We start from the raw sequence: 57671 nt of genomic DNA, 5'->3' as shown, positions 1-57671 counted from the left end.
GAGACCGACAAGTTCGGACAGACATTGTACCGGCGCACCGCCGAGGCGGATCGCAAAGTGGTGGAGGCGGTGGCCAGCGTCGCCGCCGGGCGCGGCGTACCGCGCGCGCAGATCGCGCTGGCCTGGGTGCTGGCGAAGCCTGAGGTGTCGGCGCCGATCGTCGGCGCGTCAAAGGCGGCACATCTGGAAGATGCGATCGCTGCGCTCGATATCGTGCTGAGCGATGCGGAAATCGCCGAGCTCGAGGCGGCCTATGTGCCGCATGCTGTGGTCGGTTTTGCCTGAGGGACCGTTGCGGGCAAGGGCGGTGAACGCACCCCCGCCCGCGACGAGTTCAGACGGCGGCGGTGCGCGGCCGCGTCGCGCTGTGCCCGCCGGCGCGGGAAAGGATGTCGGCGGCGGTTGCCGGATCGATCCGAGCCGCGTTGGTGTCGACCGAGACGAACACGCCGCCCTGGTGGATGCGGTCGCCATAATAAGCGGCATCCTCACGGCTGACGCCATGGTCGGTCATCACCTTTTCCAGGCCGCCCGCCGCACCGCCCAGCGCCGCGCCGGTGATCGCTGCACCGGGCACGGCCGATGCCGCGATCGCCCCGGCGCCGACCAGCGGACCAACGCCCGGGATAGCGAGCGCCGCAATACCCAGCAGCGTGCCGATGCCGGCGCCAGCGGCCACCTTGCCGACGAACTCCTGCGTGCCACCATCGTGGCCGGTCTCGTGGCCCTCCTCGTCATGGCGGGCGAGCAGCGAGATCGCGTCGTCGCTGACACCGCTGTGGCGCAGGTCGGACACGGCGCGCTCCGCCTCGTGGCGGCTGTCGAAGATCGCGGATACAATGGTCGTGCTCATCATCCCTCCATGTGCGTCAGCTGATGCAATGATGGGAAAGCCCGCCGGATCGCTGATCGTTCCGCGCGAATGAGGGTAAACAGGCACTTAACCAGATCTCACGGTCCATCCATGAAGCGAAGGATCGCCGACTGGCTGCCGCTGGCGATCATCGTTCCGTCCTGGGCGAACATGTGGATCGCGCCATGGCCGAAGCCGCGCGCCGCCGCGCTGATCCGCACGTCGCAAAGCACCCAGTCGGTCGGGACCAGCGTGGCCACGCGCATCGTGTTGTCGAGGCTGTTGCCACCGCCGCGCCGGCCGAACGCAACGGCGAGGCCGGAGGGAACGAAATCGGCAAAGATGGCGAGCAGGCTGGCGTCGATCGATGATCCGTCGCGCGGGCGCATCCACAGCACCATGCGCCCGTCAGGGGAGGGCGTGCCATCGCGCGGCACCGCGCCGTACCGGCCGGGCGCGACTCGCACGTCGAGCCGGCTCATCAATGCCGCGTCCTGCGCCGGCCACATATGCTGCGGCGAACATTCCTCGGGCGGGGGCATGTCGGGAGCCGGGATCCATTGATGCGCAGGCATGTTCTCGCGATCGCCCAGCGCCGCATTGACGCTGATGATCGGCTTCCCCGCATCGGTGCCGGTCACGCGCACCTGGCTGATGTTGCGCCCGGCGGACAGCATCTCGACCCGGAGATCCAGCGTATCTCCGATCCGCGCGTAGGAAATGAATTGCGCGCTGGACCAGATCACCCGCCGCCCGGTCGCGCGCTCCGCCGCGATCGTCGCCGCGCCCAGCCCGACGCCGCCGAACATGAAGACGTTGCCGGGCGGCCCGACGCAGATCTGGTCGGTGATCGCGAGCCGGTAGCTGAGCGGATTGGGGGTATTTTCCACCTGAAGAAAGGAGGCTGGCGTGGCGCTGCCCGGGTGCGCGCTAGCGGCGACCTCCTGATGACCTTCGGAATGCAACGTCACGATCCTCCCCCGCACAGATGATGGTGCGACACCCGTAACTTCTGTTATGGGAGGCGCAAACAGAATCAGGAGAGAGACGCGATGAACTTCGACAGTGACTATCGCATGCTGATCGGCGGCGAGCTGGTGACCGGCTCCGCAACGCTCGACGTGGTCAATCCCGCCAATGAGGAAGTGATCGCCAGCGTGCCCGACGCCACGCGCGAGGATCTCGACAAGGCGATCGACGCGGCGCGCAAGGCATACCCCGGCTGGGCCGCGACGCCGATCGCCGAGCGCAAGGCGAAGCTCGCGGCGCTGGGCCAGGCGATCATGGCCAATGCCGATCCGCTGATGCGCCTCCTCACCAAGGAGCAGGGCAAGCCGCACGCGGAATCGCAGGGCGAGGTGATGGGCGCGGGATATTGGCTGATGGCTGCCTCGCAGCTCGACCTGCCGGTTACCGTCAACGAGGATTCGGACGATCGCTACAGCGAGACGCGCCACGTGCCGCTGGGCGTGGTGGGCGCGATCGCGCCGTGGAATTTCCCGATGATCCTGGCGATGTTCAAGGTCGGCCCGGCGCTGCTGGCGGGCAATACGATGGTGCTGAAGCCATCGCCCTTCACCCCGCTGTCGACGCTGAAATTCGGCGAGCTGGCGGCGGAGCTGCTGCCGCCGGGCGTGCTGAACATCGTGACCGGCGGCGACGATCTGGGCCCGTGGATGACCAGCCATCCCGGCTTCGACAAGATCAGCTTCACCGGATCGACCGCGACCGGCAAGCGCGTGATGCAGTCAGCCGCGCCGACGCTGAAGCGCGTGACGCTGGAGCTGGGCGGCAACGACGCGGCGATCGTGATGCCCGACGTGGACGTGGAGAAGGTCGCGGAGGAATTGTTCTGGGCGGCATTCCGCAACAACGGCCAGATCTGCATCGCGACCAAGCGGATGTACGTCCACAAGGACATCTACGATCAGCTGCGCGACGCACTGGTCGCCTATGCCAAGACGGTGAAGGTGGGCGACGGATCCGAACAGGGGACGCAGATCGGGCCGATCAACAACAAGCAGCAATATGCCCGCGTGCTGGAGCTGATCCAGGACGCCAAGGACAAGGGCTACAAGTTCCTGGTGGGCGGCGAGAAGGCCGATGTGCCGGGCTATTTCGTGCCGGTGACGATCCTCGACAATCCGCCCGAGGACGCGCGGATCGTGCAGGAGGAGCAGTTCGGCCCGGTGCTGCCGCTCCTCAAGTTCGACGACGTGGACGATGTGGTCGCGCGCGCCAATGCGACCGATTACGGGCTCGGCGGCTCCGTCTGGGGCAATGACGAGGACAAGGCGTTCGAGATCGCGCAGCGCATCGCCAGCGGCACGGTGTGGGTCAACGAGACGCAGCACCTGTCGCCGATGGCGGCGTTCGGCGGCATGAAGCAATCGGGCGTCGGCGTCGAAGGCGGCGTTGAGGGCCTGCTGGAATATACCAACGCCCAGACGATCGTGCGCAAGAAGCGCAAGGAAGCCGTCGCGGCCTGACGCTGTCGCTATCGCGCGGGCAGCGGCCGATCACTGGCGGCTGCCCGCGCCTGCTCTCGAATGCACAAGGACCTCATGATCGATCTTCTCGGCACCTGGACGTTGCTGTCCTGCGTCAGCCAGCGCGGCAGCGAGGAGCGCCGGACGTTCGGCGATCCGCCGGCTGGCCAATTGCAATACACCGCCGACGGCCGCATGTCGGCATTCCTGATGGACCCCGCCTGGGCAGCGGCGGGCGACCCGAAGGCCGACAGCTTCACCCAGTTCTTCTCCTATGCCGGCACCTGGCGGCGCGATGGCGACCGGGTCACGCACGACATATTGTTCGCCTCTCAGCCGACGCGGGTTGGTACCAGCTTCGTGCGGCTGATCGTGCCGCTGGGCGAGGACCGGATCGAGCTGGTGACCGAGCCGGAAGTCTCGAAATCCGGCCAGACCTATGTCACCCGGCTGACCTGGAAGCGGGTGGGGGCGGCAGGCTGATCAGGCGGCGGCGAGCGCGTTCAGCGTGTCGGTGACTCGCTGGCGCAATTCGGCGTCGCGGGTGATTTCCAGGATCGTGCCAAGGCTCGCGCGCGCCTTGGCGATGTCGCCGTCGACCAGCTCCAGCCGCGCGCGCTGCCACCAGGCATGGGCATATTCGGGCGCGACCAGCGTCATCCGTTCATAGAGGGTCAGTGCGCGGCGGCCCTGGCCGGCCTGTTCGGCGCGGCTCGCCTGGTTCTGCAGCAGGCGGATCAGGATCGCGCGATTGGGCATAGCGCTGACATGTGTCACCGGGCCATTGTCGCTGGCGAAGGCGGTGGCCAATGCCGCCAGCCGCTCCGCATCGACGCGCGCCCCGCCGATGAACGGATCGATGATGACCGGCGCCACATCGGCCCCGACCAGCACCAGTACGTGGCCCGGAAAATCGAGGATCTCCGCACGCCAGCCCAGCCGGCGCGCTGCCGCGACATAGAGGATAGACAGGCTGATCGGCAGGCCGCGGCGGCGATCGATCACCCGGATCAGATCGGCATTGGCCGGATCGTCATAGGTCTGGTCGTCGCCGATGAAGCCAAACTCGTCGCCCAGCACCGTCTGCAACGCCGCGGCCTGTTCGGCGGCGTCCTCGCGATCCTCGCCGATCCGCTCCAGCCCCGCGGTGATCGCGTCGAGGACGCGATCATAGGGGTCGAGATCAACCTCCGGCTGGTCCAGCCGGGCGAGCGCGAGCGCGGCTTCGTCCAGCACGATGTCCTCATCATCGATCAGGCCCAGGCGGTTCACGTCGTCGTCCATGATGGCAACATGGGGATGCAAGGCCCCCGCTGCAAAGCCGAAGGGGGCGGGGCGGCTGAACGCTCGGCTCTCCGCACGGCTTGTCCCATCTTCATGCATCGTATCGCAGGATTGGGCGATCGGCGGATTCCCGTGCGGAGCAATTTAGGTTAGGTCGCGTTAAATCTTTCGAACGCCGACCGTATTTATCCCCGGCATGCAGGATCTTGCTCTGACGATGTTGGATTTTTCGCCGCAGGGTCTTCGCCACGGCAATGGACGTGCCAGGGTTGTGGAGAGGTCGTGCGCCGATCTGGTTGCCGCAAAGGACTGGTCGCAAACCCCGCTTGGCCCACTCGACGGCTGGCCGCACAGCCTGCGCAGCGCCACCGCCCTCCTGCTGCGCTCCCCCGTGCCGATCGTGATGCTGTGGGGCGAAGAGGGCGTCATGCTCTACAATGACGCTTATTCGGTGTTCGCCGGTGGCAGGCACCCCGACCTGCTCGGCTCCAACGTGCGCGAGGGCTGGCCGGAGGTCGCCGATTTCAACGACAATGTCATGCGGGTGTGCTTGGCCGGGCGCACCCTCCATTATCGCGACCAGGAACTGACGCTCAATCGCAACGGCCGGCCCGAAAAGGTCTGGATGGACCTCGATTACTCGCCGGTGCCCGATGAAAGCGGCCGGCCCGCCGGGGTGATCTGCATCCTCGCCGAGACGACCGAGCGGGTGGCGGCGGAGCGGCGCAGCCAGTTCCTCCTGTCCATGTCGGACGAATTGCGCACGCTTCGCACGCCGGCGGAGATCACCCGCGCAGCCTCGGTGCGACTGGGTGAATGGCTGGGGGCGAGCCGCGTATTCTATGCCGAGATCGACCACGGCATGATGACCGTGACCGATGATTATCATCATGGCGTAGCGACGATCGTCGGGCGTCATTCGCTCGTGTCGTTTGGCGACGACCTCCTCAACGCCTATCAGATCGGCACCCCCGTGGTGGTGCGTGACGTGCCCGACGACGATCGGCTCAGCGATGGCGCTCGTGCCGGGCTGACCGATCGGCAGGTGGGTGCCTTCATCGACGTGGTGCTGTTCGAGGGCGAGCAATGGGTCGGCCTGCTGGCGGTACAGAGCGCGACGCCGCGCGCCTGGACCCCGGCGGAGGAAAGCCTGGTGCAGGAGGTGGGCGAGCGCGTCAAAAGCGCCATTGAGCGGGCCCGCGCCGAACTCGCCCTGCGCGAGCTGAACGAGACGCTCGAGGCGCAGGTTGCGCTGCGCTCCGCCGAGAGTAACCGGCTGTGGAACCTGTCGCAGGACATGCTGGCTCGGGCTGACTATCAGGGGATGATGTCCGCGGTCAGCCCTGCCTGGACTCAGGTGCTGGGCTGGAGCGAGGATGAGCTGCTGTCGCGCGGCTATGCGACCTTCATGCATGACGAGGATACCGGCCCGACCCTCGCGGCGATCGCCCACATGGCCAGGACGCGCAGTGCGGCGCGGTTCCAGAACAGGATCGCGACGCGCGACGGCGGTTGGAGGCACATCGAGTGGACCGTCGCGCCTGAACCCGACGGGGTCAATTTCATCGCCGTCGGCCGCGACCTCAGCGAGACCAAGGCACGCGAGGCGGAGCTGGAGATTGCGCAGGAGGCATTGCGCCAGAGCCAGAAGATGGAGGCGATGGGCAGCCTGACCGGCGGTGTCGCGCATGATTTCAACAACCTGCTCACCCCAATCATCGGCTCGCTCGACATGCTCGTCCGCCACGGCGTCGGTAGCGATCGCGAGCGGCGGCTGATCAACGGCGCGCTGCAATCGGCCGAGCGCGCCAAGACCCTGGTGCAGCGCCTGCTCGCCTTCGCCCGGCGCCAGCCCTTGAAGGTGACCGCGGTCGATGTCGGCCGGGTGGTCGAGGGAATGATGGGGCTGATGCGCTCCACCTTGGGGCCGACGGTGGAGCTGCGCACCGATCTCGCCGCCGAGCTTCCCCCCGCGATGGCGGACGCAAACCAGCTCGAGATGGCGCTCCTCAACCTGGCGGTGAATGCCCGCGACGCCATGCCGGGCGGCGGCCAGCTGACGATCGCGGCGCATCCCGACAAGGTTCGCGCTGATCGCCCCGGCGGACTGCCGACGGGGCGCTATGTTCGGCTGAGCGTGATCGACACCGGCACCGGCATGGATGCGGAGACGGTGAAGCGCGCGATCGAGCCCTTCTTCTCGACGAAGGGGGTGGGCAAGGGGACCGGGTTGGGCCTCTCGATGGTGCACGGCCTTGCCGCGCAGCTGGGCGGCGAACTGACGATCGACAGCACGCCGGGCCAGGGCACTACGATCACCCTGTGGTTGCCCATGAGCGCCAGCGAGGCGGATCTCAGCGCCCCAACGCTTCACCTACCGACCCAAGGCACCGCGCTCGGCACCGTGCTGGTCGTGGACGATGAGGATCTGGTGCGGATGAGCACCGCCGACATGCTGGTCGACCTTGGCTACAAGGTGGTGGAGGCGCGCTCCGCCGAAGGGGCGCTGACCTTGGTCAACGGCGGGCTCGAACCCGATGTGGTCGTCACCGATCACTTGATGCCGGGGATGAGCGGCGCGCAGCTGGCCCATGCCTTGACGACGCTTCGTCCCGGGCTGCCGGTGCTGATCGTGTCGGGCTATGCCGAGGAGGAGGGGATCGACGCCAGCCTGCCGCGCCTGACCAAGCCGTTCCGCGCGGCGGAGCTTGCCGCCAGCCTGATGGCGCTGTCGCCGACCGGGCTGAGCCACGCGGTGCATTGAGCGCCGCGCAACCGGCCGCGCCTCTGCCGTTCAATCGCGGCGCGCTACCCGGGTGCGCGTCGCCAGCGCCATCAGCCGCAGCAGCGCGGGCGCGCGTGACACCGCCGCCACCATCGGCGTCGCCAGCGCAGGGCGCTCTGCCACGCCCCTGATGATCGCGGCGAGGCCGATCGGCCGGCGCAACGCCGTGCGGAAGCTCGCCTGCCAGTTCGGCGCCGCCGCCGCACCCCCGCGCACATAGGCCCGTGCGGCGTCGCTGCCGCTGGTGATCGCGATGGCCAGCCCTTCGCCGGCAAGTGACGGGATCACGCCGGCCTGATCGCCCAGTCGGAACAGCCCCGCCGGCCCCGCTGGCGTCCGCCAGCCATAAGGAACGTTGGCTACCGCATCGATGATGGGGCTGTCGAGGTGCCCCAGCCGGTCGCCGAGCGCAGGAAGCTCGTCGCCGATCGCGCGAAGCAGCGCGGCCGGATCGCCCGCCATGCGCAGCCGCGACCGCCGGACTGCGAGGCACAGGTTCACGCTGCCGTCCTCCTGCCGCACCGCGCCGGCATAGCCGCGATCGAAGAGGTGCAGCTCGACCGCGTCGCCGACCAGCCGGTCGAGCGCGGGTGAGGCGGCAAGGCGCAGGCGCAGCCCCAGCGCGGGATCGTCGCCGCTTGCAGCCGCCGGGCGCGGCAGGCCGCGAACGTCATGCTTGCCGCTGGCCAGGAACAGCGCGTCATGCCCGATCGTCGCGCCATCGTCGGTGCGGACGCCGCCTGCGATGCTGCGTACCGCCACGCCGCGCTCCACCGCTGCGCCCAGCGCGCGCGCGCGGTCCAGCATCACCGTGTCGAGCCGATAACGCGAGACGCCAAGGGCGGGACGCGGCAGGCGCGCCTCCGCCACGCGGGTCGCGGTCAGCACCCGCACGCGGGTCACTCGCGCCGGGCCCAGCGCCGCCTCATCCACACCCAGTCGTTGCAGCTCGGCCAGCGTTCGCCAGCTGAGAAACCCGCCGCACAAGGCGTCGCCCGTCTCGCGGCTGCGCTCCACCAGGAGGTGCGGCGCACCGGCCCGCGCCAGCACGATCGCGGCGGCGGCGCCTGCGGGCCCACCGCCGACGATCAGCGCTGGCGTTCGACGCACAGCCGGAACGGGAAATGGCGCGCGACCCGCGCCTGGGTGACGCCCGCCTCGGCCAGGATCGGCGCCCATTCCCCCGGACGATAGCTGCGCGCGATCGACAGGCGGCCGTCGTGCCGGACGATCGGATGCCAGCCGAACGCACGCGCCAGCAATGGATAGCCGAGGTGCGACAGCCGGTGGCGATGCAGGTCGTTGACGATCCAGCCGACGCGCGCCTCGCTTTCCATGAAGCCAAGGAAGGCGACGAGCTGATCGTGTGTCATGTGATGCGCGACGAGGCTGGAAATGACGAAATCCCACTTTTGCCCCGCCAGATCGGCATAGTCGCCCGTGATCCAGGTGATCGGCAGCTCGGCCGGCGTATGGGCCCGCGCCGCCGCCTCGCTGCGCGGGTTGAGATCGACGCCGGTGAGATCAAGGGCAATGCCGCGTCGTGCGCCCCAGCGGGCGATGTGCCGCAGCATGTCGCCATCGCCGAACCCCACGTCGAGAACGCGATAGCGTCGTCCCGGCCGGGCCGTGCGCGCGAGGAAGCGCAGCGTCGGCCGCGCGGCGAGCGTCACGACGTTCACCCTCGCCAGGTCGCGCACCACGGCGGCGTAGATGGCGGGATCGAGATCCTCGGCATCCATCAGCTCCTCCGCCTCGGCGCGCTGCGCCAGCGATCCGCCAAGCCAGGCACGACCCGGCGCGGGCGGGCTCCCCAGGAGCGTGCGAGCGTCGGTCATGCCGCGCTTCGGAAGTGGAAGCCCTCGGCGGCAAGGCCAGGCCCGAACGCCATGGCGACGCCGTGATCGACCGGCTCACCCTGAAGCAGCCGCGCGAGCACGAACATCAGTGTCGCCGATGACATGTTGCCTGCCTCCGCAAGCACGTTGCGCGATGGCGCCAGCGCGTCCTCGGCCAGCCCCAGCGAATGTTCCACCGCGTCGAGGATCGAGCGGCCGCCGGCGTGAACCGCCCAGCGATCGACCGGCCGCGCGCCAGTGATCGTCGCGCGCAGCGCCGGCTCCGCCAATGCCGTGGCAATGCGGCCGGGCACCTCGCCCGACAGATGCATGGCAAAGCCCTGGTCGGTGATGTTCCAGCGGATCAGCTCCGCCGCGCCGGGCAGCGTGGTGGCGAAGGGTGCCTCGATCGTGAACCCGCCGGGCTCGGCCGAGACGAGCGCCGCGGCAGCGCCGTCGCCGAACTGGAGCATCGCCAGCAGCGGCTCCAGCGCGTTCGACGCCTGGAGGTGGAGAGTCGACAATTCCACCGTCACGACCAGCACGCGGGCGTCCGGATCGGATCGCACGATGTGCCGCGCGGATCGCAGCGCGACCACCGCGGCATAACAGCCCATGAAGCCGACCAGGAGCCGCTCGACCGATGGCGACAGCCCCAGCCGCGCGGCGATGATCTGGTCGATCCCCGGCGCGACGAAGCCGGTGCAGCTGGCGACCACCAGATGAGTGATTCCGTCCAGCGGCTGCTGCTGCGCGAGCTGCTCGATCGCCCGCAATGCCAGCGCAGGCGCCGCCTGGGCATATAGCGTCATGCGCGCGGCCGTGCCGGGGTGCGGCTCGGCCGCGTAGAAGCCGCCTTCGGCCACCGGGGAGCCAGGGGCTAGCGGCAGCACCGACCAGCGATGCGCAATGCCGGAGCGCGCCGACATGCGATCGAACAGTCGCGCCTCCCGCTCGGGCAGCCGCTGGCGCGCCCAGTCGACAAAGGCGGCGTGAATATCCTGATCGGGCACGGCGGTCCCGATCGCCTGGATGGTCGCATGCACGAAAACCCGGTCCTCTTCGCGCCGTCAACGCGCGGCATGGACAATCGGCACCAACACTGATCGCCCGTCAATCGATCATTGGCCAACGGGTTGTTCGCTCCGTCAGCGCCATTACCTTGTGCGCAACCGGTCGCGCGGCGCGGGCGCTCTCTGCTCGCGCCGCCCGCCCGCCACGATCACCTTTCAAGGAGACCTTTGTGCCTGTCGAAACGCTGCTTCAACCAATGACCCTGACGCGCGGACCGGCGTGGAAGAACCGCTTCATGCTCGCACCGCTGACCAACCAGCAGAGCCACGCCGACGGCCGGCTGTCCGAGGAGGAAGCGCGCTGGCTGACGATGCGCGCGACCGGCGGCTTCGCGCTGACCATGACCGCCGCCGCGCATGTGGCAAAGGGCGGGCAGGGCTTCGAAGGGCAGCTCGGCGTCTTCAGCGACGATCATTTGGAGGGGCTGACCCGGTTGGCGGACGCGATCCGGGCCGAAGGATCGGTATCGTCGGTCCAGCTTCACCATGCCGGCAATCGCTCGCCCAAGGAACTGGTCGGCACGCCGGTCTGCCCCTCGGACGATCCCGAGACCGGGGCGCGCGGGCTGTCCACCGCCGAGACCGAGCAGGTGCGCGATGACTTCATCGCCGCCGCGAAGCGTGCCGAGCGCGCCGGCTTCGACGGGGTCGAGGTGCATGGCGCGCACGGTTATATCCTCGCGCAATATCTCTCGCCGGAGATCAACCGCCGCGACGATCGCTACGGCGGCAGCCTGGAAAACCGGGCGCGGCTGATCTTCGAGATCATCGACGGCATCCGCGCGGCCTGCCGGCCGGATTTCCAGCTGGGCCTGCGCCTCTCGCCGGAGCGGTTTGGCCTGAAGATGGCCGAGGTGCGCGACGTCGCTGCCGAGGTGCTGAAGCGCGGCGACGTGGATTATCTCGACATGTCGCTGTGGGACGTGAGCAAGGAGCCGGTCGAGGCCGAGCATCAGGGCCGGTCGCTGCTGAGCTATTTCACCGATCTGCCGCGCGGTGACGTGCGGCTCGGTGCGGCGGGCAAGGTGATGACCGCGCGCGATGCCGCCGGGGTGATCGATGCCGGTTGCGATTTCGCGGTGATCGGCCGTGGCGCGATCCTGCGGCACGATTTCCCCAATCGCGTGGCGCAGGACGCCGATTATCGCTCGCCGCCGATCCCGGTCAGCACCCAGCATCTGCTGGACGAGGGGCTGAGCCCGCAGTTCGTCAGCTACATGCGCAACTGGCCCGGCTTCGTGGAGACCGAAGCCGCGGAATGACGTGACGGGGAGGCGACGCCGACTCGCCTCCCCGTTCCTTTCTCAGCGGTGAAAAGGCGTATGGGCGCCTTAAGTGCCCCGACTCCGCCAATCGGAAGCCCTCCGTCTCGTTTGCCGTACCGCGCGCCGCGATGTTCGCAGTGCGACCATCTGAACGTAGAAGAGGCTCGATGCCGTGGCATCCGTGGTCGCGGCTATCGCAAATGGCGGGGCAGCAGCACTGGATCTGTCCCGATCTACTGGTCTACGAAGAGTGCTGACCGGCTGTTCGGCGGGGCTGGCAAAAGTCCACGGCCATCATCTAAGGCCATGTAAACAATAGAGTTGGCGCATCTTACTATGCTGCACTGGGCAGCGTTTCCTTCGGCCCGCCGCGGCAAGCCGCTCCGCACAACAAGTTGCAGCTGAAACCACCCCGACGTGACAGCCGCACGCCGGATCATCCATGCCAGCAAAGTATAACCTGTAGTTCTGCTAGGTAAACCTTAGTTCGCTATGCGAATAAAAGTTGACAAGCCGAATGGCTATGGCAATCCCGTGTTGCGACGCAGCGGGAGTGCGTCGCGGCATTTTGGGGGGTTGGACATGCGAGGGAAATTCGCGGTCGGCGCTGCGATGGCAGCGCTGGCAACGGCACCGTGTGCGCTTCAGGCAGAGGATTTTCGCGTCGAGCTTTCCGCGCCGGCCGCCAAGGAGGCGCCCTACGAGGGCCGCGTCATCCTGGTGCTCGCCGCCGACGACAAGAGCGAGCCGCGCTTCCAGGTCGATGCCAGCCATGACGCCGCGCAGGTGTTCGGCATCCCGGTCGAGGGGTTCCGCAACGGCCAGGCCCGCGTCGTCGGCAAGGACGTGCTCGGCTATCCGGGTCGCAGCCTCGCCAATGTGCCGGCCGGCACCTACACGGTGCAGGCGGTCCTCCATAAATACGACACGTTCAAGCTGGGCAACGGCAAGGTGGTGAAGCTGCCAGCCGCACGCGGTGCGGGGCAGAACTGGCGCAAGGAGCCGGGCAACATCATCAGCAAGCCGATGAAGGTGAACTTCGATCCCAAGCGCCCCGGTGAGATCAAGGTCGCGCTGACCGAGGTGATCGGCCCGGTAGAAGAGCCCAAGGACACCGAATTCGTCCGGCACTTCAAATTCAAGTCCGAGCGCCTGTCAAAATTCTGGGGTCGCGACGTCTATATGCGCGGCCACGTGCTGGTCCCGAAGGATTTCGACAAGCACCCCGAGGCGAAATATCCGCTCGCGATCTTCCACGGGCATTTCCCCGAGGATTTCGGCGGTTTCCGCACCACGCCGCCTGATGCGGACATCAAGTGCGAGCCCAGCAAGCGCTTCAAGAACGAAACCTGCTACGCCCGGACGGAGCAGCAGGAAGCGTATGACTTCTACCAGAAGTGGATCTCGCCCGATTTCCCGCGAATGCTGATCGTCGAGATCGACCATTCGAACCCCTATTACGATGACAGCTATGCGGTGAACTCCGCCAACATCGGCCCCTATGGCGATGCCATCACCTATGACTTCATCCCCGCGCTGGAGAAGAAGTTCCGCGGGATCGGCCAGGGCTGGGCGCGCTTCCTGTACGGCGGATCGACCGGCGGCTGGGAAGCGCTGGCGGCGCAGGTCTTCTATCCGGACGAATATAACGGCGCCTTTGCCGCCTGCCCGGATCCGATCGATTTCCGTCAGACGATGGTGACGGACATCTACAAGGACAAGAACGCCTATTTCTGGACCGGCCCGTTCGGGAAGGTCGCGAAGCCGGGCAAGCGCGATTACCTCGGCCATCTGTCGCACACGATCGAGGACGAGAACCGGCTGGAGCTGGTGCTGGGCGACAAGACGCGTTCGGGCGGTCAGTGGGACGTGTGGGAAGCAGTGTATTCGCCGATGGGCGAGGATGGCTATCCCAAGCGGATCTGGAACAAGGCGACCGGCGAGATCGATCCTAGCGTCGCCGCCTATTGGCGCGAAAATTACGATATGCGCCACATCCTGGAGCGTGACTGGCAGAAGCTGGCGCCAAAGCTGCACGGCAAGATCCACATCTATGTCGGCGACATGGACAATTTCTACCTGAACAACGCCGTTTATCTGATGGAGGATTTCCTGAAGAAAGCGCAGCCCGCTTATGGTGGCGAGATCCTTTATGGTGATCGCGACGAGCATTGCTGGAACGGCGATCCGACGCAGCCCAATTCCATCGGACGGCTGCGCTATAACTGGATGTACGTGCCCAAGATCCTGAAGCGGATCGAGGCGGCGGCACCCAAGGGCGCTGACCTGACGAGCTGGCGCTACAAGTAAGGCACTGGCCGCGTCGCTGGCGGGGGCTGGCGACGCGCGCCCATCTTCAACGAAAATCGATAAAATTCAGGGAGTCAGATGATGACGAATAGGTCACACTTGCGTCAATTTCTGCTGTGCTCGGCGGTCATGCTGGGCGGCGTCGCCACGCCCGCGATGGCGCAGGACAGCATTGCCGAGGCCGCCGGCCCGATGGACGATGGCGAAATCGTCATCACCGGCTCGCGCATCCGCTCGCCCAATCTGGAAAGCGTCAGCCCGGTGACCACTGTGTCGTCGGAGGAATTCGCGGTGCGCGGTACGGTGCGTACCGAGGATCTCGTCAACCAGCTGCCGCAGGTGTTCGCGGCGCAGGGCGCGGCCAATTCGAACGAGGCGACCGGCACCGCGCAGGTCGACCTTCGCGGCCTCAGCCCGTCGCGCACGTTGGTGCTGATCAACGGCCGCCGCCTGCCTTATGGTTCGCCCAAGAACATCCCGTCCGACTTGAACCAGGTGCCCACCCCGCTGATCCAGTCGGTCGAGGTGCTGACCGGCGGCGCATCGGCAGTCTATGGCTCGGACGCGATCGCCGGCGTCGTCAATTTCAAGCTGCTCGAGAATTTCAGCGGCATCCGCTTCTCCGGCAGCATCGCGGGTTTCCAGCACAACAATAATGACGAGGGGCTGCGCGACCTGCTCGACCGCAACAACCAGGCGGTGCCGGGCGCGTATCTGAAGCCGGACAAGAGCGTCTGGAACGGCTTCACCACCGAATTGTCGGCCGTCGTCGGCGGCAACATCGATGATGATCGCGGCAACGTCACCGCCTATGCGACCTACCGCAAGGTCAATCCGATCCTGCAGAAGGATTATGATTACAGCGCCTGCGCCCTGGGCGCGACGGGCCCGGGCGGCAATGCCTTCTCGTGCAGCGGCTCGGCGACCAACGATCCGGCGAACTTCACCAACGCCGGCCGTATCCCCGGCCTGCCGACCTCGTTCCGCGCCACCCGCGATGGTCAGTTCGTGCCGGGCACGCAGACCTACAATTTCGCGCCGTACAATTACTACCAGCGCCCGGACGAGCGTTACTCCTTCGGCGCCAACGCGCATTATGAAGTGAACGACAATTTCGTCCCCTATCTCGAACTGTCGTTCATGGAGGATCGCTCGGTCGCGCAGATCGCGCCGGGCACCAACAGTGCGGGCATCACCGTGGGCGCGGGCAGCATCAGCGGCATCAACTGCGACAACCCGTTCCTCAGCGCGCAGCAGGCGAACTTCCTGTGCACCAGCCGCGGCCTGTCGACCGGCAGCATCTATGACGCGGCGGGCAATTATGTCGGGCCGCAGTCGGTGGCGAACGGCGTGCTGGTCGCGCGCCGCAACGTCGAGGGCGGCAACCGCCAGGACGACATCACGCACCAGAGCTACCGCATCGTGCTGGGCGCGCGCGGCGACATCGCCGGGCCGTTCAAATATGATGTCTACGGCATCTATTCGAAGGTGAATTACCGCAGCCGCTTCTCGGGCGACGCTAACCGCCAGCGGACCGCCAATGCGTTCAACGCGGTGCGCAATTCGGCCGGGCAGATCGTCTGCGCGATCAACGCCGATGCCAACCCGAACAACAATGACGCGCGCTGCTCGCCGCTCAACTATTTCAGTGGTGCGGCCAGCCAGGATGCGGTGGATTATGTCGCCGAGGTGAAGTCGATCACCGGCGACACCAACCTCGTCAACATCGTCGCAGCGGTGGACGGCGACCTTGGCGAATGGGGCTTCACCTCGCCCTTCGCCAACAGTGGCGTCGCGGTCGCGTTCGGCTATGAATATCGCAAGAACTCGGTCGATTACCAGCCGGACGAAATCTACCAGGCGGCCGCCAGCCCCGAACTGCCGATCAACGGATCGGTCGCGGTGAAGGAATTCTTCGGCGAATTGATCGTGCCGCTGGTCGAACAGAAGCCGTTCTTCCACAGCCTGTCGTTCGAAGGCGCCTATCGCTATTCGGATTATGACAGCGGCTTCAAGACCGACACGTACAAGCTGGGGCTGAACTGGTCGCCGGTGCGCGATTTCCGCTTCCGCGGGTCGTACCAGCGCGCGGTGCGTGCGCCCAACGTGATCGAGCTGTTCTCCAGCCAGCAATTGTTCGAGGTCGAACTGACCGAGAATGCCAATGGCTCGTTCGATCCGTGCTCGGGCGCGGTGCCGATTGCGACCTTCGCGCAATGCGCCCGTACCGGCGTGACGGCGGGCCAATATGGCAACATCGTCGACAATCCGGCCGGCCAGTTCAACTCGCTGATCGGTGGCAATCCGGCGCTCGATCCGGAAACCGCCAAGACGCTGTCGCTGGGCGCGGTGTTCGAACCGCGCTTCGTGCCCGGCCTCGTCATCTCGGTCGATTATTTCGACATCAAGGTCGAGAACCTCGTCGGCAGCGTCAATCCGAACCTGTCGATCGCCAACTGCCTGGCGAATGGCGACCCGTATTTCTGCAGCCTGATCCAGCGCAGCCCCGACAGCGGATCGCTGTGGCAGGGCGAGAACGGCTACTTCCGCCGCTTCAACGTCAACACCGGATCGCTGCAGACGAAGGGCGTCGACGTGGTCGTCGATTACCGCCTGAACCTGAACGATCTGGGCATCAACGCCGGTCGCCTCAGCTTCAACCTGGTCGGCACCTATCTCGACTCCTACAAGACGGTGCCGCTGCCCAATTCGCCGCAGGCCGACGTGTATGAATGCGCCGGTCTCTATGCCGGCCTGTGCGGTCGTCCGCGGCCGGAATGGCGCCACAAGTTCATGACCACCTGGGCACCGGCCGACCGGTTCAGCCTGACGGGGACGTGGCGTTATGTGTCGTCGGTGAAGATCGCGCAGACCAGCAGCCAGCCGGCGCTGACCGGCAGCTTCTCCGAAGTGAACCGCGAACTGGGTTCGCGCAGCTACTTCGATCTCGCCGCCGCATTCCAGGTGCGCAAGGACCTGACCTTCCGCGCCGGTGTGAACAATCTGTTCGACAAGGATCCGCCGCTCACCACCACCGCGGCGATCGAGGACGGCGGCAACGGCAATACCTACCCGCAGTTCTACGATGCGACCGGGCGTTATTTCTTCCTCAGCGCGTCGGTTGGCTTCTAAGGAACATTGCCAATGGCCGGAGGCGCGCTGTAGCGCCTCCGGCATCTTTCGTGGGTGGGGGAATTGTTATGAAATTGCGTTGGTGTGCCGGTGCCGCGATGGCGCTTGTCCTCTCGTCTGCCGCCGTGACGGCGTCGGCCGCGCCCGTGACGGACGCCGACCGGGCGATGGCACGCCAGATGCTGGAGGAGGCGATCGCCATCCCGACCGCCAAGGGTCGCGGGCAGGTGCCGACGCTGATCGAGAATTATTCCAGGCGGCTGCGTGAGGCCGGCTTCACCGCCGACGAGATCATGACCGTGCCGGTCGAGATCGACGGCGAAAAGACCGCCGGGCTGGTCGTCCGCTACGCCGGGCGCAACGCCAAGGCGAAGCCGATCGCCTTCCTCGGCCATATGGACGTGGTCGACGCGCTGAAGGAAAACTGGTCGACCGACCCCTATGTGCCGACCGAGAAGGACGGATACATCTACGGTCGCGGATCGACCGACAACAAGGCCGGCGTGACCGCGCTGGTCGCAAGCTTCATCCGCCTGAAGAAGTCCGGCTTCGTGCCGGAGCGTGACTTGCTGCTCGCCTTTTCGGGCGACGAGGAAAGCGGCATGATGACGACGCGTGCGCTGACCAAGCACCCGCTCGTCTCGCGTGCCGAGTTCGCGCTCAATTCCGACGCCGGATCGGGCGCGATGGGGGAGGACGGCAAGTACCGCTTCAACATCCAGGCGGCGGAGAAGACCTACGCCAATTTCGCGATCGCCGCGAAGAACCCGGGCGGGCACAGTTCCGCGCCGCGCGCCGACAATGCGATCTATGATCTCGCGCGCGCGCTGACCAAGCTGGAGGCGCTTCGCTTCCCGGTCGAATTCAACGAGATCACCCGCATCATGGTCGCCGACATGGCGAAGGAGAAAGGCGGCGAGCTCGGCACCGCGCTGACCACGCTGATGGCGAACCCGAGCGATGCCGCGGCGCGTGCGGTGGCGGAGAAATATCCGCACCAGTCGAACCTTCTGTGGACGACCTGCGTCTCGACCATGTTGCAGGCGGGCAATGCGCCCAATGCGCTGCCGCAGAATGCCACCGCCACGGTGAACTGCCGCATCTTCCCGGGCACGTCAGTGGAGGACGTGCAGAAGAGGATTGCGCAGGCGATCGGCAATGACAAGCTGACCGTCTCGCTGGTCGGTGAAGGCGTCGCCAGCCCGGTGTCGCCGGTCAATCCGGCGCTGTTCGCGCGGCTGCAAAAGGCGATGGACGCGACCTATCCCGGCGTGACGCTGAAGCCGAGCATGTCGTCGGGCGGCACTGACGGGCGCGAGTTCCGCAGCGCGGGCATCCCGACCTATGGCGCCGGCGCACTGGCGCTCGGCGCGGACGACAGCCGCGCGCACGGCACCGACGAACGCGTGCCGATCGCGGCCTATCTGAAGCAGCTCGACTATTGGGACTTCCTCTTGCGCGACCTCGGGGGCCGCAAGTGATCGGCGGGCTCGCGCGGCGCGATGTGCTGCGCGGCGCGGCGGCGGGCAGTGCGCTCGCCGCGCTGCCCGGGGCGGTGTTCGCCGGGCAGGCTGCCCCCACGCCATCCTTCCCGCCGATCGCACCGATCAGCCGCGCCGAGCGCGAGGCCAGGCTTGCCCGGATGCAGGCCGAATTGCGCCACCGGAATATCGGCGCGCTGCTGGTCGAGGCCGGATCGAGCCTCGTTTATTTCACCGGAATCGACTGGTGGCGCAGCGAACGTACCACCGCGGCCGTGATCCCGGCGGACGGCCCGGTGCTGATCGTCACGCCCTTCTTCGAGGAACCCTCGATCCGCGAAATGCTCGACGTGCCGGGCGAAGTGCGAGTGTGGCAGGAGGACGAAAGCCCCTTCGCGCTGATCGCCGGCTGGCTGAAGGAAAAGAAGCTCGGCGCCGGCACGCTCGCGGTGGAGGAGACGGTGCGCTTCTTCATCGTCGATGGCGTGCGCCGCCTGCTGCCGGGGCTGAAAACCGTGTCGGGCGCCGGTGTCGTCAACGCGCTGCGCATGATCAAGAGCCCGACCGAAATCGCGCTGCTGCAGCGCGCCAACGACATCATGATCGCCGCCTATCGCGCCACGCACGGCCAGGTGCAGGCGGGAATGACCGGCAATGACATCAACGCCATCATGGAGCGCGAGCTGAAGCGTTTCGGCGGCCAGCGCGCGTCGAGCAGCGCGCAGGTCGGCCCGGGCAGCGCGCTGCCGCACGGGTCGAAGGAGCGGCTGAAGCTGACCGAGGGCACCGTGGTGCTGATGGACTGCACCTGCAGCACGCACGGCTATGTCTCCGACATCTCGCGCACCTTCGTCTTCGGTGAGCCGACGGCGGAGCAGCGCCGCGTGTTCGGCCATATGCGTCAGGGCATGAATGTCGCGATGGACGCCGCCAAGGTCGGCGCGCCGGCCGGCAGCGTCGATGATGCGGTGCGGGCCTATTATGAAAAGCTGGGCTACGGCCCGCGCTACGCGCTGCCGGGCCTGTCGCATCGTACCGGGCACGGCATCGGGCTTGATGTGCACGAGCCGGTGAACCTGGTGCATGGCGAAACGACGCCGCTGGCGCCGGGCATGTGCTTCTCGAACGAGCCGGGCCTCTATCTGCCGGGCAAGTTCGGCATCCGCATCGAGGATTGCTTCTTCATGACCGAGCAGGGGCCGCGTTTCTTCACGCAGCCGCCCTCGTCGCTCGACAAGCCGTTCGGATAATAAGGGAGGGGGCTGAAATGCCACGTTTGAAGAGCCTATTGGGCGGCGCTGCGGCGTTCGCCATGGTGGCGCTCGCGCCCGCGGCGATGGCGCAGGAAGAACAGTCGATGTCGCCGGCGCTGCCGAAGATCATGAGCCTGCGCGATCAGGCGCAGCTGCGTGACGCGTGGCTGGAGCGTCGCTTCGAAACCGTGCTGCCGCAGCTGATGCGTGAAAACGGCATCGACATGTGGGTGCTGATCGCGCGCGAATATCTCGAAGACCCGGTGGTCTCCACGATGCTGAACGCGACGAACCTGCGCGCGCGCCGGCGGACGATCATCATTTTCTTCGATCCGGGCGCGGGCAAGCCGATCGAGCGGCTGGTCGTCAGCAAGCACGGCATGGGCGATCTCTACACGCCCGTCTGGGACATGGAGAAGCAGCCCGACCAGTTCGCCCGCGTGCGCGAGCTGATCGCCGAACGTAACCCGAAGAAGATCGCGCTCAACATCTCCTCGCTGACCGCATTCGGCGATGGCCTGACCCACAGCCAGTATACCGATCTGATGAAGGCGCTGACGCCCGAGCAGCAGGGCCGCATCGTCTCGGGCTATCCGCTGGCGATCGGCTGGCTGGAAACGCGCACGCCGGAGGAGATGAAGGTCTATCCCGAGATCGTGCGCGTCGCCCATGCGATCATCGGCGAAGGCTTCTCGCCGGCGGTGGTTAAGCCCGGTGTGACGACCAACGAGGATCTCGTCTGGTGGTATCGCCAGCGTGTCGCCGACCTCGGCCTTGCATCCTGGTTCCACCCGTCGGTGGAGGTCACCCGCAAGGGCGTGCCGGGCGTGCTGCGGGAAAAGGCGAGCGTCATCCAGAAGGGCGACATGCTGCGCGTCGACTTCGGCATCCATTACCTCAATTTCAGCACCGATACGCAGCACGTCGCCTATGTGCTGCGTGACGGCGAGACCGATGCGCCTGCCGGGCTGAAGGCCGGCCTGCGCGACAATAATCTGGTGCAGGATGCGGTGACCAGCGAGTTCCGCGTCGGCGCGACCGGCAACGAGGTGCTCAACCGTGCGCGCGCCAAGGCGATCGCGGCCGGGCTGAAGCCGACGATCTATTCGCACCCGATCGGCTATCACGGCCATGGCGCGGGCAGCTCGATCGGCCTGTCGGAAGAACAGAAGTTCGTCCCGACCGGCGAATATAAGCTGCGGCCGAACATCGCCTGGTCGATCGAATTGATGGCGACCAAGGCCGTGCCCGAGTGGGATAACCAGATGGTCGATTTCAAGAGCGAGGAAGACGCCTTCTTCGACGGCAAGACCGTTCGCTACATCGACGGCCGCCAGACCAAGTTTCACCTAATCGGGGCACGCTAGATTCCCTTTGCGGCCGGCGTGTGTCGCGCCGGCCGGTCTGCGTTGTCCCATGACTGGGCTCATCCCGATTTTACGGGATGAGCCCGATTTTCTACGGGCGCGGGATCAGCAGGAATTCCTCCTGCCCGCCATCGAGGAAGCGGAAGGTACCATCCGCGGCGAGGAAGCCGTTCTCCTCGTGCATGAAACGCACCTTCTGCCCGCCCCATTCGGGCACATTGGCCTGTGCGTTCAGTTCGATCGACCAGGCGGTGTTCGGGTCGATGCGATAATCACCGCGGCCGGGCGCCGGCTTCTGGCTTTCCCACGCGCCGATCCACGTCCCTGCGCCATGGCCGTGATGGCCGATCGGGTGTGAGTAGATCGTGCCGTCGATCTTCTCCGCCTCCACCTGCCGGCGCGCCGCGGCGAGCACTTCGTTGCCGGTGCGGCCCGGCTTCAGCGCCGCGATCGTTGCGGCGCGCACGCGGTTCATCGCCGCCATGCCGTCGCGCAGCCCCTTGGGCGCCTGCGTCTCGCCGGGCTTCAGCACATAGGCGAGCCGCTGGATGTCGGTATTAAGGCCAAGGTAGGTGATGCCGAAATCGACGTGCAGCATGTCGCCCGGCATGATGATCGTGTCACCGCGATGGCCCATCTCCTGCACGCTGAACTTGCCGCCATCGGCGCGCTGGATGGCGACGCTTGGCTGGAACCACGTGTCGAGGCCAAGCGCGTTGATGCGGTTGCGGAAGAACCAGACGACGTCATCGGAGGTGGTGACCCCCGGCGTGATGACGCGATCGGAAAAGCCCTCCTCGATGATCGCATGCGAGATGCGCGAGATCGTCGGATAGGCGGCCATTTCCTCCGGGATGCGCGTCTCCAGCCAGCCTAGCGCGAGCCGTTCGTGCGAAACGAGGCGCTTCGACATGTCGGGCCCGAGCGCACGTACGATCGCCTCATAATGGGTGGAGCTGAGCCCGTCGGCGAGCGGGAAGCCCTCCGAACGATTGAGCGCGATCGTCGCGGGATTGCGCTGGCCGATGATCTTCGCGAGTTCGGCCCATTGGTCGGGCTGTTCGTCGGGGTTCCAGGAGGGCTGGAAATCGCCGACCGGGTAGCGCGCAAGCGCCAGCTTTTCGATCGGCTTGCCCTCGCCCGGATCGAAGAAGACGAGGATCGTACGACGGCGGGCATGAAGCCAGGTGGCGGGCAGCATCGTCGCCATCACCGGATCTTCGTTATATTCGCCCGCGACCAGCACCCACATCTGCACCTTGTCGCGGCGCATCAGCGTCGGCAGCAGCGTGTCGAGCCGCTGCTTCAACCAGCGATCCTCCGTTTCCGCACGCCGCTCCAGCGGCAGGATCGCGGGCATCGCCCGGTCCGCGGGGCTTTGCGCGATGGCAGGTGACGTGGCGCCGATCGCCAGCGCCATGGCCAAGGTAATCATGATACTCCCCCTTTTGTTGTTCACATAGCGAACGGTTGTTTGGGAGAGTGGCTAGCGTGCCGGTTGACGGTTGGAAAGGGGCAGTCACTACCCGGAAAAACGCGCCAGGATTTTGACCGGGGCACGTTGCCGCCACCGGGGCGACGCGGCATAAGCCCGCTGACCTCTGCCACTTGCCGGAAACCCGATGCTTCAACCCTTTCGCACGCCGCAGCTGGCATGGACGCGGCGTCGCATCTTGGGGGTGGCCCTGCTGCTGATCATCACCGCGATCGCGGTCGTGATGATGAGCCTCAGAAGCTCGTCCGCGGTGGTCGTGCAGGCGACGCAGGAGATCAAGCCGGCGGTGCCCGATCTCCTCTCGACCAAGGGCGTGACCGAACCGGGCCGTGTCGATTATCGCCGGCTGGATTCGCGCATCGCGCTGTTGATGCAGGAAAAGGATTTTGTCGGCCTCGCCGTCGCTGCGGTCGAACGCGGCAAGGTGCGCTTCCTGCGCGGCTATGGTGAGACACTCGCCGGTTCGGGCGACCCGGTGACCCCCGATACGGTATTCCGCTGGGCCTCGGTATCGAAGGGCGTGGCCTCCGCCCTGGTGACCAAGCTCGCCAAGGAAGGCCGCGTGTCGCTGGAGGCGCCGGTCGAGGGGCTGAACACCAGCCTGAAGCTATCGCCCGCGGGCCGCAACGTGACCGTCGCCGACGTGCTTTCGCACCGCGTCGGCATTGTGCGCAACGCATGGGACGACCGGCTCGAACAGGGCGCCGATCCCCGCGCGCTGCGCGCACAATTGGGCACGCTGCCGCTGCTCTGCCCGCCGGCCAGCTGCTACGCCTATCAGAACATCGCCTATGATACCGCGGCGGAGATCGTCGAACATGCCGCCGGCCAGCCTTATGGTGATGTCGCCCACGCCCGGCTCTTCGCGCCGCTCGGCATGACCAGCGCCAGCGTCGGGCGGCTCGGCCTGCAATCCGCACCCAGCTGGGCCCGGCCGCATCGCGGACGCACGCCGGTAACGGTCAAGGACGCCTATTACCGCGTGCCCGCCGCGGGCGGCGTCAATTCCTCCGTCAGTGATCTTGCCCGCTGGATGCTGGCGCAGATGGGGAAGGCGCCAGACGTCCTCTCGGCCGAGATGCTGCAGACGATGCACATGCCACGGGTTTCCACCCCGCCGGCCGGACGCCGGTCGGGCATGGAGCGCGCCCTGACCCAGGCCTCCTACGGCCTTGGCTGGCGCAGCTTCAATTATGCCGGCCATGCGCTGGTCGGCCATCGCGGCGCAGTGGAGGGTTATGGCGCGCTGGTGCTGTTCGATCCGGCCGAGCAGAGCGGGATCGTGATGCTCTGGAACAGCGGCTCGTACAACGCCGCGCGGCTGCAGCTGGAATTCTTCGACATGCTGTACGGCCTGCCGCCCACCGACTGGCTGGATCTGCCCGCGTCGAGGGGTCAGCAGAGGACGGCGCGCGCGGGGGCCGGCCGGGCCGGCTGAGCCCGGCAGCGGCAAAAGATCGATGATCCGCCCGCGGGACGGATCATGCGGGCGGCTTCTGCATTCCACCAGGGATGCGTTTCGCCGCCGACTCCCCCTTCAGCCTTCCATTGTTTCGCGCGGTATGGATCGCCAGCCTGTCGTCAAACTTCGGCGGGCTGATCCAGGCGGTCGGCGCCTCGTGGATGATGACCAGCCTGGGCGCCTCGGCGCAGATGATCGCGCTGGTCCAGGCCTCGACGACGCTGCCGATCATGCTGCTGTCGCTATGGGCCGGCGCAGTGGCCGACAATCTCGACCGGCGCCGCATCCTGCTCACCGCGCAAAGCTTCATGCTGATCGTGTCCGCGCTGCTCGCGATCGGCACGTGGCTGGGCTGGATCACGCCCTGGCTGCTGCTGATCTTCACCTTTCTGATCGGCTGCGGCACCGCGATCAACGGTCCGGCCTGGCAGGCGTCGGTTGGCGACATGGTACCGCGTCCGATGCTGTCCAGCGCGGTCGCGTACAACAGCATGGGGTTCAACATCGCGCGCAGCGCCGGCCCCGCGATCGGTGGCGCGATCATCGCGGCGGCGGGCACCGCGACCGCCTTCCTCATCAACGCCCTCAGCTACGTCGGGTTGATCGTCGTCATTGCACGCTGGCGCCCGAACCTGCCGCCGCGCAAGCTGCCGCGCGAGCGGCTCGGCCTCGCGATGGCGGCGGGGCTGCGCTACGTGCGCATGTCACCGTCGATCCGCATGGTGCTGGGCCGCGCGGCGCTGTTCGGCGTCGCGGCCAGCGCGATCCCCGCGCTGATGCCGATTGTCGCGCGCGACCTGATTGGCGGCGGGCCGCTGGTCTATGGCCTGTTGTACGGCGCGTTCGGCGTCGGCGCGGTCGGCGGCGCCTTGGCGTCGCGGCGCTTGCGGATGCGCATGGCGACCGAGGGGATCGTGCAGATCGCCGCGCTGGCGCTCGCCGTCGGTGCCGCAGTGACCGCTGCGGGCATCTTCCTGCTCGCCTTGCCTGCCCTCGCGCTGGCGGGCGCTGGCTGGGTGCTGGCGCTGTCGACCTTCAACGTCAGCGTCCAGCTCGCCTCGCCGCGCTGGGTCGTCGCCCGCGCGGTCGCCTTGTACCAGATGGCGGCGTTCGGCGGCATGGCGGCGGGCAGCTGGCTGTTCGGATCGGTCGCCGGCACGCACGGCGTCGCCATCGCGCTGCTGAGTGCGGCGGGGGTCCAGTTGCTCAGCGTCCTCGCCGGCGCGATCCGCCGCCTGCCGGAGATCAGCCAGCTCAACCTGGATCCGGCGAACACCTGGCGCGAACCCGACACCGCCGTACCGGTGGAACCGCGCACCGGCCCCGTCGTCATCACGGTGGAACATCGCATCGCAGAGGCCGACATTCCCGCCTTCCTCAGCGTGATGAGTGAACGTCGCCGCATCCGGCGGCGCGACGGCGCGCGCGACTGGACGTTGATGCGCGACCTTGCCGATCCGCAATTGTGGATGGAGCGATTCCATTTTCCGACCTGGCTTGAATATGTGCGGCACAATGAACGGCGTACCCGCGCCGATATCGCCAACAGCGATGCGCTGCACGATCTGTGGCTGGATGCGCAGCCCTCGGTCATCCACCGCTGGATCGAACGGCAGACGGGATCGATGCCGGGCGCCGGTGCGGACGATGCGCGCGCGTTCGACGCCGTGACCGATCCGTCGCGGTCAAGCTGACGGGCGGCGACGTTCCTTGTCGATGCGCTTGCGCCGCCGCACCAGCATCGGCAGCGCGAACAGATAGACCCCCGTCGCGCCCATGAAGATCAGCGCGATCCCCGATCCGAACGACAGCACATACTTCGCCCAGTCACCCATGAAGCTGAAATCGTGGATCGTCTCCAACAGGTCGGAGGTGCGATAGCCGGTGTCGACCGCCGCCCCGCTCGTCAGGTCGACCTGCACTTCATGCCGCGACTTCAGGATCACTTTTGCGATGCCATCCTTGGGACGCACGTCGATGCGGTCGATGTCCTTCCACGTCACCCCGGCATGCGCGGGCAGCGCGTTCACCGATGTGACAAGCGACGCCAGCGATCGGTCGGGCAGCCCCGGCGCAATGCCGTCCCGCGTTGGCGGCTGCAGGAAATCCACATCCTTCTTCAGCGCCAGCAGCGACCCGGTGATTGCGATCACGAACAGGCTGATCAACAGGGCCGGCGACAGCCAGTAATGGATCTTGCGCAAGAGACGCTGGGCGGACATCGGGCTCTCATACCGGCTGCGTCGACGCGGCCAAGTATGTTGAACGTTGGCAATGTAACTTTTCGTGTCTCGCGGCGCATAAGCACCAAAAGACAAACAAGTCTTGGTTCGACTTAACCAAAGCCTATGGATGACGCACTGAATTTTGGCGAGACAGGCTCAACGCTTCTCGCCTAGCTTGCCGGCTTCGGAAGCGGGGGCGGATGAAGCAGGGGGGATTGCCAGGTTGCGCCAGCGCGCGCGCGATGTCGCGCGACGCTGGTCCGTGTCCCAGGCGCCCTCGCCATGCCCCCGTTCATCGATTACGACACCTTCACCGGGCGCCGAAGCACCGTTTTCAGCACGAAACTGGAATTGATTCGCGACAGCATCGGGATGCGCGACAGTGTGCCGAGCATCGCCTGATAATGTTCGAGGTCGTCCACGACGACACGTACCAGATAATCATAATCCCCCGTCATCTGATAGCAGTCGGTGACTTCCTCCACGTCCTGGATGTTGCGTTCGAATATGGTCAACGCCTCATCCGACTGACGATCAAGCGTGATCGAGATCATCGCTTCGATCGCACCACTCAGCCGTCGCTCGTTCAGGCGGGTGGTATAGCCAAGCACATAGCCTTCGCTTTCGAGGCGGCGCACGCGGCGCAAGGTGGGTGTCAGCGAAAGCCCGATTTCGTCCGCCAGATCGCGCCAGGAAATCCGCCCGTTATTGGTCAGTATCTGCAGGATGCGCGTGTCGAATGCATCCAGCTTTGCCTTTGTTGCCATTCTGCTGTCCCCGTTGGCCCGCTTTTTCACGGATCTTCGTCAGGGACGCTTACACACACAGGCTCATACCGCAATTCGATCGCGTGCCTTTGTCGCGGCGATCTTGTTCTTTTTCTTTCGGAGGATCGCTCATGAAAAGACGCCTGATTTTCGCCTTGTTACTTGCCGGCACCCCGCTGACGATGCTGCCGCAGGTCGCCATCGCGCAGGAGGCGAAGGTTGCGGCCGCAACGCCGTTCGCGGGCATGCAATATCGCCTGATCGGCCCGTTCCGCGGCGGGCGCGTCAGTGCGGTCGCCGGCGTGATTCAGGAACCCGATACCTTCTACCAGGGCGCGTCGGGCGGCGGCGTGTGGCGTACCGAGGACGGGGGCAACAGCTGGCAGCCCTTGTGGGACAAGTTGCACGAGGCATCGCCCTCGATCGGCGCGATCGTGGTCGCGCCGTCGGATCAGAACGTCATCTACGTCGGCACGGGCGAGGCGAACATCCGCGGCAATGTCATCACCGGCAACGGCGTCTACAAGTCCACCGATCGCGGCAAGACGTGGCAGTTCGCCGGCCTGCGTGACAGCCAGGCGATCGGCCGCATGGTCGTCCACCCGACCGATCCGAACACGGTATTCGTCGCGGCGCTCGGCCATCCGTTCGGCGATAATCCGGAACGCGGCGTCTATCGCACGCGTGACGGCGGCAAGACGTGGCAGCGTGTGCTGTTCGTCGACCAGAAGACTGGCGCGATCGACGTGCAGATGGATCCCAACGATCCCAATACGCTCTGGGCGGGCATGTGGCAGGTCCATCGCAAGCCGTGGACGATGGAAAGCGGCGGGCCCGGCAGCGGCCTGTATCGCTCACGCGACGGCGGCACGACGTGGGAGAAAGTGACCGGCAACGGCCTTCCCGCGGGGATTCTCGGCCGCATCGGCGTCGCCCCGTCGGCGGATCCGAAGCGCGTCTATGCACTGATCGAGGCGGCGGAGGGCGGGCTGTTCCGTACCGACGATGGCGGCGCAAGCTGGCAGCGGATCAGCGATCGCGGCGATTTCCGCCAGCGCGCCTGGTATTACACCCATGTCATCGCCGACCCGAAGAACAAGGACAAGGTCTATGTCCTGAACGTCAACGCCTACAAGTCGGAGGACGCGGGCAAGACGTTCAAGACCATGCCGACCTTCCACGGCGACAACCATTCGCTGTGGATCAATCCCAACGACACCGATCGCATGGTGGAGGGGAATGACGGCGGCGCGAACGTGTCGGTCAACGGCGGCGCCAGCTGGACCACCGGCATGAACCAGGCGACCGCGCAATTCTATCACATCTCCGTCGACAAGCAGGTGCCCTACCGCATCTATGGCGCGCAGCAGGACAACAGCACCGTGTCGATCGCCAGCGGCAACGTGCGCGGGCCGATCGGGCAGGAAAGCTTCTACGCGGTCGGTGGCGGCGAAAGCGGCTATGTCATCGCCGATCCCAAGAACCCCGACGTCACCATCGCCAACAGCTACGGCAATTACGTCACCCGCTACGACCACAAGACCGGCCAGCTGACACCGATCGGCCCGTTCCCGCGCGAGGCGATGGGCTGGGCCGCGAAAGATCTCGAGCATCGCCCGCAATGGACCGAGCCGCTTCTCTATTCGCCGCACAACCCCAACGTCCTCTACAATGCGACGGAGGTGCTGTGGCGCACCGACAATGAGGGGAAGAGCTGGACCAAGATCTCGCCCGACCTCACGCGCAACGACAAGTCGAAGCAGCAATCCTCGGGCGGTCCGCTGACCAAGGACAATACCGGCGTCGAATATTACAACACGATCTTCAGCGTGAATGAATCGCCGGTGCAGAAGGGGCTGATCTGGGTCGGCACCGACGACGGGTTGATCCACGTCACCCGCGACGAAGGCGGCAGCTGGGAGAATGTGACGCCCAAGGCGATGCCCGAATGGGCGACGGTCAACATGGTGGAGCCCGATCCGCGCCGCCCGGGCACGATGTACGTGTCCGCCGACCGCCATCGCCTCGACGATTTCAAGCCCTATGCCTTCCGCACCGACGACTATGGCAAGACGTGGACGTCGATCACCAACGGCTTGCCGGCGGACGCCTATATGCACGTCATCCGCGCCGATCCGGCGCGGCCGGAGCTGCTGTATGCCGGCACGGAGAACGGCGTGTTCATCTCCTTCAACGGCGGCAAGCAATGGCAGCCGTTCCAGATGGGCCTGCCGCGCAGCCCGGTGCATGACCTTGCCATTGCCGGCGCCGGAGATCTCGCGGTGGCGACGCACGGCCGCTCCTTCTGGGTGCTCGATGATCTCAGCGCGGTGCGGCAATGGTCGCCCGACATCGCGAAGAAGGACGTCCACCTCTTCCAGCCGCGCGACACGATGCGCATCCTCTACACCGGCTATGGCAACGGCACGGGCGGCCCGACCGGCACCAATCCGCCGCAGGGGGTGATCATCTATTACCACCTGAAGGAAGGGCAGGCAGAGCCCAAGGGCGCCGGCAAGGCCGACGCCAGCTATGCGCCGAAAACCACCGATGCGCCGTCGACGGCGGGTGCGACGGCGACCGGTGCGGTCAAGCCGCCGGTCGACAATGGCATCAAGCTCGAGATCCTCGATGCGACCGATCGCGTGATCCGCACCTATCCCGCCGTCGAGGCGCCGGGCGCTGATGACGGCGAGGAAGAGGAAGGTCGCGGCCGCAAGCCGGCGAAGCTCACCCGCAACGCCGGGATCAACCGCTTCGTCTGGGATTTCCGCGAAGAAGGGCCCGTGAAGGTGCCCAAGGCATCCTTGTGGCGCAACGCGCGCGGCGGGCCAGTGGTGCTGCCCGGGCAGTATAAGATCCGCCTCACCGTCGACGGCAAGAGCCAGGTCCAGCCGGTGACGATCACGCCCAACCCGAACCTGACGGTGACCCAGGCCGAGCTGAAGCAGCAATATGATCTGGTCTCCGCGATCAACCGCGACTTCAATCGCGTGCAGACCGCGGTACTCGAACTGCGCGCGCTGCATCAGCAGCTGGGTGACGTGCGCAAGGCGGCGGCCGGCAAGCCGGCGCTGGTCAGCGCCGCCGATGCGGTGGAGGCAAAGGCGACCGCGGTCGAGGATGTGCTTATCCAGGTGAAGAACGTCGCCCCGCAGGATCCGCTCAACTATCCGATCCGCCTCAACAACATGCTGATCTCGCTCGCCAGCACCGTGTCGCAGGGTGACACCGCGCCGGCGCAGCAGCACCATGAGGAATATGCCAAGCTGAAGGCAGTCGCCGATCAGCAGCTTGCCGCATGGGAACAGATCAAGGCAGGCGACCTCGCCCAGCTCAACGGCCAGCTGTCACAGCAGGGCGTCGCGCCGGTGAAGCTGGTCGCAAGCGTCCAGCTGGAACGCGACCGCGCGGAGGCCCTTGCCAGCTGGATGCCCGAGGACGAGCAGGTCGGGATGGAGCATTAAGCGCGCAACAAGGCGGCCGGGGCGTGGTGCTGCCCCGGCCGTTCGCCGTTCAGGTTGGGGGACGCAGATAATGTCGGTGAGCGTAAGAATGGGGGGCGGCGCGTTGCTGGCGATGATGCTGGCAACGACCGCCATGGCGCAGGACGGGCCCGACCCGACCGGCGACATCGTCGTTTCCCTGCCGCAGGGCCGGGCGCCGCAACCGCTCGAAACCCGCCATGTCCTCGACGCCCGCGACATCGCGCTGGTCGACGCGGTCGCGGCAGACGAGATCCTGCGTCGACTGCCGTCGGTCTATGTGCCGGTGAACTCGCGCGGCGAAGCGATTGCGTTTGTCCGCAATGCCGCCGAACGGCAGGTGGCGCTGTTCTACGATGGCGCGGCGATCAACGTGCCGTGGGACAACCGGCTCGACCTCAGCCTGTTTCCCGCCGCGCTCGCCGGCCGGGCGCAGGTGGCCGCCGCGCCGCTCGCCCCGCTTTACGGCGTCAGCGCCTTGGGCGCGGTCAGCTTCACCCCGCCGCGCCCTGCCCACGGCCATGTCCGCGGCATGATCGGCAGCGGCGGACTGCGTGAGGTGGAGGCGGTAGCGCCCTTCACCCGCGGCAGCACCGATGTGATGATCGGCGGCAGCTACGCCGCCCGCGACGGCGAGCGGATCGCCGATAATGCCGATCTGCCCTTCTCGCAGCGCGGGGCCCTGCGCACCAACACCGATCGCGAGATCGCCAGCGTGTTCGGCCGTGTCGGCACCTCGATCGGCGATCATCTGCTGTCGGTTACCGCCTTCCATGTCGATGCGAACAAGGGGATCGCGCCCGAAAGCGATCGGCCGGACGGCGCGCGCTACTGGCGCTATCCGACGCTCCAGCATTCATTGGTGTCGGCCAACGCCGGGCTGGTGCTCGGGCCGACCACCGCGCTCGATCTGGTCGGCTGGTACCAACGGTTCCGCCAGACGATCGACAGCTACACCGACGATACCTACACCGTGCGCAATTCGCAGGAGGCCAATCGCGACGATACCGTCGGCGCGCGCGTGCTGCTGACCCAGCAGCTCGGCCGCACGCGGATCATCGCCTCGGCCAATGTGCTGGATTCGCAGCATGACCAGCGTGACACGACATTCACGCGCGGCCAGCCGCCCGCGCTGCTCCCCGCCTTTCTCCACTATCGCCAGCGCAACTGGAGCTTCGGCCTCGACGCCACCACCGCGCTGACCGATGCGATCACCGGCGAGATCGGCGTCGGCTACGACCGCGTCTATTATCTGGAAACCGGGGACAAGCCCGACACTCCGGATGCCAAGGGATGGACCGGCCGGGTGGGGCTTTCCTGGGCCCCGGCCGAGGAATGGCGCATCCGCGCGGCGGTCGGCCGGAAGATCCGCCCCGCCACCATGCGCGAATTGTTCGGCCAGGCGCTCAACCGTTTCCTGCTCAATCCCGATCTGCAGCCCGAACGCATCGTCAGCGCCGATCTTGGCGCGGAATGGCGCAGCGACGCGGCCGGCGCATCCGTCGCGGGCTTCGTGCAGGATCTCGACGGGACGATCGACCAGCGCAACGTCGGCCGCCTGCGCCAGCGGATCAACCTCATTGGCTCGCAGGTGATCGGCGTGGAGGCGACCGCCTATTGGCATCCCGCCCCTGAATGGACGCTCGGCGGCAATGGCACCTTCGCCCGCTCGCGGCGCAAGGGGACGACCGGCGACCAGACCGATCGGCTCGCCGAAAAGCCGGACGTGATCGGCCGGATTTATGGCGATTACGACGGCCAATCAGGGTTCGGCGCGCTGGCGGAGGTGCTCTACACCGGCCGCGCCTATTCGGCCGATGCGGACGGCGTGCTGGTGGCGCTGCCGCGATCAGCGTCGGTGAACGTCAGGATGAGCCAGCGCGTGCGCTTCGCCGGGGTCGCCGCCGACGTGTTCGCGCGCGGGGACAATCTGTTCGATGACCGGATCGTCCCGCAGATCGGATTGCCGGCACCGGGCAGAACGCTCCGAATCGGCCTTACCATCTCAGGTGGATGAAGAAGTTCCAGGAACTTAGACGTTTCGCGCTAACAACAACTCGTATCCTAGGACACTAAACCTCAAAAAAATGTTCGGCGCTGCAACATTTAGGATTGCGTTCGGCGCTTCGCGACAGTTTTATGTCTTTTAAAGGAAGGGGCGGCGCGGCTGGCAGGTGAACGGCTTGGCGGACTGGCGCACGCTTTCGATCGGAACAGGGACGCAGATCAAACCAAACCATTCGGGTTCTAGGGGGGCTCAAAGATGACGACGGGTTCAACGCGGTGTTTCCGCGGACGATGGCTGCTGCTTGGCGTTTCGCTGCTGGCCGCCTCCACCTCCGCGCTCGCGCAGCAGGCCGACGTGCCCGCCGTACCGACGGCTGAGCCGGAGGCGGCGGACACCAGCAGCCCCGGCGACATCGTCGTCACCGCGCTGAAGCGGGCGACCAGCCTTCAGCAGACGCCGCTCGCGATTTCCGCCGTGACGTCGGAATCGCTGGTGGCGCAGGGCATCACGGACTCGCAGGAACTCACCCGCACCACGCCGAACCTCATCATCAACGAGAATGCGAACGGCGGCAGCCGAGTCATCATCCGCAATCTTTATGCGCCGGGCGAGCCGCTCGTCGGGCTTTACTATGACGAAACGCCGATCACCGGCACCAGCGGCGTCAGCAACGACGCCGGCGGCACGCAGCCCGGCATTCGCCTGTTCGACGTCGAGCGCGCCGAGGTGCTGCGCGGCCCGCAGGGGACGCTCTACGGCGCCAGCTCGATGGGCGGCACGATCCGCCTTATCTTCAACAAGCCCGATCTCAACGATTTCGAGGGCGCGGTGAATGCGCAGGTCAGCACCGTCAGCCACGGCAGCGGAGCGGGCGCCAATATCGACGGCGTCGTCAACGTGCCGATCGTCGAGGATGTGCTCGCGGTTCGCGCGGTCGGCTATTGGGATCGCACCGCCGGCTTCCTCGACAACAGCGTGCTGGGGCTGAAGGATTACAACAAGAACCGCAGCTATGGCGGCCGCCTGCTGCTGCGCTTCCGCCCGATGGAGAATCTCACCATCGACGGCATGGCGGTCTATCAGGATCGTGACGGCTTCAACCCGAACTGGAACCTCACGCGTGAGCAGCTGTTTGGCCGCCGCTTCGACCAGGACCTGCGCACGCAGACCCCGCAATCGGACAAGTTCCAATTGTACAGCGGCACGCTCAACTGGGATTTCAGCTTCGCCACGCTGACCGCGATCGCCTCCTATTCGAAGCGCGATCTGGCGGTGAATTTTGATTACGCGCCGTTCTTCAGCCGCTATTTCACCGGCAACATCGCGGCCAATCGCGTGCCCGGCTATGGCAATTTCGCCAATGACTGCAATCGTGGCCTGATCGGCGGTGCCAACGGCTGCTCGCCGGAGGAATATCAGCGCTTCGTCACCAGCTGGGGCAGCCTGACCGCCTATCAGCCGCAATCGACCAAGACGTCGACGCAGGAAATCCGCCTCGCCGACGCGCAACATGCGATCAAATGGACGGTCGGTTTCTTCCACAGCAATCGCGACAATTTTACACGCAGCCTGCTCAACACGGTCGATCCCACGACTGGGCGGCAGCTGTATCCCAGCGGCTATTCGAACGCGCCCTACGGCTTCGGCTCGACGACGCACCTCGATCGCACCATCGCCGATACGCTCAAGCAGATCGCCGTGTTCGGCGAGGCGACGTGGCAGGTGAACGACAAGCTGGAGCTGACCGCCGGCGCGCGCTGGTTCGAATATGAAAAGAGCACCGGCGCCGAAGTCATCATTCCCAATTATGTCGCGGGCAACGTGCGGCTGCCGTTCTCGGAGCTGTCGGGCAAGGAGAACGGCACGCTGCTGAAATTCAACGCCAGCTACAAGTTCAGCCGCGACGTGATGCTCTATGGCCTCGCCTCGCAGGGCTATCGCCCCGGCGGCGTCAACCAGACGCTGGGCCTGCCGAGCTACGCCACCACCTATGATTCCGATCAGCTGTGGAATTACGAGATCGGCCTCAAGACGTCGCTGTTCAACCGCAAGGTGACGCTGAACGTCGACGTGTTCCAGATGGACTGGAGCAACGTGCAGATCTCCGCATCCTACCAGGGCGCGTTCGGCTTCATCACTAACACGCCAAGCGGAACGCGCATCCGCGGTGCAGAAATGGATGCGGCCTATTACCCGATCGACGGCCTCGCACTGCGCGCCTCGGGCAGCTACACCTCGGCGAAATTGCAGGACAACATTTCGCTGCCGTCGGGGATCAACCTGTGCACCGGCGCGCCGCCGTACCTCGGCTGCGCGGTGCTGGCGGGGATCGGGCGCAAGGGCAATACCGTGCCTTATTCGCCCGAATGGACCGCGCAGGGATCGGCCGATTACACCCAGCCGATCGGCAACGACATGGAGATCTTCTACCACGGCAACATCAGCTACCGCAGCTCCTCGTGGACGGTGTACGATCGCACCGCGCCGAACATCACCGCGGCGGGAATGGAATTGCCCGGTTTTGCCACCGTCGGCCTTCGTTTCGGCGTGCAGAAGGGGGACCGCTGGGGCCTCTATGTCTTCGCCAACAATGTGTTCGACGTGATCGGCGCGGTGAACAAGACCACCAGCGCGACCAGTTCGGTGCTCGCCCCGGTGGTCAGCAACGGCGTGACCTATCCCAGCGTCTATGTCACCTCCAGCCCGCCGCGCGTGATCGGCCTCAGCCTGCGTACCCGCTTCTGACGGGTAACGCTTGAGGGATCGGGCCTGACGGATCGGCTGCCGGCGCCGCAGGGCGCCGGCAGCCTTTCTTCTTAATTGTCGCTTTCGGTTTCATCCTCAGTGGTGTCGGCGATGTTGAGGATCGCGCCGTCTCCGCCGCTGCGGTAGGCGGCCAGCTCGGTCTTGGTCACCGGCCCCAACAGCGCATCAAGCTCGGCCGTGATCGCGTCGATCGCACCGCGCAATTCGGTGTAGCGCGCGGCGGCATCGGGCGGCACCTTCTGGTCGCTGCCGTTCAGCTGATTGTAGAGATATACGACATGCGTCTGCAGCCCCGGCTGGCTGTAGCGGATCCTGGGCGTGATCAGCCGCTGCGCGATGCCATTAAGCGCCTCTTCGCGCCTGGCATCGGGTTGCTTGGCCAGCGCGGCCTGCGCCTGGGTGACGCGCGACACCGCCAGGTTGGTGTCGTGCACCAGCTTCAGCGTGCGCTGGTTGTGCTGATATTGCGCCACCAGATCGGCGTTGGTGATCCCGCTCGCCAGGATGCGGGGATCCTCGACGATCTCCAGCGGCTGGCGCGTGGTGATGCCGCCTGCGACCATCTCGACCGTGTAGCTGCCCGGCGGCACCATCGGCCCGGTCGGCGCGCGGCGGCCGCCGCTGGCCGGCGCACCATCTTGCGTGCCGGCAGTACGCAGATCCCAGATGAAGCGATGCATCCCCGGCGTCGCATCGAGGCGCGTCGGATAGGTCGGGCGATAGCGGCCCAGCCCATCGTCATCCGCGCCGCCGCCGCCCGGCGTCGCTGCCTCCCCGGTATCGCTGGTGAAGCGGCGAACCACTGCGCCCGCAGCGTCGCGGATGGTGAGGACCATCGGCGTGGCGGCGGTGCCGGGCGCGATAAAGTAATCGATCTGCGCCCCCGGCAGGATATGCTCCGGCCCGACATTCGGGTCCGATCCCTTGTCGCCCGATGCGTTGATCCGCACCGCACGTGCTGGCTTGTAGAGCCGCGTCGCATCCAGCGTGCCGTCGGTCGGCAGCTGCCGCAGCACGCTGAGGTTATCGAGGATGTAGAAGCCGCGGCCCTGCGTCGACAACACCAGGTCGCCATGCGCCAGCCGCAGGTCGGTGACCGGCGTTGCCGGCAGGTTCAGCTGGAAGTTCTGCCAGCGCGCGCCATTATCGAACGACACGTACAGGCCATATTCGGTACCGGCGTAGAGCAGGCCGGGGCGTTCCGGATCCTCGCGCACGACGCGCGTCGGCTCGTCCGGGGCGATGCCGTTGCGCCCGTCGGTCAGCCGCGTCCACGTCTTTCCATAGTCGCGCGTCGCATAGATGTAGGGCGCGAAATCGCCCATCAGATAGCGGTAGATCGCGGCATAAGCGGTGCCCGGTTCGCGCACGCCCGGCTCGATATTCTGCACCCGGCCACCCTGCGGCAGCCCCTTGGGCGTGACGTTCTGCCACGATTTGCCGCCGTCCTGCGTGACATGGATCAGGCCGTCGTTCGATCCGGCCCAGATCACGCCGGGCCGCACCTTGCTCTCGCGAATGGCGTAGAGCGTCGAATAGACTTCCTCGCCCGTCGCATCGATGGTGATCGGGCTGCCCGAGGCGAATTGCTTGTCCGCCGGGCGCCAGGTGAGGTCGGGGCTGATCGTCTCCCACGTCACGCCGCCGTCGCGCGACCGGTGGACGTATTGCGACCCGTAATAGACGGTGTTCGGCTCGACCGGCGATACTTCCATCGGCGCGGTCCGCTGGAAACGATAGCGCAGGCGATCGGGATCGTTGCCGTACAAGGATTCACTGCCGATCCAGAACCGCTCCTCGTTGAAGTTGGTGCGCACGTCCATGCGGCTGAACTGCCCCTTGCACGCGCCCCACACGATGTTGGGATCGTCGGGCTTGGGCATGATCGGCCCCGTCTCGCACCCCGGGCCGACGCGATAATCCTGCCCGTCGCCCAGCGCGAGCGAGGGGACGATCACGGTCGTATTGTCCTGTTGCGCGCCATAGAGGCGATAGGGAAACTGGTTGTCGACGGCGACCTGGTAGAGCTCCGCCGTCGGCTGGTTGCTCTGCACGCTCCATGTCGCGCCGCCGTCCAGCGAAACATTGGCGCCGCCGTCATTGGCCTGCACCATCACCTTGGGATCGGCGGGGTTGATCCACACGTCATGGTTGTCGCCATGCGGGGTGGGGCGGGTGGCAAAGGTCTTGCCGCCGTCGAGCGATTCAAACCATCCCTCGTTGCCGACGAACACGCGCTCGGCATTGCTCGGATCGACGCCCAGCGTGGTGTAATAGAACGGCCGGGTGACGAGTTTCCCGTCGCCGTTCACCAGCGTCCATGTCGCGCCCGCATCGTTCGACCGGTACAGGCCCTGGCCCGGCTTCGCCTCGATCAAGGCGTAGAGCGTGTCGGGCGCCGCGGCGCTGACGCCGACATTGGCGCGCCCGAACAAACCGGTGGGTAGGCCGCCGCCCAGCTTCGTCCAGCTGTCACCGCCATCGACCGATTTGTAGATGCCGCCTTCCTTGCCGCCGGAGATGATCGACCACGGCTGGCGAAGCCCGTGCCACATCGTGGCGTAGAGCACCGCCGGGTTGCTCGGGTGATATTCGACATCCGCCGCGCCCAGCCGTTCGTTGAGGAAGAACACCTTCTTCCACGTGCGCCCGCCGTCGCGCGTGCGATAGACGCCCCGATCCTTGCTGTACGCGAACGGATTGCCGCTCGCCGCGACGAACACTTCATCGGGGTTGATGGGATTGACGCGGATCGTCGCGATCTGGCCGACATCGGGCAGGCCCATGAAGGTCCAGGTCTTGGCGCCGTCGACCGATTTGTAGATGCCGCGCCCGATCGACACGTTGCTGCGGATCTTGGACGATCCGGTGCCGGCATAGACGATGTCGGGGTTGCTGTCGGCCACCGCAACCGCACCGATCGGGCCGACCCTGATCTGGCCGTCGGTGGTGTTGACCCATTTGTGGCCAGAATCGGTGGTCTTCCACACGCCGCCGCCGACCGTGCCCATGTAGAAGGTGCGCGGCTGCGTCGGCACGCCCGTCACGGTGGTCACGCGCCCGCCGCGCCAGGGGCCGACATGGCGATAGCGCAGACCCGACCATTGCTTGGCGTCATAGGTCTGCGCGCTGGCGACGGCCTGCGTCCGGGCCTTCCCCTGCGCGCTGGCCACCTCCGCGATGCCGCCCAGCATGGTGCCCGCAGCGAGCAGCGCCAACGTATATTTCATCTTGTTACCCCCGAGATTCAGAAAACAGTCATGACGGTGTGCGGCGACCCTGTCCAAACATGATGCCGCGCCGCTTGGCCGCCCCCGACCGGCAGCATCGCGCCGCCGGCCGGGGATCGGCGCTCAGCGGCTCATTTCAGGTCGAACCGGATGCCCAGCCGGAACGTGCGACCGAGATAGTCGAAGAACGTCTGGTTGATGCCAAGGTCGACGTTGGACGTGTCGGACGGCCCCTTGCCGACGGGTGCCGGATCGCGATTGAACAGGTTCGCGACCCGCAGATACAGCTGGCTCTTGGCACCGCCGATCGGCAGGTCATAGGCGAAATAGGTGTCGACGTAGAAGGCGCCGTCGACCCGGTTGTTCAGGATCGTCCGGTTGATCGTGTTGCTCGCCGGGCAGTTGATCGCGCACTCCACCCAGTCATTGTTGTACACGCCCGCGCTGATCCCGCGGCCGATCACCTGCATTGAAAAATTGTCCAGCGCGTAGCCAAGCGTCGCCCGGTACGTCCAGTTCGGTGGGCCACCCCCGGCGGTCTGCCCGACGGTGTCGGTCGGCGCATTGACCCCGTTCGATTCCGACGCCTCCAGATAATGGGTGGCGATGCCGCGGAAGCTGACCGTGCCCGGCAGCGTGGCGGACACGTCGGCCAGATCGAACTGATAGCTCAGCTCGAAATCGATGCCGCGTGCGCGGTTGGACAGGAAGTTATACGGGCTGTTGGCGATCAGATATTCGCTGACGGCCGGTCCCGGCCCGGCGGTGTTGGTGAAACCGTTGCTGCCGAACGGGATGACCTGGTTGCCGATCACCGCCTGCAACCGGCGGCACAATTCGATGTTGCCGGTGAAGCAGCGGTCGACGATCTCCTGCGGCCCCAGCGTCCCGATCGCGCCGTTGATCTTGATGTCATAATAATCGACCGACAGGCCAAGGCCGGGAATGAACGACGGGCGGAACACCGCGCCAAAGCCCCAGGTGTCGGCCTTTTCAGGTTCCAGCGCGAGGTTGCCGGTCACCGTCTGCGTGTAGCGGATCGACAGGTTGTTCTGCCACGGATCGCCGATCGAATTGGTGTTGCGCGCGCCGCCCTGGAACAGCTCCGACAGATTGGGTGCACGGATATCGCGAGATCGCGAGGCACGCAGGCGAAGGTCGCTGATCGGCTCCCAGCTCAGCCCCGCCTTCCACGTCACCACATCGCCGGATTCGCTGTAGCTGGTGTAGCGCGCCGCACCGTTGAACTCGATGTTCAGCGGCAGTGAAACGAGCGATTCCAGATACGCCTCGGTCACCGTGTACGATCCGATCGTCGGCGTGAAATTGCCCGAATACCAGCCGGCGGCATATTCGGCCGGCACATAGCCATCGATCTGTTCCTTGCGGCTTTCCACGCCGAACGCGAGTCCGATCGGCTTCAGCCACGGATTGGTGACATTGGTGCTGAAATTGAGCGAGGCGACGTCCTGCTGGATGCGCCGATCGGCATAGGGCGCACCCATGATGTAATCGACCGCCGCTGCCGAATTGACGCCGATCCCCATGCGGTTGAACGGCACGCACCCGGCCGCCAGCGGGTCGGTGCTGCCGTCGCGCGTCACGCGGCACACGATCGCGCCGGTCGCATCGCGCACCGCATCCTGCGCAAAGCCCAGCTTCACGCGATTGGCGGAGATCAGCGCTTCCTTCGCATTGGTGATGCCGCGCTGGTAATAACCGTCCCATTTCCATTCGAGCGCCAGGAGATCGAACGATCCCTCGAACCCCGCCAGGTAACGCTGGACGTTGCGGTCATAATGGCTTTCGCGGGTCGGAATGTCCTGGTTCCACGTGCCCAATGTGAAGCCGGCGCCGTTCAGCTGCGACCGGACGGCGGCGGGGATGAAGGCATTGTCGCCGCGGATCGACACATTCGCCTTGTCGGTGTGATAGCCGCCCCAGCTGTCCTGCTTGCTGCGGTTGTACGACAGCTCGGTGAACAGCTGGAAGTTGTCGAGCACGTCGAAGCTGAAGCGGCCGAACACGCTGGTCAGGTCCTCGCCCGGCTGGATCGACGTGCCGTAATAATGCTGGCTGATCTGCCAGTCGCCGCCGATCGTCCAGGGCAGGTTGTTCAGCCGGTTGTTGCCATAATCATAGCGGTTCACCGTGCCGCCCTGGCCGAAATAGGTGCCGCGCAACGGGCCGGAGGTGATGATGCCGCCCCCGGTGGTGGTGTTCAGCCCCGATTGGCCGGCGACCATATATTCCGGCTGGCCGTTGCCGGCGACATAGCGCGGGTTCTGGATCAGGTGGACGCCGCGGTTCTGCCACGCGCGCGGCCCGGCGCCACGCACGCCATCGCGCCGCACGATATTGCCGCTCAGCAACGCGCGGCCGCGCCCGTCGGCGAACTCGACCCCGCCGGTCAGCGTCGCGCGCCAGTTCTGGTCGTCGCCATAGGTGGTCTCGCCATAACTGACCTCGCCCTTCAGCCCCTTGTATTCGCGGTCGAGGATGAAGTTGACGACGCCCGCCACCGCGTCCGATCCATAGACCGACGATGCGCCGCCGGTGACCACCTCGACGCTCTTCACCAGCCCCTGCGGGATGGTGTTCACGTCCACCGTCCCCTGCGCGATCGAGCCCACCGAGCGATGTCCGTCGAGCAGCACCAGCGTTCGCGTGGTGCCCAGCGACCGCAGGTTGATCGTGTTGATGCCCCCCGTGCCGCCGCTCAGCACGCGCTGCGTGTTGGACGGTGTGACGCTGCCCGCGACGGAGGGGATCTGGTTGACGAAATCGGCGACGTTCGCCGGGGCGGAGGCCTGGATGTCGGCAAGGCCGATCACCGTCACCGGCGTCGGCGCGTCATAGCCGTTGCGCACGATGCGCGATCCCGTGACCGTGATCGTCCCGCCATCACCCTCGGCGGCGGCTGCCTCGCCAAGCTGGTCGGCGGCGTCGGGCACCAGTTCAGGCGTCAGATTCGGCGATGGGGAGGGGGCGGCCGGCACCGGCTGCGCATCCTGTGCATAGGCCGCCTGCGCCCCGGTCAGCAGCATGGCGCTCAGCAAGGCGCGGCGCATCGCCCGCTTCGGCGCGGTATCGGATGGAAGGGTGGGCGACGACAGCCAGTTCTTTACGAGAAATCGCGACGGCGGGGAATGTTGTTCGGCGCCAGCATGTTGATAACAGGCAGACTTGCCGTCGTCGGGAACACGCCCCGACTTCAAGACAGAACGCACGAACACACGCATATGGCCCCCTATGGCTAAGGTTATGTGTTTCCCCTGCGTGGATGGAACATGCGCCTTTTGGCAGCGCTTATGATTGACGATCAGACAGGCGCATTCGATCGCCTGTCGTCGCTGTTCCTAGTTCAGTGAGGCTAACAGTCGACTTTGCACCGTCAAGCAGAGTCTAATTTGTGGGCCATGCATGTTTGGACGGCAGCCATGCGACATTGCTATGGGCTGGCGCGTTGCCAAACCATTGCCGACCATCAATGTTGCAAAGTGTTGCTGGGCCGTCGTGCCCGGCCAATAGTGCCGCTATCGCGCGGCAATCATGCGCGAAATCGATATTCGACGGCCGTGATGTTGGCAAGGCTGCCAGCCGTGGCCGCCCCTGCTTCCGCCTTGAACCCGACAGGCGAGCCGCGGCAGTGCGCCGCCGCCGGGATCAGGCGCTGCCCACCCCGGTTCGCGCGATGCCGATGCTCTCCCACACGTCGCCTGCATCCTCCAGGTTCAGCGCGCGGCCGATCCGGCGCAGCAGCGCGTCGGGTGCGACGATCGTGACCACCTTCCCCTTCGACAGCACGCCATCCTGGCGCAGCGCCGACAGCTCGCGCGACACCGTCTCGCGCGTGGTGGAGGCGCGTGCTGCCAGCTCGCCATGCGTGGGAAGCGCAAAGGTTCGCCCGCGCGCCAACCGTGCGGCGCGGAGCAATTCCACATAGACGCGATACGTGGCCGGAAGGCAGGCGAGGCAGGTCAGTTGCCGCATGCTGGAAAACAGCATCGCCTCGCGTGCCCGTGTCGCACGCTCGCGCACCCAGCCGGCGCGGTGATCGTCATCCAGCCAGGCGATCTGCGTCGGCTGCTCGGCGCGATAGGCAAGCGAGAAGGCGGGGGCGGACAATGTATCCAGCGCCGGCACCACATCGCCGGCCGAAAAACGCACCAGCGGCAGCGTCGCGCCATTGGTCATCGTCAGCTCGGCAATCAGCGCACCGCTTTCCACCATCGCCGCGGCACCCCGGTCGAAACAGTCGAAGCTGTCGCCCGCCCGCACCCGGCTCGAGCGCCGCACGGCGGCCTGACTCGTGATCGCCGTCCCCTCGGGCGGCGCGGCTGGCCACGGCTCTGCGACTGGCCACGGCTCTGCGATCGGTTCGATCTGCTGGCGTGCTGCTGCCTGGGTGTTCATCGCCATTGCCCCCGCTGCGGCGACCCTCCCCCGAAGGTCGCGCTGTGCAAGTGTTGGGGAACGCTAGGGAAAGTGGTCGTGCGCGGGCCAGTCTCATTGCGTCGCAAAGTGTCGCAACATGGCGGATCATCCCTCGATGCGTTCCTGCGCGAGCGGGGGAAGCAGCGTGGTTACCTGCGGATCACCGCGCCACCGCCGGGCGATGCGGCGGGTGAAGCCGGCGGCACCCCATTGTTCGCCATTGGCGCGCGCCCGCGCCAGCGTCGCGAGCAGCTGTGTGCGGTCGCCAAAGACGCTGGCGACGAACGCCGCCCAGGAATGATCCGGATCGGCGCTCGCCTCCGCCTGCGATAGCGCGCGGGTCAGCATCACGTCGTACAGCGCGGCCGCGTTGCGCGGCGCCATCTGCTCCACGACCCGCGCATAGCTCGCGAGTTCGGGCGAGCGCCGGATCTCGGCGCGCAGTCGCAGGTGCCGGGCATAGCCTGTGCGATCCCCGCGGGAGAGAGCGATGACGCTCAGGCAGTCGTGAACGCTGGCGAGCGCGGGATAGGCACGCGCCAGTTCGCGCAGCAGCGTCTCCGCCTCTTCGTCATGTCCCGCGTTCCACAAGGCCCAGGCATAATCGGCCAGCAGATAGGGCGCGCCGGGATTCAGCGCGCGCGCGACGTCGAACTCGCGCAGCGCCGCTGCGTCCTCGCCATTGTCGGACAGGATGTTGGCATACCATTGACGCGCCAGTGCATCCTGCGGCGCAGCGGCGATCGCGCGGCGGAACAGCGCGCCGGCTCGCGCCGGATCACGGTCCCGCCAATAGGCGACGACGCCTAGCACGCGCAGCGCGGGCGCGGATTGCGGCGTCGTCGCCAGCAGCGCCTCCGCCTCGCTTTCGGCCCTTTCCAGCGCCAGCGCGTCAGGCAGCGCGCCGAATTCGCGCGCCAGCAGATACCCTTCGGCCAGCGCGGCGCGAATGGCGGGGTGGTCGGGCGCATGGTTGCTCAGCCGGGTCAGCGTCTGGATCGCGCGCTGCAGCCGCTCGGCCGACCGCGAGGCAATGTCATCGCGCGCCTCCAGCACCTGGCGGTGCATCGCCGGGGGCAGCGGCAGCGCGGCTGGGGAAGGGGCGCCGGGTGTCGGCAGAATGCCCGGCGCAAACCTGCCGAGCGCCAGCGCACCCAGGATCAGGACGAGGAAGGCCGCCACGGCGACGCTGATCCGACGCCGCTTCGACTGTTCGTGCCGGGACGTCGCTGCCCGCGGCGCTATCGCCGGTGCGGGCTCGCGCGGCCATCCGGCACCCACGACGCCGTCAGCCGGTGGCAGGTCGGGTTCGGGTGCGTCGGCGGGGTCTGGTTGCGGCTCGGCTGGGGGCGGCTCGGCTTGGTGCGGCGCATCGCCGTCGCCCCGCACCCAGCCGTCGAGCTCGCTGCGCAGCGCATAAACGGTGCGGCTCTTGCCGCCGGGCAGCGAATGGACCGGAGGCTGGCGTTCGTTCGCCCAGCGGATCACGGTGGAACGATCGCGGCCGATATAGCGCGCAATCGCCTTCCAGCCGTCCAGCCGCTCCTCGCCCCTGTCCATCCTCGCCCTGCGTCGCCCGTTCGCCTGCGGTCACCGGCAAAGCCGATGAACGGCGGCCTGCCGGCGTGTTCACCCGTTTCTAGCGGCACGCAGCGCCAGGGGAAAACAAGATAAACCATCAGGTGCAGGAGGACGAAGCATCTGTCCCCTGGTGGCACGAAAAGAAACGGGGACGGTGTTATCCGTCCCCGCAGTTCCCGCTGCCTTGGGGGTCAGAGGCGGCAGGCATCATGCCTGCCACGTCATGCAGCGGTCGATTCCGCCAGTGAATCGTCGACGACCTAGGGACTCGCGTCGATCAAAGCGCCGGGCCGCACGTCACACGAGGCGGCGGCGACGACACCATGTTCTTCGCGCCTTTGGCCCCCGCGTGCAGTGACGCCGCGCACGCTGCGCTGTGATCTTCGTCACACCATCCCTTTCCCGCCAGGCTTATGGCCCGACATCGGCGCCGCCGCGCCGGACCCGCAGCGAGGAATGACCGTCGAGTTTCAGCGCCTCGGCAACCCGGTCGTTCCAGCCATAGGGGTCGTTGCGGATCACCGGCGCACCGGCCTCGTCGAACAGCACCGTCTGGTACAGCATGCGCACCGGGATCTGCGCCGGCAGCTTGACGAAGGTTTCCTTGCCGGTCGCCCGCGCCTTGTTCCATTCGTCCAGCACGCCGCCGTCGCGGGCCAGCATCTCGGCAAAGCCAAGCGCATCGTCCACCCGCACGCAGCCGTGGCTGCGCTGCCGCTGGATCATGCCGAACATGGGCTTGGCCGGCGTGTCGTGCAGATAGATGGCATGGTCGTTCTGCATGTCGAATTTGACCAGCCCCAGCGAGTTCTTCGGCCCCGGCTGCTGGACGATCCACCCGTCCTTCCACGCCATGTTGTTGGCCTTGAGATAGCCGGCGCCCTTCTTGGCGATCTCCTTTTCCTGGATCGACCGCGGCACCGTCCAGGTCGGGTTGGCGACCAGGCGGAAGATCGGGGAGCCAAGCTGCGGCGTCTCGGTATCGGGCTCGCCCACCACCACCTTGCGGCTGTCGACCAGCTTGCCGTCGCGCCAGTAGCTGAGCCGTGCGGCGGCGACGTTGACGTCGATGCGCGTCGCCGGGGGCGTGCGCTCCAGCCAGCGCAGCCGTTCCATGTTCACCGCAATCGCGCGCGCCCGGTCGGCATCTGACATGTTGAGGATCGACAGCGCGTCGTCGCCGATGATGCCATCGGGCTCCATCCCGTAATCGGCCTGCATCGCCTTCACCGCGGCCACCATCGCCGGGGAATAGGCATTGCCGTTCGCCGCCCCCTGATCGAGATAGTCGAGCACCACCAGTTGGCGCGCGATGATCGGGATGCGCGGATCGCTGGCGCCCGGCTTGATCAGCTTGCCCGTTTCCGGAACCGCCGGGCTGGCGGTCGCATCCGGGCGGCGCAGCTCCAAATAGGATTGCGACAGGCGGCGATAATTGGCGTCCTGCGGCGCCAGGCTGTCGAGCCATTTGCCGACATCACCCGCCGCCAGCGCCCCGCGGAGACCCTGTTCCAGGTCCACCTTGGGCCGCGGTACGGTATAGACCTCATACAGTTTCGAAGGATCGGTCGCGCCGCTCGCCAGCGCCTTGGCATAGGTCAGCGCCGCCTTGGTCAGCGCGGCGTCATCCTCGCCCTCGACGGCGAATGGCATCTGGTCGAGGCCGTGCGCGGCGCGATTGTCGATCGCCTTGCGCAACTGGTCCTTTGTCTTGCTGGTCCATTTGGCCTCCTGCTGGGCCTCTGCCCCTGCGGCGCCATTTTGAGCCGGTTGATCCTGAACGCTGCACCCCGCCATCAGCGCCGCCATCGACGCTGCGATCACCCACTTTTTCTGCACCGGCTACTCCTTTGAACCACAAAGGAAACGCACCAATGCGCCGCACGCTCCGCGCCCCTGTGGGATCTCGCAGATTGTGCGCGGTCAGATCCCGGCAAACCATTGGTAGCCGCGATCCTCCCAATAGCCGCCCTTGCCCAGCCCAAGGTGGTCGAACCGCTCGATCGTCTCGATCCGCATGACATATTTGGCCATCTTGTACCCCAGCTGCCGCTCGACCCGCAGGCGGACCGGCGCGCCATGCGCCACCGGCAGCGGCGCATCGTTCATCTCGTAGGCAAGGATGGTCTGCGGGTGATAAGCGTCCAGCAGCGAGATCGTCTCGTAATAATCACCCGTGCCGTCCAGCGTCAGCTCCAGCGTGTCGGCACAGTAAAAGGCGAGATATTTCGCCTGCGGCTTCAGCCCCGCGCGGTCGAGCAGCGGCCCCAGCCGCGCCCCCTTCCACCCGGCGATGCAGGACCATCCCTCGACGCAATCGTGCCGCGTGATTTGCCGGCGAGCGGGAGCCGCGCGCAGATCGGCCAGCGATAGCGACAGCGGCCGTTCGACCAGCCCGCCGATCTCCAGCCGCCAGTCGGCAAAGCCGTTCGCCGCCAGCGCCTGATATTCCTCGCTGTCCGGCTGCGTGCTGCCATTGGCGCGGAAATCGCGCGAGATCGCGCTGGCGGGATATTCGCGCGCCAGCGTGCGATCACCGGCCAGGTCATACAGCGCCTGGTTCAGCCCGTCGGCGCTCGACAGCAACCGGTTGACCGCCTGCGACTGCGTCAGCCGGTCGCACCCGGCGGTCGCCAGCCCGAGCAATGAGGCGCCGCCGCCGCGCAGCCACGCCCGGCGGCTGATCGCACGATCGCTCATGCCGCGCGCTCCTCCACGCTCGCTGGCGGCTCAGGCCGGATCGCGAACCATCCGGTGATCATCGATCGCAGCTCGTTCAGCGGGCCGGCCAGCACCACCATCGCGACATGCACCACCACGAACAGCACCAGCCCGCCCGCCGCAAGGAAATGCAGGAAGCGCGCACTCTGCCGCCCGCCCAGCATCACCGTCAGCCACGGCAGCAGCGCGTTGACCGCCGGCGACATCGCCAGCCCGGTCAGGATCATCAGCGGCAACAGGCCGAAGACGACCGGCAGGTAGGACAGTTTCTGCAGCACATTGTAGCGCCGCGCTTCCTCGCCATGCGGCAGGCGCAACCGCGCGTGATCGGCGATCGCACGGCCCAGATGCGCCAGATCGGCGCGACCGGGGATCAAGGTGCGGCGCACCCGCCCGCTCGCCAGCCCTTGCGCCACATAAAGCATCCCGTTCAGCACGAAGATCCAGGCGAAGAAGAAATGCCAGCGTCGCCCCGCGCCGAGGTCAAGCTCCGCCGGCAACGTCGCCCAGGCCGGCACGGCGCGCGGCACCATCTGTCCGTCAGTGGTGCGCGACGCGCCCAGGACGCCGGTCGTGTCAAACGTCCGGCCGAACATCCTGAGCGCGCCGCGCGTCTCGCCATCATCATTGGTGGTGGTGACGATCGCCGCCGCCGGATCGGCGAAGCGCGACGTGTCCCCCCAGTAGAAGGCCGGGTGGGCACACAGGATCTGCAGGCCGCTCAGCAGCAGCACCAGGATGCACGTCGCATTGATCCAGTGCGTCAGCCGCACGATCGGACCATGGCGATAGATCAGGACCCGGCCACGTCCGGCCGGTCTGTCCGCCTTCATCGCTTCGCCCTCCCGGCCGAACTCGGTTCCTCAGCCGATCACATCGGCGGCGCGGAGCCGTTGGCGCCGACCGCAACCGAATTGGTCGCCAGCCCGCCGGGCGTCATCGCCGCCGGGATGAACACCCGCGCGCCGACCTTGACCAGCGATCGCGGGCCCGGCCCGATCTGAACGATCGGCGTCCTGGGCGGCACGACGATGCGGCGGTTGCCGGTCGGATAGCTGACGGTGAAGGATCGGCCCTGCGGGCTGGCGACGACCTTGCCGACCGTGCCGTTGGTCATCATCGAGCCTTTCTTGAGGCCCCAGCCATAATGCCCCTCGCCGACCTTCACGCCCGGCGGAAACACATGCACTTCCAGCGACCGGCCGGTGCCGTCGGCCTGCGGCATTTCCGCCGTGCCGATGAAGCTGCCGCTCTTGATCTGCTCCACCGACACCGGCTTCGTCACCTGGACGTTCCAGTCTGGCGCCAGCTTCACTGTCTCGGTCTTACCGGCGGCGGTCTTGACGCGAAGCGCGGCGGGCGAGACGCCCGTCACGGTACCGCGCAGGAACTGCATCTGTGGTGTGGCGGCCGGATCAGCCGCAACCGGCGTCGCGGCAAACAGCACCGCACAGGCAGCGCTCATGGTCGAATAGCGCATTCGAACCTCTCAATGGGTGTGACGCTCGTGGCGCCACGATGCGCCGACGCTTTTCTCACGCCGACTCGCTTATAGTAGCGCGCAGCTAGATTGCGCACAATACAATAAGCGATGCTCCGTGCTGCGTGCTACCACGACCTTGTTGTAACAGGCCGTATCCGCTGGATAGCCGGTTCAAGCGCAGCCGGAGTCACGGATGATGGGCGAGAGGCAGATGGATCAGGACATGCATTCTGGCGGCGCGGCAGCGCTGCCGGCCGATTTCGCGTCGGAGGCGCTGAAGCTCGAATGGCAATTGTGCTTCCCGCTCTACGCCGCCTCGAACCTGCTGACCCGGCTGTATCGTCCGGCGCTCGACGAACTGGGGCTCACCTACCCGCAATATCTCGTCATGCTGGTCTTGTGGGAAAATGACCGGCAGAGCGTCAGCCAGATCGGCCGCCGCCTGTATCTCGACAGTGGCACGCTGACTCCGCTGCTGAAGCGGATGGAGGCGAACGGCCTCATCGCGCGCCGCCGCGACGTGGAGGATGAGCGCCGCGTGCTCATTTCACTGACGGCAAAGGGCGACAAGCTGCGCGACGTGGCGCGGCATGTCCCTGAAAAGATGGTGACCAACCCCGCGCTCACCCCGGAGGAGGGCGAAACCCTGCGCCGCATCGCGCGCAAGCTGGTGGAAAACCTCGCCGCCCGGCCGGAACTGTCGGGGCGCGGCGGCGCCGGCTGAGCCGCGCCGCGCCTCTACAGGTCGGGATACCGTTCCAGCAGCGCGCTGGTCACGCCATTGGTCCAGCCAAAACCGTCCTGCGTCGGATATTCGCCGCCGCCGCCGGGCTTGCGCTCCTCGACGTCATATTTCTCCAGCATCTTGCCGGTGTCGGCATAAGCGGCCGTGACCGTCCCCAGCCAGCGCCGCGCGATCTCCTTCGCCAGCGCGCGTTCGCCATTCTTCTCCAATCCGGCGATCGCGATCCATTGCAGCGGCGCCCAGCCGTTGGGCGCATCCCATTGCTGCCCGGTGCGCAGCGGCGTGGTGCGCAGGCCGCCGGGCGCCAGCAACGTGTTGCGCACCGTGGCAGCAACAGCGCGCGCCTGCTCGGGCGAGGCAGCGCCCGCGAACAGCGGATACAGCATCGCCGCGGTCACCGCCGATGTCGGCGCCTGCGTCACCCGGTCCCAATCGCCGTAGCGCCCTTGATCGGCGACCCAGAAATACCGGTTCAGCGCTGCGCGCCGCTGCTGCGCCAGTCTGGTGAACCGCGCCTGAGTCGCCCGATCCCCGGCCGCCCCGGCACGCCGCGCAATCGCCTCCTCCATGATCAGCATCAGGCTGTTGAGATCCACCGGCACGATCTCCGTGGTGCGGATCGAGGCGAGCCGCTTCGGATCGGCCAGCCAGCGGCTGCTGTAATCCCACCCGCTTTCCGCCCCCGCGCGCAGGTGGCGATAGATCACCTCTGCGCCGCGTGAGGGGTCCTCGGCGGCGGTCGCGACATCCTCGGCGTAGGATTCGTCGCGCGGCAGCGGGCGATCGTCCCAATATCGGTTCAGCAATGTGCCATCGGGCATCCGCACCACCCGCGCGCACGCCCCGCTCGCGTCGAGGCAGGCGGCGCCCTTCATCCAATAGGCATGTTCCCGCTTCAGCGCCGCCAGCCGCCGCGCGGCGAGCGCCGGGTCCTCGTCCTTCGACAGGTCCAGCATCAGCGCAAAGAAGGGCGGCTGCGATCGTCCCAGATAGTAACTGCGCATCCCGTTGGGGATATGGCCATAGCGTTCGATCGTGTCGGTGAAATCCGCCAGCATCGTCTCGACCAGCGGCTGCTGATCGTCGACCGCCAGGCCCAGCATCGTGAAATAGCTGTCCCAATAATACATTTCGCGAAAGCGCCCGCCCGGCACCACATAGGGCTGCGGCATCGGCAGCGCGGACGAACCCGCGACCACCGGATCGGCGGGCCGCACCAGCATCGGCCACAGGCTGCGGATATGCTGCCTCAGATCGCCGGGCTGGCGATCGTTGACCCCCGGCACGGTGAAATTGGCCAGCACGAACGCACGCAGCGCCGCCGCATCGCGCGGCCGCTGCCGGCGGTAATCCGCCATGATCGCCGACGGGTCACGCTTTGCCGTGGCATCGACGAAGGTCTTGCCGTCAGGGAAGATCCGCAGCGTCTGCACCGCGCGGAACAGGTCGCCATATAATGCGGCGGGGGAGGCGGGGGTGACCGAGCGCGCCGCGGCCGGCATCGCGCTCTGTCGGGCAAGGGCAGGGGAGGCGGGTTGGGCGAGGAGAGCGCCAAGGATCAGTATCGTTCCAGCCGTCGCCCGCCATTGTCGCATGCCTCGCCTCGCTCCTGTCCACCGGGCCATACCGCCCCGCTCTGTAGCGGCAACGCAGCAGCACGCACCCGGTTCGCCCCACACGTCCCGCTTCGTCCACCCGCCGCTTTGCGTTTGACATAAGTGAAACACGTTATAGGTTCTTCGCCAAAAGCGAGAGGATGCCATGGTCGTCGACTGGGCGGAAAAGCGTGCCGCGTACCAGCGGGACGGGGTGGTCCACATCCCGGGCCTGCTCGATCCCGCGCAACTCGCCGCCACGCTCCGGGCGTGGGAATGGAGCCTCGCCAATCCGACGCCGCGCAACGCCCCCGCGCTGAAGCGGGACGGCACGCCGCTGTTCTACAACGATTCCTTTCACCCTGATGTGCTCGATGGCTATGCTGAGATGCTGGAAAGCTCGCCGATCCCGGCGGCGTGCGCGCAATTATGGGGCCGCGATCCCGTCTGGTTCATCTACGAACAGGTGTTCCTGAAGGAAGGCGGCGATACCCGCCGCACCCCCTGGCATCAGGACGGCTCCTACCTCCCGATGGATGGCGAGGATAATGCCGTCGCCTGGATCACCTTCGAACCGCTCACGCGCGAGGACAGCCTGGAATTCATCCCCGGCTCGCATCTGGGCCCGATGTACAACACCTCCGCCTTCGACCCGAACGACGACACCCGCCCGATCGACGATCGCCTGTCGCTCCCCCGCCTGCCCGATGTCGAGGCGGAGCGTGACCGGCACGACATCGTTTCCTGGGCGGTCGAGCCGGGCGACGTCATCTTCTTCCACTTCCGCACCCTGCACGGCGGCGCGCCGACGCGCCCCGGCCAGCGCCGCCGCACGCTGACGCTGCGCTTCTTCGGGGAGCGCACGCATTATGATCCCAAGGCGGCGAAATCCCTGCCCAACTTCCCCGACATGGCGACCAAGCTGAAGCCCGGCGACCCGATGCGCGCGCCCGGTTTCCTGCGCCTCCACCCAAAGACGGCCGCAACCGCGTGACCCAGCGCCGTGCCACCACGACAAGGAGAGCATCGCGATGAAGGATTTCGGCGGAAAGCTGGCGGTGGTCACCGGCGGTGGCACCGGCATGGGCCGCGAACTGGTGCGCCAGCTCGTTGCCGAGGGCGCCAGCGTCGCGATGTGTGACCTGTTCGCCGACAGCATGGCCGAAACCGTGGCGCTGTGCGAGGCGGACGGCGTGCCGCAGGGCGTGCGCATCACCAGCCACATCGCCGACGTCGGCGACGAGGATCAGGTCACACGCTTCGCCGCGGAGGTCGCGCGCGATCACCAGAGCGATCACATCCACCTCCTCTTCAACAATGCCGGCATCGGCGGCGGCGGCAGCTTCGTGCTCGACGACCGCGCCGAATGGGACCGCGTGTTCCAGATCTGCTGGTTCGGCGTCTATTATTCCTGCCGCGCCTTCTTCCCGATGCTGGAGCGGGCGAGCGAAGGGCATATCGTCAACACCTCCAGCGCCAACGGCTTCTGGGCGGCGCTGATGCCCGGGGTCTCGCAAACCGCCTACAGCGCGGCGAAATTCGCGGTGAAGGGCTTCACCGAGGCGCTGGTGACGGACCTGCGCAACTATGCCCCGCACATCAGGGCGTCGATCGTCATGCCCGGCGGCATCGGCACGCCGATCGGCCTCAATTCGCGCCGCGTGCTGTCGGGCGGGATGACTGATGTCGCGCGCCGCAAGCTGCGCCAGCATCTGAAGATGATCGGCATGGAAGGCGCCGACGCGATGGACGATGCCGCGCTGGAGGCGGCGCAAGCGATGCTCGCCAAGCGGTTCGAGGAACTCGCGCCGACCAGCGCCGCGCGCGCCGCGACGATCATCCTCGATGGCGTGAAGGCCGAACGCTGGCGCATCCTGGTGGGCGAGGATGCCGAGCGGCTCGACCGCCGCGTCCGCGCCGAGCCGGAGCGCGCCTATGACCCCGATTTCCTCGCCTACGCCGCAGAATAGCGCCGGGGCGACCTACTCAAGAAAGAACGGAGAGGCACGATGAGCAACAGCGAGACCCAGGAGGCGGCGCTCGAGGCTGATTTCGACATCGAGGCGCTGCGCGCGCGCTACAAGGCGGAACGTGACAAGCGCCTGCGCACCGATGCCGACCGTCAGTACAAGGAGCTGTCCGGCGACTATGCCCGCTACGCCGAGGAAGACCCCTATGTCGAACCCGGCTTCACCCGCGAACCGCTGACCGATTTCGTCGAGGTGGCGGTGATCGGCGGCGGGTTCAGCGGGATGCTCGCCGCCGCGCGGCTGAAGGAAAAGGGCGTCACTGACCTGCGCATCATCGAGGCGGGCGGCGACTTCGGCGGCACCTGGTATTGGAACCGCTATCCCGGCGCGCAATGCGACATCGAAAGCTATTGCTATTTGCCGCTGCTCGAGGAGCTGAATTACCTCCCCAAGGAGAAATATTCCTACGTCAACGAAATCTACGAACACTGCCAGCGGATCGGGAAACATTATGATCTCTACCCGATCACGCTGTTCCAGACGCGCGTCTCCGAACTCGCCTGGGATGACGCGGAAAAGGTCTGGGTGATCCGCACCAATCACGGCGATGCGATCCGCGCGCGCTTCGTCGTCTCGGCGCTCGGCACCGCCAGCCGCGCCAAGCTGCCCGGCATTCCCGGCATCGAAAGCTTCGAAGGGCACAGCTTCCACACCAGCCGCTGGGACTATGGCTATACCGGCGGCGACACGACCGGAAACCTGTGGAAGCTGGAGGACAAGAGCGTCGCGATCATCGGCACCGGCGCCACCGCGATTCAGTGCATCCCCGCGCTCGGCCGCCATGCCAAGCAGCTCTACGTGTTCCAGCGCACGCCCTCATCGGTCGACACGCGCGGCAACAAGCCCACTGATCCCGAATGGGCGCAGTCGCTGCAACCCGGCTGGCAGCGCGCACGGCGGCACAATTTCGCCGACATTATCGAAGGCCGCCCGTTCGAACATGATCTCGTCAACGATAACTGGACCTCGATCTTCCGCGAGGTTCAGTCCTTCGTCATCCGCAACGCGAAGACGATGGGGCCGCAGGCCGCGATCCAGCATGCCGAGGTGGCCGACTTCCGCAAGATGAACCGCATCCGCCAGCGCGTGGACGAGGTGGTGAAGGATCCCGACACCGCCGAAAAGCTGAAGCCCTGGTATCGTCAGTTCTGCAAGCGGCCGACCTTCAACGACGAATTCCTCCCCACCTTCAATCGCCGCAACGTGACCCTGGTCGACGTCAGCGAAAGCAAGGGCGTGGAACGGATCACGCCCAAGGGCCTCGTCGCCAACGGCCGCGAGTACGAGGTGGATTGCATCATCTACGCCTCGGGGTTCGAGATCACGACCTCGTTCAAGCGCCGCGTCGGCTTCGACATCAAGGGGCGCGATGGCGTGCTGCTGCACGATCATTGGGCCAATGGGTACAAGACGCTGCACGGCTTCGCGACCACCGGCTTTCCCAACTGGTTCTATATCGGCGTGTCGCAGAACGGCCTGTCGGTGAACATGACCGCGATGTTCGACGATCAGGCGCAGCACATCGCCTATATCATCGCCGAGGCGAAGAAGCGCGGCGCGACCGAGGTGGAGCCGACGCCCGAGGCGCAGGACGCCTGGGTCACGACGATCAAGAAGCTGTCGGTGGTGAACCGCGCCTATCTCGAAAGCTGCACGCCCGGCTATTACAACAATGAGGGCGATCTGGAGGGCGGCCAGGCGGGGCAGACCTATGCGCCGGGCATCAACGCCTTCAACGCCTTGCTCGCCGACTGGCGCAACAATGGCGAGCTGCAGGGGCTGGCGCTGCGCGCCTAGGGTCAGCCCAGCAGGGGCGCCGGCGCCTCGGCGCCCTCGCGCGCCATGATCCGGGGCGCCGGCGAACAGCCGCACCGCACCGGATCATGCGCGATCATGTCGCCGCTCGCGATGACGCTGAACGTGCGCTCGTCGACATAGCGGACCGGCTCGCCGTTCAGCATCGCCAGCCGGGCAGCGCCATAGCGGTGGTGCTGCCCGTTCGCATCGTGCGAGGTGAACACCGCGCGCTGCTCCACGACGAAGACCGTCAGGCCGGCGGCGTCGGTGCAGCGGTGGCGGGCGAGTTCCTCGATCACCCGCTTACGTCCCGCTGATCGGCGTGACGCTGACGATGCGCAGCAGGCGCTCGCGCCCGTCGCGGTCGGGCCAGCTGATCGAATGGCCCGCGCGCATGCCGATCAGCCCGGCCCCGATCGGGGTCAGGATCGACACGCGGCCCTGCGCGATGTCGGCGTCGCCGGGATAGACCAGCTCCACCATGCGTCGTGCGCCGCTCTTCTCGTCGACGAATTCGATCCGCGAATTCATCACGACGGTCTGGTCGGGCAGGTCGGCCGCGTCGCACACTTCGGCGCGGTCCAGCTCTGCCAGCAGCATCGCGGCGGCGCGGGGGTGCCGGCGCTCGGCACTCAACGCCAGTTCGGCCAGCGCGTCGCATTCGTCCGCGACGAGGAAGATTGGCGGCGATTCCACCGCAATCGAGGGGTGATGGTCCATGACAGTTCAGCTTTCTTCCGCTTTATCGACGGCAGGAATCCGGAATTGTCCGGCCCTGCCCACAGGTCTGATCGACAAAGGCCCGAACTCAGGCGGCGCGCGGCCGTCCGGAGCCCGGGCTACGGGCGCGCGGCGAGTTGCCCGGCGTGGTGGCGAAAGCGCCTGAATGTCGCGGAAGCGTACATCTTCCGAATTTGATGATCGCGGGCCGCCGAGTCAACCTTGCCGGCCGCAACGGCGCGATGGCACGGTGGCGGGGCGGGGCGTCAGCGCGCCGCGATCAGCGCCGCCGCGACATGGTCATACATCCACGCCGTCCGCGTCGTGCCGCGATTGGACAGGACGATCATCATCGCGTCCTCGTCGGGAAAGCGCTGGAAATCGGTGATATAGCCGTTGGTGCCGCCGGTGTGACCGATCATGGTCGTGCCCCGCGGCGACTGGATCGCGACGCCCAGCCCGAACGCCGCGCCCGCCTTGCCGTCGGGCGGCACCACGGGGTCGCGGATCATCTCCGTCCGCATCGCCGGGCCGATGATCTTGCCTTGGCGAAGCGCTGCATCCAGCGCGATGAAATCCGCCGCGCTCGCCCGCACCGCGCCCGCGCCCAGCTGAACGAACGCCCAGTTCACCGCCTCGCTCAGCGCCCCGCGCTCGCCATTATAGCCCTTGGCCAGCCCCGGCTCACTGACGGGGACGAGGTGCCCGGCCTCGATCAACGGCGGTTCGATGCTGGCGCTGCGCATCCCCGCGGGACGGAACACCATCTGCTCGACCAGGCTGGCGAAGGGCGTGCCGGTCGCCCGCGCCGCCGCGTCGGCGAGCAGCTCGAACCCGAAATTGTTGTAGCGCCGCGCGATGCCGGGCGCGCTCTTCAGTGCTCGTTCGCCCGGCGTCAGCGCGGCGAAGAGGTCGCGCATCGCGGCTGGATGATCGCTGCGATAGTGATACAGCAGCGGAAGCGTCAGGTCGTCGATTCCGGATGTATGGTTCAGCAGCATGCGCAGCGTGACGCCCGACCATTCCGCCGGCGCATCGGCGATATAGGTGGTGATCGGCTGGTCCAGCGACAGGGCGCCATTCTCGACCAGCGCCATGACGGTGAGCGCGGTGATATACTTGCTGACCGAATAGATCTTGAACCGCGTGTCGCGCGTCATCGCCACCTGATTGACGATATCCGCCATCCCGCAACTGCGCTGCAACGCCTCGCGGCCCCGGATGCGGATGATCACCACGCCGGAGAACCGCCCCTCGGCGCATTCCGCATCGATCCGCGCGCCGATCGCCGCCAGCGCCTCGGGCGGGGCGGGAAGCGGCTTAGCGGCAACAGTCAGCATGGCGGTACAGGCGAGGGCGATCTTGCGGAACACGGGCACATCCTCATTGACTACATCTGTAGTCGTAACGACCCCGCTCCCCACCTGCAAGGTGCCGCTTCGGAACAGATGTGTGCCGCCCCGGTTATCCTGATGCTGTCCGCCAAGGGAGAAGATAGATGAAGACCATGGTTCTCGCACTTGCCGCCGCTACCTTGGTCGCCGGCTGCGGCAATAACGGCCGCGATGCCGCCGCCGAGCGGATGGAGGACGCCGCCGAGGCCAATGCCGCCGCCGCTGGCCCGACGCCGGTCGCGCTGGGGCTGAGCGAGGCGCAGCTGCTCGACGCCGACCTCATCGGCCCGAACAATGTCGAGATCGGCGAGGTGCAGAGTCTGGTGCGCAACGCCTCGGGCGCCGTGGAGGGCCTGATCGTCGAGGTGGAGGACACCAATCCCGACCGCTACGTGCAGATTCCGCTGACCGGCCTCAACGTCGTGCAGCGCGGCGACGATCGCGACCTGTCGACCACCATGACGCGTGACCAGCTCGCCGCGCTGCACGACGTTGAGGCCGGTCAGCGGAATCTGCACGTAGCGGTCGGGATTGGTGTCCTCCACCTCGACGATCAGGCCCTCCACGGCGCCCGAGGCGTTGCGCACCAGACTCTGCACC

General features: G+C 66.5%; 41 protein-coding genes (1 of these 41 running past the window's edge). 20 read left to right on the top strand and 21 right to left on the bottom strand.

The features are described from left to right. A protein-coding gene (locus tag CA236_RS10970; protein ID WP_125945616.1) for an aldo/keto reductase crosses the window boundary here: on the top strand, window positions 1-285 show its 3' end. It extends 696 nt beyond the left edge of the window; the window shows 285 of its 981 coding nt (coding positions 697-981); its start codon lies beyond the left edge, outside the window; the stop codon is at window positions 283-285. A 49-nt stretch (window positions 286-334) separates the two neighbouring features. Here the strand turns inward: CA236_RS10970 and CA236_RS10965 are convergent, their stop codons facing one another. Together CA236_RS10965 and CA236_RS10960 are read right to left on the bottom strand one after the other, a co-directional pair. After that, a complete protein-coding gene (locus CA236_RS10965; protein ID WP_206430552.1) occupies window positions 335-853 on the bottom strand; it encodes a hypothetical protein in 519 nt (172 codons plus the stop codon). A gap of 98 nt (window positions 854-951) precedes the next feature. After that, window positions 952-1824, bottom strand: a complete 873-nt coding sequence (locus CA236_RS10960; RefSeq protein WP_206430551.1) for an acyl-CoA thioesterase domain-containing protein — start codon at window positions 1822-1824, stop codon at window positions 952-954. A gap of 81 nt (window positions 1825-1905) precedes the next feature. Between CA236_RS10960 and CA236_RS10955 the strand changes: the two genes are divergently transcribed. Both CA236_RS10955 and CA236_RS10950 read left to right on the top strand, forming a co-directional pair. Next, window positions 1906-3342 (top strand): aldehyde dehydrogenase family protein, encoded by a 1437-nt coding sequence (locus tag CA236_RS10955; RefSeq protein ID WP_125945615.1) that lies wholly within the window; start codon window positions 1906-1908, stop codon window positions 3340-3342. 75 nt (window positions 3343-3417) lie between these two features. Further along, entirely contained in the window at window positions 3418-3825 is a 408-nt protein-coding gene (locus CA236_RS10950) for a lipocalin-like domain-containing protein (protein ID WP_164518914.1), read from the top strand. Here the strand turns inward: CA236_RS10950 and CA236_RS10945 are convergent, their stop codons facing one another. Beyond that, window positions 3826-4626: a transglutaminase-like domain-containing protein gene (locus CA236_RS10945; RefSeq protein WP_046408242.1), complete on the bottom strand. Its 801-nt coding sequence runs from the start codon at window positions 4624-4626 to the stop codon at window positions 3826-3828. Between the two features lie 217 nt (window positions 4627-4843). Here CA236_RS10945 and CA236_RS10940 point away from each other — a divergent pair, with 217 nt between their 5' ends. Next, a complete protein-coding gene (locus CA236_RS10940) occupies window positions 4844-7390 on the top strand; it encodes a PAS domain S-box protein (RefSeq protein ID WP_125945613.1) in 2547 nt (848 codons plus the stop codon). Window positions 7391-7420: 30 nt separating this feature from the next. Here CA236_RS10940 and CA236_RS10935 read toward each other — a convergent pair whose 3' ends face one another. The 3 genes from CA236_RS10935 to CA236_RS10925 form a co-directional block, all read right to left on the bottom strand. Further along, on the bottom strand, window positions 7421-8521 hold the full coding sequence (locus tag CA236_RS10935; protein WP_125945612.1) for an FAD-dependent monooxygenase: 1101 nt from the start codon (window positions 8519-8521) through the stop codon (window positions 7421-7423). Continuing rightward, on the bottom strand, window positions 8500-9153 hold the full coding sequence (locus CA236_RS10930) for a methyltransferase domain-containing protein (protein ID WP_125945707.1): 654 nt from the start codon (window positions 9151-9153) through the stop codon (window positions 8500-8502). Before CA236_RS10930 ends, CA236_RS10935 begins: the two co-directional genes overlap by 22 nt. Before the next feature lie 92 nt (window positions 9154-9245). Beyond that, window positions 9246-10295 (bottom strand): type III polyketide synthase, encoded by a 1050-nt coding sequence (locus tag CA236_RS10925; protein WP_125945611.1) that lies wholly within the window; start codon window positions 10293-10295, stop codon window positions 9246-9248. A gap of 197 nt (window positions 10296-10492) precedes the next feature. On the opposite strand from CA236_RS10925, the gene CA236_RS10920 reads away from it, so the two are divergent. From CA236_RS10920 to CA236_RS10895, 6 genes are all read left to right on the top strand, one after another. Next, entirely contained in the window at window positions 10493-11584 is a 1092-nt protein-coding gene (locus CA236_RS10920) for an NADH:flavin oxidoreductase (RefSeq protein ID WP_241212612.1), read from the top strand. A 585-nt stretch (window positions 11585-12169) separates the two neighbouring features. Beyond that, window positions 12170-13897 carry a hypothetical protein gene (locus CA236_RS10915; RefSeq protein WP_206430549.1) on the top strand — a complete coding sequence of 576 codons (1728 nt, stop codon included), beginning with the start codon at window positions 12170-12172 and terminating at the stop codon, window positions 13895-13897. A gap of 99 nt (window positions 13898-13996) precedes the next feature. Beyond that, entirely contained in the window at window positions 13997-17029 is a 3033-nt protein-coding gene (locus CA236_RS10910; RefSeq protein WP_052742466.1) for a TonB-dependent receptor, read from the top strand. Window positions 17030-17097: 68 nt separating this feature from the next. Beyond that, window positions 17098-18510, top strand: coding sequence for a M20/M25/M40 family metallo-hydrolase (locus CA236_RS10905; protein ID WP_125945608.1), 1413 nt, complete (start codon window positions 17098-17100; stop codon window positions 18508-18510). Further along, the gene (locus CA236_RS10900) at window positions 18507-19760 is read left to right on the top strand and encodes a Xaa-Pro peptidase family protein (protein ID WP_346962769.1); all 1254 of its coding nucleotides are present in this window, start codon (window positions 18507-18509) and stop codon (window positions 19758-19760) included. The genes CA236_RS10905 and CA236_RS10900 overlap by 4 nt, the downstream gene beginning before the upstream one ends. A 17-nt stretch (window positions 19761-19777) precedes the next feature. Beyond that, complete coding sequence (locus CA236_RS10895) at window positions 19778-21130, top strand: M24 family metallopeptidase (RefSeq protein ID WP_231621877.1); 1353 nt, start codon at window positions 19778-19780, stop codon at window positions 21128-21130. 91 nt (window positions 21131-21221) lie between these two features. On the opposite strand, the gene CA236_RS10890 is transcribed toward CA236_RS10895, so the two are convergent. Beyond that, window positions 21222-22565 (bottom strand): M24 family metallopeptidase, encoded by a 1344-nt coding sequence (locus tag CA236_RS10890; RefSeq protein ID WP_206430548.1) that lies wholly within the window; start codon window positions 22563-22565, stop codon window positions 21222-21224. 187 nt (window positions 22566-22752) lie between these two features. On the opposite strand from CA236_RS10890, the gene CA236_RS10885 reads away from it, so the two are divergent. Both CA236_RS10885 and CA236_RS10880 read left to right on the top strand, forming a co-directional pair. Then, on the top strand, window positions 22753-24063 hold the full coding sequence (locus CA236_RS10885; protein ID WP_046408254.1) for a serine hydrolase domain-containing protein: 1311 nt from the start codon (window positions 22753-22755) through the stop codon (window positions 24061-24063). Window positions 24064-24137: 74 nt separating this feature from the next. After that, the gene (locus CA236_RS10880; protein ID WP_125945607.1) at window positions 24138-25781 is read left to right on the top strand and encodes an MFS transporter; all 1644 of its coding nucleotides are present in this window, start codon (window positions 24138-24140) and stop codon (window positions 25779-25781) included. Here the strand turns inward: CA236_RS10880 and CA236_RS10875 are convergent. Then, the gene (locus CA236_RS10875) at window positions 25773-26309 is read right to left on the bottom strand and encodes a PepSY-associated TM helix domain-containing protein (RefSeq protein WP_046408258.1); all 537 of its coding nucleotides are present in this window, start codon (window positions 26307-26309) and stop codon (window positions 25773-25775) included. The genes CA236_RS10880 and CA236_RS10875 overlap by 9 nt on opposite strands. 302 nt (window positions 26310-26611) lie before the next feature. After that, entirely contained in the window at window positions 26612-27079 is a 468-nt protein-coding gene (locus CA236_RS10870; protein WP_125945606.1) for an Lrp/AsnC family transcriptional regulator, read from the bottom strand. Window positions 27080-27210: 131 nt separating this feature from the next. On the opposite strand from CA236_RS10870, the gene CA236_RS10865 reads away from it, so the two are divergent. The 3 genes from CA236_RS10865 (at window position 27211) to CA236_RS10855 (ending at window position 35317) form a co-directional block, all read left to right on the top strand. Further along, complete coding sequence (locus tag CA236_RS10865) at window positions 27211-30546, top strand: glycosyl hydrolase (protein WP_206430547.1); 3336 nt, start codon at window positions 27211-27213, stop codon at window positions 30544-30546. 88 nt (window positions 30547-30634) lie between these two features. Next, entirely contained in the window at window positions 30635-32581 is a 1947-nt protein-coding gene (locus tag CA236_RS10860; protein WP_164518913.1) for a TonB-dependent receptor, read from the top strand. A gap of 246 nt (window positions 32582-32827) precedes the next feature. Next, window positions 32828-35317: a TonB-dependent receptor gene (locus tag CA236_RS10855; protein WP_125945604.1), complete on the top strand. Its 2490-nt coding sequence runs from the start codon at window positions 32828-32830 to the stop codon at window positions 35315-35317. A gap of 71 nt (window positions 35318-35388) precedes the next feature. On the opposite strand, the gene CA236_RS10850 is transcribed toward CA236_RS10855, so the two are convergent. The 8 genes from CA236_RS10850 to CA236_RS10815 all read right to left on the bottom strand — a co-directional run bounded on the left by CA236_RS10850 (window position 35389) and on the right by CA236_RS10815 (window position 48787). Then, complete coding sequence (locus CA236_RS10850; RefSeq protein WP_206430546.1) at window positions 35389-38568, bottom strand: sialidase family protein; 3180 nt, start codon at window positions 38566-38568, stop codon at window positions 35389-35391. 131 nt (window positions 38569-38699) lie between these two features. After that, the gene (locus tag CA236_RS10845; protein WP_052742371.1) at window positions 38700-41639 is read right to left on the bottom strand and encodes a TonB-dependent receptor; all 2940 of its coding nucleotides are present in this window, start codon (window positions 41637-41639) and stop codon (window positions 38700-38702) included. A 595-nt stretch (window positions 41640-42234) separates the two neighbouring features. Beyond that, complete coding sequence (locus tag CA236_RS10840; protein ID WP_125945602.1) at window positions 42235-42990, bottom strand: Crp/Fnr family transcriptional regulator; 756 nt, start codon at window positions 42988-42990, stop codon at window positions 42235-42237. Window positions 42991-43110: 120 nt separating this feature from the next. Next, window positions 43111-44565, bottom strand: a complete 1455-nt coding sequence (locus CA236_RS10835; protein WP_125945601.1) for a hypothetical protein — start codon at window positions 44563-44565, stop codon at window positions 43111-43113. A 432-nt stretch (window positions 44566-44997) separates the two neighbouring features. Then, complete coding sequence (locus tag CA236_RS10830) at window positions 44998-46425, bottom strand: L,D-transpeptidase family protein (RefSeq protein ID WP_241212611.1); 1428 nt, start codon at window positions 46423-46425, stop codon at window positions 44998-45000. Window positions 46426-46509: 84 nt separating this feature from the next. Beyond that, window positions 46510-47286: a molybdopterin-binding protein gene (locus CA236_RS10825; protein ID WP_125945600.1), complete on the bottom strand. Its 777-nt coding sequence runs from the start codon at window positions 47284-47286 to the stop codon at window positions 46510-46512. Beyond that, window positions 47283-48140 (bottom strand): cytochrome b/b6 domain-containing protein, encoded by an 858-nt coding sequence (locus tag CA236_RS10820; protein WP_125945599.1) that lies wholly within the window; start codon window positions 48138-48140, stop codon window positions 47283-47285. The genes CA236_RS10825 and CA236_RS10820 overlap by 4 nt, the downstream gene beginning before the upstream one ends. A gap of 38 nt (window positions 48141-48178) precedes the next feature. Next, window positions 48179-48787, bottom strand: coding sequence for a hypothetical protein (locus CA236_RS10815; protein ID WP_046406855.1), 609 nt, complete (start codon window positions 48785-48787; stop codon window positions 48179-48181). A 226-nt stretch (window positions 48788-49013) separates the two neighbouring features. On the opposite strand from CA236_RS10815, the gene CA236_RS10810 reads away from it, so the two are divergent. Further along, window positions 49014-49514, top strand: a complete 501-nt coding sequence (locus CA236_RS10810) for a MarR family transcriptional regulator (RefSeq protein WP_046406861.1) — start codon at window positions 49014-49016, stop codon at window positions 49512-49514. A 14-nt stretch (window positions 49515-49528) separates the two neighbouring features. Here the strand turns inward: CA236_RS10810 and treF are convergent, their stop codons facing one another. Continuing rightward, a complete protein-coding gene (gene treF / locus CA236_RS10805; protein WP_125945702.1) occupies window positions 49529-51037 on the bottom strand; it encodes an alpha,alpha-trehalase TreF in 1509 nt (502 codons plus the stop codon). A 259-nt stretch (window positions 51038-51296) separates the two neighbouring features. Between treF and CA236_RS10800 the strand changes: the two genes are divergently transcribed. Genes CA236_RS10800 through CA236_RS10790 form a run of 3 tightly spaced genes read left to right on the top strand, consistent with a single transcriptional unit; the run spans window position 51297 to window position 54957 of the window. Continuing rightward, window positions 51297-52124, top strand: a complete 828-nt coding sequence (locus CA236_RS10800; RefSeq protein WP_125945598.1) for a phytanoyl-CoA dioxygenase family protein — start codon at window positions 51297-51299, stop codon at window positions 52122-52124. 37 nt (window positions 52125-52161) lie between these two features. Beyond that, the gene (locus CA236_RS10795; protein ID WP_125945597.1) at window positions 52162-53100 is read left to right on the top strand and encodes an SDR family NAD(P)-dependent oxidoreductase; all 939 of its coding nucleotides are present in this window, start codon (window positions 52162-52164) and stop codon (window positions 53098-53100) included. Window positions 53101-53139: 39 nt separating this feature from the next. Continuing rightward, on the top strand, window positions 53140-54957 hold the full coding sequence (locus tag CA236_RS10790) for an NAD(P)/FAD-dependent oxidoreductase (protein WP_125945596.1): 1818 nt from the start codon (window positions 53140-53142) through the stop codon (window positions 54955-54957). A gap of 2 nt (window positions 54958-54959) precedes the next feature. On the opposite strand, the gene CA236_RS10785 is transcribed toward CA236_RS10790, so the two are convergent. From CA236_RS10785 to CA236_RS10775, 3 genes are all read right to left on the bottom strand, one after another. Next, complete coding sequence (locus CA236_RS10785; protein WP_125945595.1) at window positions 54960-55256, bottom strand: hypothetical protein; 297 nt, start codon at window positions 55254-55256, stop codon at window positions 54960-54962. Window positions 55257-55260: 4 nt separating this feature from the next. Further along, a complete protein-coding gene (gene rnk, locus CA236_RS10780) occupies window positions 55261-55677 on the bottom strand; it encodes a nucleoside diphosphate kinase regulator (RefSeq protein ID WP_125945594.1) in 417 nt (138 codons plus the stop codon). A 266-nt stretch (window positions 55678-55943) separates the two neighbouring features. After that, the gene (locus CA236_RS10775; protein WP_125945593.1) at window positions 55944-57050 is read right to left on the bottom strand and encodes a serine hydrolase domain-containing protein; all 1107 of its coding nucleotides are present in this window, start codon (window positions 57048-57050) and stop codon (window positions 55944-55946) included. A gap of 125 nt (window positions 57051-57175) precedes the next feature. Here CA236_RS10775 and CA236_RS10770 point away from each other — a divergent pair. Next, the coding region (locus CA236_RS10770) for a hypothetical protein (RefSeq protein WP_125945592.1) at window positions 57176-57671 on the top strand (496 nt) is incomplete at its 3' end.

This window comes from Sphingomonas sp. ABOLG, assembly GCF_003950435.1.
GTDB lineage: Bacteria > Pseudomonadota > Alphaproteobacteria > Sphingomonadales > Sphingomonadaceae > Sphingomonas > Sphingomonas panaciterrae.
Note: the sequence above shows the minus strand (reverse complement) of the source record. Positions and strands in the feature narration are given on the sequence as shown.

What these genes read in the sequence shown, in the direction of transcription:
- CA236_RS10965 (WP_206430552.1), bottom strand. Translation starts at nt 853, where the DNA reads ATGAGCACGACCATTGTATCCGCGATCTTCGACAGCCGCCACGAGGCG.
- CA236_RS10955 (WP_125945615.1), top strand. Translation starts at nt 1,906, where the DNA reads ATGAACTTCGACAGTGACTATCGCATGCTGATCGGCGGCGAGCTGGTG.
- CA236_RS10950 (WP_164518914.1), top strand. Translation starts at nt 3,418, where the DNA reads ATGATCGATCTTCTCGGCACCTGGACGTTGCTGTCCTGCGTCAGCCAG.
- CA236_RS10945 (WP_046408242.1), bottom strand. Translation starts at nt 4,626, where the DNA reads ATGGACGACGACGTGAACCGCCTGGGCCTGATCGATGATGAGGACATC.
- CA236_RS10940 (WP_125945613.1), top strand. Translation starts at nt 4,844, where the DNA reads ATGTTGGATTTTTCGCCGCAGGGTCTTCGCCACGGCAATGGACGTGCC.
- CA236_RS10930 (WP_125945707.1), bottom strand. Translation starts at nt 9,153, where the DNA reads ATGGATGCCGAGGATCTCGATCCCGCCATCTACGCCGCCGTGGTGCGC.
- CA236_RS10915 (WP_206430549.1), top strand. Translation starts at nt 12,170, where the DNA reads ATGCGAGGGAAATTCGCGGTCGGCGCTGCGATGGCAGCGCTGGCAACG.
- CA236_RS10905 (WP_125945608.1), top strand. Translation starts at nt 17,098, where the DNA reads ATGAAATTGCGTTGGTGTGCCGGTGCCGCGATGGCGCTTGTCCTCTCG.
- CA236_RS10895 (WP_231621877.1), top strand. Translation starts at nt 19,778, where the DNA reads ATGCCACGTTTGAAGAGCCTATTGGGCGGCGCTGCGGCGTTCGCCATG.
- CA236_RS10890 (WP_206430548.1), bottom strand. Translation starts at nt 22,565, where the DNA reads ATGATTACCTTGGCCATGGCGCTGGCGATCGGCGCCACGTCACCTGCC.
- CA236_RS10885 (WP_046408254.1), top strand. Translation starts at nt 22,753, where the DNA reads ATGCTTCAACCCTTTCGCACGCCGCAGCTGGCATGGACGCGGCGTCGC.
- CA236_RS10880 (WP_125945607.1), top strand. Translation starts at nt 24,138, where the DNA reads ATGCGTTTCGCCGCCGACTCCCCCTTCAGCCTTCCATTGTTTCGCGCG.
- CA236_RS10875 (WP_046408258.1), bottom strand. Translation starts at nt 26,309, where the DNA reads ATGTCCGCCCAGCGTCTCTTGCGCAAGATCCATTACTGGCTGTCGCCG.
- CA236_RS10870 (WP_125945606.1), bottom strand. Translation starts at nt 27,079, where the DNA reads ATGGCAACAAAGGCAAAGCTGGATGCATTCGACACGCGCATCCTGCAG.
- CA236_RS10865 (WP_206430547.1), top strand. Translation starts at nt 27,211, where the DNA reads ATGAAAAGACGCCTGATTTTCGCCTTGTTACTTGCCGGCACCCCGCTG.
- CA236_RS10860 (WP_164518913.1), top strand. Translation starts at nt 30,635, where the DNA reads ATGGGGGGCGGCGCGTTGCTGGCGATGATGCTGGCAACGACCGCCATG.
- CA236_RS10855 (WP_125945604.1), top strand. Translation starts at nt 32,828, where the DNA reads ATGACGACGGGTTCAACGCGGTGTTTCCGCGGACGATGGCTGCTGCTT.
- CA236_RS10850 (WP_206430546.1), bottom strand. Translation starts at nt 38,568, where the DNA reads ATGAAATATACGTTGGCGCTGCTCGCTGCGGGCACCATGCTGGGCGGC.
- CA236_RS10845 (WP_052742371.1), bottom strand. Translation starts at nt 41,639, where the DNA reads ATGCGCCGCGCCTTGCTGAGCGCCATGCTGCTGACCGGGGCGCAGGCG.
- CA236_RS10840 (WP_125945602.1), bottom strand. Translation starts at nt 42,990, where the DNA reads ATGGCGATGAACACCCAGGCAGCAGCACGCCAGCAGATCGAACCGATC.
- CA236_RS10835 (WP_125945601.1), bottom strand. Translation starts at nt 44,565, where the DNA reads ATGGACAGGGGCGAGGAGCGGCTGGACGGCTGGAAGGCGATTGCGCGC.
- CA236_RS10825 (WP_125945600.1), bottom strand. Translation starts at nt 47,286, where the DNA reads ATGAGCGATCGTGCGATCAGCCGCCGGGCGTGGCTGCGCGGCGGCGGC.
- CA236_RS10820 (WP_125945599.1), bottom strand. Translation starts at nt 48,140, where the DNA reads ATGAAGGCGGACAGACCGGCCGGACGTGGCCGGGTCCTGATCTATCGC.
- CA236_RS10815 (WP_046406855.1), bottom strand. Translation starts at nt 48,787, where the DNA reads ATGCGCTATTCGACCATGAGCGCTGCCTGTGCGGTGCTGTTTGCCGCG.
- CA236_RS10810 (WP_046406861.1), top strand. Translation starts at nt 49,014, where the DNA reads ATGCATTCTGGCGGCGCGGCAGCGCTGCCGGCCGATTTCGCGTCGGAG.
- treF (WP_125945702.1), bottom strand. Translation starts at nt 51,037, where the DNA reads ATGCCGGCCGCGGCGCGCTCGGTCACCCCCGCCTCCCCCGCCGCATTA.
- CA236_RS10800 (WP_125945598.1), top strand. Translation starts at nt 51,297, where the DNA reads ATGGTCGTCGACTGGGCGGAAAAGCGTGCCGCGTACCAGCGGGACGGG.
- CA236_RS10795 (WP_125945597.1), top strand. Translation starts at nt 52,162, where the DNA reads ATGAAGGATTTCGGCGGAAAGCTGGCGGTGGTCACCGGCGGTGGCACC.
- CA236_RS10790 (WP_125945596.1), top strand. Translation starts at nt 53,140, where the DNA reads ATGAGCAACAGCGAGACCCAGGAGGCGGCGCTCGAGGCTGATTTCGAC.
- rnk (WP_125945594.1), bottom strand. Translation starts at nt 55,677, where the DNA reads ATGGACCATCACCCCTCGATTGCGGTGGAATCGCCGCCAATCTTCCTC.